Annotated in this window: 55 protein-coding genes (2 of these 55 cut by a window edge); 23 read left to right on the plus strand and 32 right to left on the minus strand. The window is 64.9% G+C overall.

The genetic code is table 11. The features are described from left to right. Positions 1–1,402: the 5' portion of an efflux MFS transporter permease gene (locus ACXAJT_RS01120; RefSeq protein ID WP_475232071.1), read on the minus strand. It extends 275 nt beyond the left edge of the window; 1,402 of the gene's 1,677 nt are visible here — the first part of the coding sequence; it begins with the start codon at positions 1,400–1,402; its stop codon lies beyond the left edge, outside the window. A gap of 73 nt (positions 1,403–1,475) precedes the next feature. Beyond that, positions 1,476–1,913 carry a MarR family winged helix-turn-helix transcriptional regulator gene (locus ACXAJT_RS01125; protein ID WP_475232073.1) on the minus strand — a complete coding sequence of 146 codons (438 nt, stop codon included), beginning with the start codon at positions 1,911–1,913 and terminating at the stop codon, positions 1,476–1,478. Between the two features lie 440 nt (positions 1,914–2,353). Between ACXAJT_RS01125 and rpsB the strand changes: the two genes are divergently transcribed. Further along, a complete protein-coding gene (rpsB, locus tag ACXAJT_RS01130) occupies positions 2,354–3,124 on the plus strand; it encodes a 30S ribosomal protein S2 (protein ID WP_475232075.1) in 771 nt (256 codons plus the stop codon). Between the two features lie 154 nt (positions 3,125–3,278). Then, positions 3,279–4,154, plus strand: a complete 876-nt coding sequence (gene tsf, locus ACXAJT_RS01135) for a translation elongation factor Ts (protein WP_475232077.1) — start codon at positions 3,279–3,281, stop codon at positions 4,152–4,154. Positions 4,155–4,811: 657 nt separating this feature from the next. On the opposite strand, the gene ACXAJT_RS01140 is transcribed toward tsf, so the two are convergent. The 5 genes from ACXAJT_RS01140 to ACXAJT_RS01160 form a co-directional block, all read right to left on the minus strand. Beyond that, on the minus strand, positions 4,812–5,573 hold the full coding sequence (locus ACXAJT_RS01140; RefSeq protein WP_475232079.1) for a LuxR family transcriptional regulator: 762 nt from the start codon (positions 5,571–5,573) through the stop codon (positions 4,812–4,814). Between the two features lie 7 nt (positions 5,574–5,580). Then, positions 5,581–6,015 (minus strand): type II 3-dehydroquinate dehydratase, encoded by a 435-nt coding sequence (aroQ, locus tag ACXAJT_RS01145; RefSeq protein ID WP_475232081.1) that lies wholly within the window; start codon positions 6,013–6,015, stop codon positions 5,581–5,583. A gap of 64 nt (positions 6,016–6,079) precedes the next feature. Continuing rightward, on the minus strand, positions 6,080–6,706 hold the full coding sequence (locus tag ACXAJT_RS01150) for a DedA family protein (protein ID WP_475232084.1): 627 nt from the start codon (positions 6,704–6,706) through the stop codon (positions 6,080–6,082). After that, on the minus strand, positions 6,703–7,029 hold the full coding sequence (locus ACXAJT_RS01155; protein ID WP_475232086.1) for a hypothetical protein: 327 nt from the start codon (positions 7,027–7,029) through the stop codon (positions 6,703–6,705). The genes ACXAJT_RS01150 and ACXAJT_RS01155 overlap by 4 nt, the downstream gene beginning before the upstream one ends. Before the next feature lie 146 nt (positions 7,030–7,175). After that, complete coding sequence (locus ACXAJT_RS01160) at positions 7,176–8,186, minus strand: NADP-dependent oxidoreductase (protein WP_475232088.1); 1,011 nt, start codon at positions 8,184–8,186, stop codon at positions 7,176–7,178. A gap of 118 nt (positions 8,187–8,304) precedes the next feature. Here ACXAJT_RS01160 and ACXAJT_RS01165 point away from each other — a divergent pair, with 118 nt between their 5' ends. From ACXAJT_RS01165 to ACXAJT_RS01175, 3 genes are all read left to right on the plus strand, one after another. Continuing rightward, positions 8,305–9,198 carry a PfkB family carbohydrate kinase gene (locus ACXAJT_RS01165; protein ID WP_475232090.1) on the plus strand — a complete coding sequence of 298 codons (894 nt, stop codon included), beginning with the start codon at positions 8,305–8,307 and terminating at the stop codon, positions 9,196–9,198. Further along, positions 9,195–10,112, plus strand: a complete 918-nt coding sequence (locus ACXAJT_RS01170) for a pseudouridine-5'-phosphate glycosidase (RefSeq protein WP_475232092.1) — start codon at positions 9,195–9,197, stop codon at positions 10,110–10,112. Before ACXAJT_RS01165 ends, ACXAJT_RS01170 begins: the two co-directional genes overlap by 4 nt. Before the next feature lie 80 nt (positions 10,113–10,192). Then, the gene (locus ACXAJT_RS01175) at positions 10,193–10,888 is read left to right on the plus strand and encodes a DUF502 domain-containing protein (RefSeq protein ID WP_475232094.1); all 696 of its coding nucleotides are present in this window, start codon (positions 10,193–10,195) and stop codon (positions 10,886–10,888) included. A 3-nt stretch (positions 10,889–10,891) separates the two neighbouring features. Here the strand turns inward: ACXAJT_RS01175 and ACXAJT_RS01180 are convergent, their stop codons facing one another. From ACXAJT_RS01180 to ACXAJT_RS01190, 3 genes are all read right to left on the minus strand, one after another. Beyond that, complete coding sequence (locus ACXAJT_RS01180) at positions 10,892–12,331, minus strand: UdgX family uracil-DNA binding protein (protein ID WP_475232096.1); 1,440 nt, start codon at positions 12,329–12,331, stop codon at positions 10,892–10,894. Then, complete coding sequence (locus ACXAJT_RS01185) at positions 12,331–13,566, minus strand: putative DNA modification/repair radical SAM protein (RefSeq protein ID WP_475232098.1); 1,236 nt, start codon at positions 13,564–13,566, stop codon at positions 12,331–12,333. The genes ACXAJT_RS01180 and ACXAJT_RS01185 overlap by 1 nt, the downstream gene beginning before the upstream one ends. 90 nt (positions 13,567–13,656) lie before the next feature. After that, positions 13,657–14,430, minus strand: a complete 774-nt coding sequence (locus tag ACXAJT_RS01190; protein ID WP_475232100.1) for a 3-hydroxybutyrate dehydrogenase — start codon at positions 14,428–14,430, stop codon at positions 13,657–13,659. A gap of 519 nt (positions 14,431–14,949) precedes the next feature. Between ACXAJT_RS01190 and ACXAJT_RS01195 the strand changes: the two genes are divergently transcribed. Beyond that, positions 14,950–16,785, plus strand: coding sequence for an extracellular solute-binding protein (locus ACXAJT_RS01195; protein ID WP_475232102.1), 1,836 nt, complete (start codon positions 14,950–14,952; stop codon positions 16,783–16,785). A 24-nt stretch (positions 16,786–16,809) separates the two neighbouring features. Continuing rightward, the gene (locus ACXAJT_RS01200; protein WP_475232104.1) at positions 16,810–16,926 is read left to right on the plus strand and encodes an entericidin EcnA/B family protein; all 117 of its coding nucleotides are present in this window, start codon (positions 16,810–16,812) and stop codon (positions 16,924–16,926) included. A 94-nt stretch (positions 16,927–17,020) separates the two neighbouring features. Here ACXAJT_RS01200 and ACXAJT_RS01205 read toward each other — a convergent pair whose 3' ends face one another. Both ACXAJT_RS01205 and ACXAJT_RS01210 read right to left on the minus strand, forming a co-directional pair. Then, on the minus strand, positions 17,021–17,455 hold the full coding sequence (locus tag ACXAJT_RS01205) for a potassium channel family protein (protein WP_475232106.1): 435 nt from the start codon (positions 17,453–17,455) through the stop codon (positions 17,021–17,023). 20 nt (positions 17,456–17,475) lie between these two features. Further along, the gene (locus tag ACXAJT_RS01210) at positions 17,476–19,047 is read right to left on the minus strand and encodes a helicase HerA-like domain-containing protein (protein WP_475232108.1); all 1,572 of its coding nucleotides are present in this window, start codon (positions 19,045–19,047) and stop codon (positions 17,476–17,478) included. A 428-nt stretch (positions 19,048–19,475) separates the two neighbouring features. Here ACXAJT_RS01210 and ACXAJT_RS01215 point away from each other — a divergent pair, with 428 nt between their 5' ends. Further along, on the plus strand, positions 19,476–20,123 hold the full coding sequence (locus ACXAJT_RS01215; RefSeq protein WP_475232111.1) for an invasion associated locus B family protein: 648 nt from the start codon (positions 19,476–19,478) through the stop codon (positions 20,121–20,123). Between the two features lie 74 nt (positions 20,124–20,197). On the opposite strand, the gene lpxB is transcribed toward ACXAJT_RS01215, so the two are convergent. From lpxB to ACXAJT_RS01280, 13 genes are all read right to left on the minus strand, one after another. Further along, entirely contained in the window at positions 20,198–21,358 is a 1,161-nt protein-coding gene (gene lpxB, locus ACXAJT_RS01220; RefSeq protein WP_475232113.1) for a lipid-A-disaccharide synthase, read from the minus strand. Beyond that, positions 21,355–22,140 (minus strand): LpxI family protein, encoded by a 786-nt coding sequence (locus ACXAJT_RS01225; RefSeq protein ID WP_475232115.1) that lies wholly within the window; start codon positions 22,138–22,140, stop codon positions 21,355–21,357. Before ACXAJT_RS01225 ends, lpxB begins: the two co-directional genes overlap by 4 nt. Positions 22,141–22,144: 4 nt before the next feature. Then, on the minus strand, positions 22,145–22,933 hold the full coding sequence (gene lpxA / locus ACXAJT_RS01230; RefSeq protein WP_475232118.1) for an acyl-ACP--UDP-N-acetylglucosamine O-acyltransferase: 789 nt from the start codon (positions 22,931–22,933) through the stop codon (positions 22,145–22,147). Continuing rightward, positions 22,930–23,391 carry a 3-hydroxyacyl-ACP dehydratase FabZ gene (fabZ, locus tag ACXAJT_RS01235; RefSeq protein ID WP_475232120.1) on the minus strand — a complete coding sequence of 154 codons (462 nt, stop codon included), beginning with the start codon at positions 23,389–23,391 and terminating at the stop codon, positions 22,930–22,932. Before fabZ ends, lpxA begins: the two co-directional genes overlap by 4 nt. A gap of 98 nt (positions 23,392–23,489) precedes the next feature. Then, the gene (locus ACXAJT_RS01240) at positions 23,490–24,044 is read right to left on the minus strand and encodes an OmpH/Skp family outer membrane protein (RefSeq protein ID WP_475232122.1); all 555 of its coding nucleotides are present in this window, start codon (positions 24,042–24,044) and stop codon (positions 23,490–23,492) included. A 70-nt stretch (positions 24,045–24,114) separates the two neighbouring features. Further along, a complete protein-coding gene (gene bamA, locus ACXAJT_RS01245) occupies positions 24,115–26,475 on the minus strand; it encodes an outer membrane protein assembly factor BamA (protein WP_475232124.1) in 2,361 nt (786 codons plus the stop codon). An 81-nt stretch (positions 26,476–26,556) separates the two neighbouring features. Next, the gene (locus ACXAJT_RS01250; protein ID WP_475232126.1) at positions 26,557–26,682 is read right to left on the minus strand and encodes a hypothetical protein; all 126 of its coding nucleotides are present in this window, start codon (positions 26,680–26,682) and stop codon (positions 26,557–26,559) included. Between the two features lie 161 nt (positions 26,683–26,843). Further along, entirely contained in the window at positions 26,844–28,190 is a 1,347-nt protein-coding gene (gene rseP / locus ACXAJT_RS01255; RefSeq protein ID WP_475232129.1) for an RIP metalloprotease RseP, read from the minus strand. Between the two features lie 50 nt (positions 28,191–28,240). Next, positions 28,241–29,410 (minus strand): 1-deoxy-D-xylulose-5-phosphate reductoisomerase, encoded by a 1,170-nt coding sequence (gene dxr / locus ACXAJT_RS01260; RefSeq protein ID WP_475232131.1) that lies wholly within the window; start codon positions 29,408–29,410, stop codon positions 28,241–28,243. 10 nt (positions 29,411–29,420) lie between these two features. After that, complete coding sequence (locus ACXAJT_RS01265; protein WP_475232133.1) at positions 29,421–30,212, minus strand: phosphatidate cytidylyltransferase; 792 nt, start codon at positions 30,210–30,212, stop codon at positions 29,421–29,423. Further along, complete coding sequence (locus ACXAJT_RS01270) at positions 30,209–30,934, minus strand: isoprenyl transferase (RefSeq protein ID WP_475232135.1); 726 nt, start codon at positions 30,932–30,934, stop codon at positions 30,209–30,211. Before ACXAJT_RS01270 ends, ACXAJT_RS01265 begins: the two co-directional genes overlap by 4 nt. A gap of 29 nt (positions 30,935–30,963) precedes the next feature. Next, a complete protein-coding gene (frr, locus tag ACXAJT_RS01275) occupies positions 30,964–31,527 on the minus strand; it encodes a ribosome recycling factor (RefSeq protein ID WP_475232137.1) in 564 nt (187 codons plus the stop codon). A 101-nt stretch (positions 31,528–31,628) separates the two neighbouring features. Further along, positions 31,629–32,039, minus strand: coding sequence for a SufE family protein (locus tag ACXAJT_RS01280; RefSeq protein ID WP_475232139.1), 411 nt, complete (start codon positions 32,037–32,039; stop codon positions 31,629–31,631). A 189-nt stretch (positions 32,040–32,228) separates the two neighbouring features. Between ACXAJT_RS01280 and ACXAJT_RS01285 the strand changes: the two genes are divergently transcribed. Next, on the plus strand, positions 32,229–32,699 hold the full coding sequence (locus ACXAJT_RS01285) for a hypothetical protein (RefSeq protein WP_475232141.1): 471 nt from the start codon (positions 32,229–32,231) through the stop codon (positions 32,697–32,699). 96 nt (positions 32,700–32,795) lie between these two features. Here the strand turns inward: ACXAJT_RS01285 and rnd are convergent, their stop codons facing one another. Continuing rightward, positions 32,796–33,953 carry a ribonuclease D gene (rnd, locus tag ACXAJT_RS01290; RefSeq protein ID WP_475232144.1) on the minus strand — a complete coding sequence of 386 codons (1,158 nt, stop codon included), beginning with the start codon at positions 33,951–33,953 and terminating at the stop codon, positions 32,796–32,798. 272 nt (positions 33,954–34,225) lie between these two features. Between rnd and ACXAJT_RS01295 the strand changes: the two genes are divergently transcribed. Then, positions 34,226–34,411 carry a hypothetical protein gene (locus ACXAJT_RS01295; RefSeq protein WP_475232146.1) on the plus strand — a complete coding sequence of 62 codons (186 nt, stop codon included), beginning with the start codon at positions 34,226–34,228 and terminating at the stop codon, positions 34,409–34,411. Here the strand turns inward: ACXAJT_RS01295 and purN are convergent. Next, on the minus strand, positions 34,408–34,998 hold the full coding sequence (gene purN / locus ACXAJT_RS01300; RefSeq protein WP_475232149.1) for a phosphoribosylglycinamide formyltransferase: 591 nt from the start codon (positions 34,996–34,998) through the stop codon (positions 34,408–34,410). The genes ACXAJT_RS01295 and purN overlap by 4 nt on opposite strands. Continuing rightward, positions 34,995–36,041: a phosphoribosylformylglycinamidine cyclo-ligase gene (gene purM / locus ACXAJT_RS01305; RefSeq protein ID WP_475232151.1), complete on the minus strand. Its 1,047-nt coding sequence runs from the start codon at positions 36,039–36,041 to the stop codon at positions 34,995–34,997. The genes purN and purM overlap by 4 nt, the downstream gene beginning before the upstream one ends. A gap of 359 nt (positions 36,042–36,400) precedes the next feature. Between purM and ACXAJT_RS01310 the strand changes: the two genes are divergently transcribed. From ACXAJT_RS01310 to ACXAJT_RS01350, 9 genes are all read left to right on the plus strand, one after another. Next, positions 36,401–37,450 (plus strand): TRAP transporter substrate-binding protein, encoded by a 1,050-nt coding sequence (locus ACXAJT_RS01310; RefSeq protein WP_475232153.1) that lies wholly within the window; start codon positions 36,401–36,403, stop codon positions 37,448–37,450. A 158-nt stretch (positions 37,451–37,608) separates the two neighbouring features. Next, positions 37,609–38,397, plus strand: a complete 789-nt coding sequence (locus ACXAJT_RS01315; RefSeq protein ID WP_475232156.1) for a TRAP transporter small permease subunit — start codon at positions 37,609–37,611, stop codon at positions 38,395–38,397. A gap of 1 nt (position 38,398) precedes the next feature. Further along, positions 38,399–39,841, plus strand: a complete 1,443-nt coding sequence (locus ACXAJT_RS01320; RefSeq protein WP_475232158.1) for a TRAP transporter large permease — start codon at positions 38,399–38,401, stop codon at positions 39,839–39,841. 89 nt (positions 39,842–39,930) lie between these two features. Then, complete coding sequence (locus ACXAJT_RS01325) at positions 39,931–41,103, plus strand: glycosyltransferase (protein ID WP_475232160.1); 1,173 nt, start codon at positions 39,931–39,933, stop codon at positions 41,101–41,103. A 246-nt stretch (positions 41,104–41,349) separates the two neighbouring features. Further along, positions 41,350–42,492: an acyl-CoA dehydrogenase family protein gene (locus tag ACXAJT_RS01330; RefSeq protein ID WP_475232162.1), complete on the plus strand. Its 1,143-nt coding sequence runs from the start codon at positions 41,350–41,352 to the stop codon at positions 42,490–42,492. After that, positions 42,489–43,520: an enoyl-CoA hydratase/isomerase family protein gene (locus ACXAJT_RS01335; RefSeq protein ID WP_475232164.1), complete on the plus strand. Its 1,032-nt coding sequence runs from the start codon at positions 42,489–42,491 to the stop codon at positions 43,518–43,520. Before ACXAJT_RS01330 ends, ACXAJT_RS01335 begins: the two co-directional genes overlap by 4 nt. 10 nt (positions 43,521–43,530) lie before the next feature. Beyond that, positions 43,531–44,439, plus strand: coding sequence for a 3-hydroxyisobutyrate dehydrogenase (gene mmsB, locus ACXAJT_RS01340; RefSeq protein WP_475232752.1), 909 nt, complete (start codon positions 43,531–43,533; stop codon positions 44,437–44,439). A gap of 227 nt (positions 44,440–44,666) precedes the next feature. Further along, on the plus strand, positions 44,667–45,299 hold the full coding sequence (locus tag ACXAJT_RS01345; protein ID WP_475232166.1) for a DsbA family oxidoreductase: 633 nt from the start codon (positions 44,667–44,669) through the stop codon (positions 45,297–45,299). 193 nt (positions 45,300–45,492) lie between these two features. After that, complete coding sequence (locus tag ACXAJT_RS01350; RefSeq protein ID WP_475232754.1) at positions 45,493–46,734, plus strand: multidrug effflux MFS transporter; 1,242 nt, start codon at positions 45,493–45,495, stop codon at positions 46,732–46,734. Positions 46,735–46,869: 135 nt separating this feature from the next. Here the strand turns inward: ACXAJT_RS01350 and ACXAJT_RS01355 are convergent, their stop codons facing one another. Together ACXAJT_RS01355 and ACXAJT_RS01360 are read right to left on the minus strand one after the other, a co-directional pair. Further along, positions 46,870–48,456 (minus strand): methyl-accepting chemotaxis protein, encoded by a 1,587-nt coding sequence (locus tag ACXAJT_RS01355; protein WP_475232168.1) that lies wholly within the window; start codon positions 48,454–48,456, stop codon positions 46,870–46,872. Then, positions 48,453–48,890 carry a hypothetical protein gene (locus ACXAJT_RS01360; protein WP_475232170.1) on the minus strand — a complete coding sequence of 146 codons (438 nt, stop codon included), beginning with the start codon at positions 48,888–48,890 and terminating at the stop codon, positions 48,453–48,455. The genes ACXAJT_RS01355 and ACXAJT_RS01360 overlap by 4 nt, the downstream gene beginning before the upstream one ends. A gap of 71 nt (positions 48,891–48,961) precedes the next feature. Between ACXAJT_RS01360 and ACXAJT_RS01365 the strand changes: the two genes are divergently transcribed. From ACXAJT_RS01365 to ACXAJT_RS01380, 4 genes are all read left to right on the plus strand, one after another. Further along, entirely contained in the window at positions 48,962–50,179 is a 1,218-nt protein-coding gene (locus ACXAJT_RS01365; RefSeq protein ID WP_475232173.1) for an NADP-dependent isocitrate dehydrogenase, read from the plus strand. A 155-nt stretch (positions 50,180–50,334) separates the two neighbouring features. Next, on the plus strand, positions 50,335–50,772 hold the full coding sequence (locus ACXAJT_RS01370; RefSeq protein ID WP_475232175.1) for a hypothetical protein: 438 nt from the start codon (positions 50,335–50,337) through the stop codon (positions 50,770–50,772). 108 nt (positions 50,773–50,880) lie between these two features. After that, a complete protein-coding gene (locus ACXAJT_RS01375) occupies positions 50,881–51,498 on the plus strand; it encodes a YitT family protein (RefSeq protein ID WP_475232177.1) in 618 nt (205 codons plus the stop codon). A gap of 172 nt (positions 51,499–51,670) precedes the next feature. Next, complete coding sequence (locus ACXAJT_RS01380; RefSeq protein ID WP_475232179.1) at positions 51,671–53,116, plus strand: cobyric acid synthase; 1,446 nt, start codon at positions 51,671–51,673, stop codon at positions 53,114–53,116. A gap of 95 nt (positions 53,117–53,211) precedes the next feature. Here the strand turns inward: ACXAJT_RS01380 and ACXAJT_RS01385 are convergent, their stop codons facing one another. Beyond that, positions 53,212–53,997, minus strand: a complete 786-nt coding sequence (locus ACXAJT_RS01385) for an FAD binding domain-containing protein (protein ID WP_475232182.1) — start codon at positions 53,995–53,997, stop codon at positions 53,212–53,214. A 123-nt stretch (positions 53,998–54,120) separates the two neighbouring features. Then, positions 54,121–55,850, minus strand: the 3' portion of a protein-coding gene (locus tag ACXAJT_RS01390) for a xanthine dehydrogenase family protein molybdopterin-binding subunit (RefSeq protein ID WP_475232185.1). The gene runs 631 nt beyond the window's last position; 1,730 of the gene's 2,361 nt are visible here — the last part of the coding sequence; its start codon lies off the right edge, out of view; it ends in the stop codon at positions 54,121–54,123.

Below are 55,850 nucleotides of genomic sequence, written 5' to 3' on the forward strand. Positions count from 1 at the left end.
CGGCAGTGGTCAGACCCTCGCGCAGCACCTGCATGTGAAAGGCTTGGCGCTCGTTGATCAGCGTGCGGAAGATGCCCGAGCCGATGGCGCCGCCGACACTCTGGGTGACCAGAAAGACGATGATGAACGACAGCAGGTACATCGGCCCCTTGGTCAGCGCCGCAACAAGCCCTTTCATCATCGCCGGCCCCATGAACAGGATCGAGGCAAAGGCGATGAGCGCTTGGCTCAGCATCATCTGCTCGGGGCGGGTCTGGATGGTCGCGCTGCTGTCCATCCATGTGCCAAGCGCAATCAGCGTCAGGGCGGCGAAGTGGAACTGTGGCTCGCGGCCGAGCTTCATCCAGCCGACACAGGCCAGCGCGCCCAGGACGGTGCCGCCGAAGATCACCGAAAAGAGCCCTGTCATCTGTGCGCCGCCGAGTCCCAGTGCCTGAAACAGTGCCGGCGCGCCGGTGCTCTGTTCCGACAGCAGCAAGCGAAACAGGAACAGCGTGAAGGCAAGGTGCATCATCGTTGGGCTCATCAGCCAGCGGATGTCGACAAGCGGCGTCTCGCGATGAAGCTCGACGATCACCGCAAGCGTCAGGCACAGCACCGAGCTCGCCAAGAGCCCGCCCAGCCAGTGCAACTCGGTCCACCAGTGGATCGGCCCCATCACGAAGCCGGTGACCAGCCCGCCGAGGCCGAGCGCAATAAGCCCGAAGCTCAGAAAGTCGGCGCGCTCGATCACCTTGGCCCGCGGCATCGGGGTGATCGGCAGCAGATAGACCAGCATCAGGCAGACCATCGACAGCCCCAGCGTGGTCAGGTGAATGCCCGCCAGCCCGCCATCGCCGATCAGCGCGGGCGAGACCACGCGCGACAGCGTCTGGCCGGAGGTCAGCAGCGTCAGTGCGATCGGCATGCCGAGGCGGAGTTTCCATTGCTGCGCCAGCGGCTCAAGCACGTACAGGAAGGTCAGCGTTGAAAGCGGTGCCGCGGCCATGCCCGAAAGGAACTCGATGACGATGGCGGAGCGCAGGTCAGTGATCGACAGCGAGAGCAGGGAAATCAGCACATAGACCACGATGCTGATCTCGGCGAACCGCCGCAGCCCGTACTGGGTGCGCAGCTTGAACAGCAGGATGGTCAGCGAGGCGCGCGGGATCATATAGGCGGCCAGCAGCCAGCTGGCTTGGCTCGTGGTGATGCCGAGGTCGCCGGCGATCTGCGGCAGGTTGGTGGTGATGAAGCCTTGTCCGAGGCCTTGGCTCAGGCCGATGATGATTGCGGCGCCGATCAGGGGTAGCGCCCTGCGCAGCGGCAGCCCGGTCGCTGGCTGCGGTGGCGCTGGCGGCTCGGTCTCGGCGGGAGAGGACGCCCCTTGCAGGGTCTTATTATGTGTTGTTTCGTCGGTCATTCGTCGGTCATTCGTCGGTCATTCGTCGGTCATTCGTCGGTCATTCGTCGGTCATTCGTCGGTCATTCGTCGGTCATTCGTCGGTCAGTTTGGTTGCGTTGAGCGCAATGCGTTCCAGCACCTCGCAGGCGTGTTCCTGATCTTCCGGGGAAATCCCGTGCAAGAGATCGGCACGCACGCGCTCAAGAAAACATGTGATGCGGCTCGATCTGGCCTTGTCGGTGAGATGCAGCGCGCGCTTGCGCGCGTCGCCATCAAGCGCGCGGCGCTCGACGAAGCCCAAGGCCTCCAGCGCGTCGATCTGGCGTTTCAGGGCAGGGGCCTCGATGCGCAGCGCGCCGGCCAGCTCGGCTTGCGTGGCGCCCTCGTGGCGCGCCAGTTCCGTGACCACCCGGGCGCGGGAAAAAGTCAGGCCGAGCGCCTGCGCGCTGGCATCGTAATGGGTTCGGATCTCGCGCGTGGCTTCGAGCAGGGCTTCGAGAACGCGCGGCGGTAGGGGGCTGTCGGACATGAATGGGACCCAGGCTCATCAGTTCGCTTAACAGGGTTGGTAGTTAACAGGGTAAGTAATTTTTGCAAGCGGGGGTCACACAGGCGTGACCCTGCGGCAGCCCTCTGACACTGTGGGACACCGTGGGGGCTCCGCCCCCGTCCGCTGCCGCGGACGCCCCCGGGATATTTTTATCTAGACGAAGGGGGCAGCGCGGGGCTCTTCGTCTAGACATAAATATCCCCGCCGGAGGCAGACCCGGCGCGGTGGCCGGGCGCGGTTCTTGGGCGATTTTGCAGCGCCGGGGCTTGCGCCCTCACGGGAACGGGAGTATAGGCGCGCCCACGAGAACGCCGCAGGCGGGGTCGGGCCTTTGGGGGAGACATCCCCAAGCGTCCACCGGTTGTCCAACAGGATGCGCCCCCGCTGAGGATTTATGAAACCGGAAAGGATATACGGACATGGCTCTTCCCGAGTTCACCATGCGCCAGCTGCTTGAAGCAGGCGTGCACTTTGGCCACCAGACGCAGCGCTGGAACCCCCGCATGGGCGAGTTCATCTACGGTGCGCGCAACGGTATCCACATCATGGACCTGACGCAGACCGTCCCGATGCTGGACGCTGCGCTGAACGCGATCCGCGAAACCGTCGCCAAGGGCGGCTCGGTGCTGTTCGTCGGCACCAAGCGTCAGGCCGCTGGCCCGATCGCCGAAGCTGCAGAAAAATGCGCGCAGTTCTACATGAACCACCGCTGGCTGGGCGGCACGCTGACCAACTGGCAGACCGTTTCGCAGTCGATCCAGCGTCTGAAGACCATCGACGAGCGCATGGAGTCGGGCGCAGAAGGCCTGACCAAGAAAGAGCGCCTCGGCATGGAGCGTGACCAGACGAAGCTTCAGGCGTCGCTCGGCGGCATCCGCGAAATGGGCGGCCTGCCCGACATGCTCTTTGTCATCGACGTCAAGAAAGAGTCGCTGGCCGTGGCCGAAGCCAACAAGCTGGGCATCCCGGTTGTCGCCATCGTCGACACCAACTGCTCGCCCGAAGGCGTCGACTACATCATCCCCGGCAACGATGACGCGGCCCGCGCCATCTCGCTCTACTGCGACCTCGTCTCGCGCGCGGCTCTGGACGGCATGACCGGCCAGATGGAAGCGGCAGGCGTCGATCTTGGCGCTCTGGAAGACGCGCCGGCAGAAGAGCTGCTCGCCGACGCCAGCGCAGGCAAGTAAGCCATCCGCGCCTGCCGCGCCCCGCGCGGGGCGGGCGCATCCGCGCTGACGCGCGCCCGCGAGGGCCTGTCGCGAAAGCGTCACGAATTCATGACAGGAGCGGGTGGCCCGGGATAGGGCCGCCCCGACCGAAGTTGAGATGAGGAGAGCCGAGATGGCGATCACTGCTGCACAGGTGAAAGAACTGCGCGAGATGTCCGGCGCAGGCATGATGGATGCCAAGAAAGCGCTGACCGAGACCGATGGCGACATGGAAGCCGCCATTGACTGGCTGCGCACCAAGGGTCTTGCGAAAGCCGCGAAGAAATCCGGCCGCACCGCCGCAGAAGGCCTCGTGGCCGTTCAGGTCGAAGCTGGCGTGGGTGTTGCTGTCGAGGTGAACGCCGAGACCGACTTCGTTGCCAAGAACGCCGAGTTCCAGGGCATGGTTGGCGACATCGCCGCTGCTGCTCTGAAGGTGGACAGCGTCGAGGCGCTGGCCGACGCGGACGTCGAAGGCAAGAAAGTCTCCGAGCTGATCACCGACAAGATCGCCAAGATCGGCGAGAACATGACGCTGCGTCGCATGGCGAAGATCGAAGGCGAGATCGTTTCGACCTACGTGCACAACGCCGCCGCACCCGGCCTCGGCCAGATCGGCGTGCTGGTCGCGATGACCGGCGGCAGCGAAGACTTCGGCAAGCAGGTCGCGATGCACATCGCCGCTGCGAACCCGGCAGCGCTGAACGAAGCCGAGCTGGATCCGGCGGTCGTCGAGAAAGAGCGTCAGGTTCAGATCGACATCGCCAAGGAATCCGGCAAGCCGGATGCCGTGATCGAGAAAATGATCGTCGGCCGTATGAAGAAATTCCTCGGCGAAGTGACCCTGCTGGGTCAGCAGTTCGTGGTGAACCCCGACCTGACCGTTGAGCAGGCCGCAAAAGAAGCAGGTGCGGAGATCACCGGTTTCGTCCGTCTGCAGGTCGGCGAAGGCATCGAGAAAGCCGAAGAAGACTTCGCAGCAGAAGTGGCCAAAGCCGCTCAGGGCTAAGCCCTTCGGAGCCGGTCCGGCTCCGGCTGCATGTGACGAGAGAGGCGCCCCTGCGGCGCCTCTTTTTCGTTTAAAAACAAGCTCTAAAAAGCCGGGCAGGGCGGCCTCTCGGCGGCTCGCCAGACGGCACGGCCCTGCCGCCAGAGGTTTCGACGGAGGGCTGAGAACAAAGCGATGCTTGGGGGTCGGATGCAGGACGTTCGAGGGGGAGAAACGCAAAATGCGGAGCCGTCCCTTGAGACGACTCCGCACCCTGTGTCTCCTCGGCACCCCAATACATTTGGGGATGAGGCAGGAGTGCCGAGGCAGGTTTGCCAAACCACCTCCGAGCCAAAATTGCCCGGCTGCGATCTGACTCCGGTATTACCGGGAAACTGGCAGGGCCTCGAAATCGCGAGGAATGACAGTCTCGGGTTCCATGGCCAAAGCCACCACTCACGGAACACTTCAGAGTGTGCCTCGGACTGACGTAGAGGAAAAGGGGGCTCACACCTCGCAGCGCAAATTAAGACGCATTGCGAGGGTTTTCTTGCCATAGTTTCCAGTTTTCGAAAAGTCGGAATAAGGAAACCTAAACATCCGCACACGCATCGGGCGAGCATCTGTCAGTGTTTCGTTTTGCGATTCGAATCTTGGCGGCTGTTAATTTCCGCCGTCTTATATATCCAAAATGAACATTTGGTTTAGAAATGTCGCTTTTGCGACAGCTTGCGCGGTTGTTTCCACGTTGAGTGTGTCTCTTGCGCGACGCAGATGCTTTTCCACGGTCGCCTGAGTCAGGCCCATGAGCTGCGCAATGTCCTGCGTGGTTTTGCCGTCGCCGACCCATTCCAGCGCTTCGCGCTGGCGCGGGGTCAGCGACTGGTCTGACGGAATATAGGGCAGGGTGAGCACCCGCAGATGCAGCACGTTGTTGCAAAGCAGGATGGCCTCGCCGTGGCTGGCCCAGATCATCTCGACCTCGTCCTGCGTCATGCCCGGACGCGCGGTGAGCGCAATCGCCCCTTTGGCGCGGCGCGACAGCGATTTGAAGCCGATCGTATAGCCCGCGGTGACCTGCTTGCTGGCATTGAACGCCACGACGCGCCGCGCGGCCTCGGAGAGTTCGCCGCGCGCCAGTGCCGCAGCGGTCTCGCTCCACGACCGCGGGCCTTCGTTCTCCAGCGCCCAGCGGACCATCGGTGAATGGCGATAGAGCCCGTTGCCGATGAACTCGCGGGTGTACTCGGCGCGGTGGTTGGTCAGAACGAGAAAATCGTTGGGATCGCCCAGCGAGGTCGGCGTGCGGTAGCGGGTGAAGCCATAGAGCAGACGATCAAACCCGTATCCGGCCATCTTTGCCACGTGCATGGACCAAGCGGTCTCGATGCTGTCGGCATTGGTGAGTGCCAGAAGATGGGCCCGATCGTCCGGGGTCATGAGTAGCTCACTCCAAGTGGGACACCAGCGCATCCATTGCAAGCGTGTAGCCGCGCGCCCCAAAGCCACAGATCACGCCAAGCGCGACCTTGGCGATGTAGCTGGTGTGCCGGAAGCTTTCGCGCGCATGCACGTTCGACAGGTGAAGCTCGATGGTCGGCACTTCGGCAGAGCTGATCGCGTCCATCAGCGCCACCGAGGTGTGCGTATAGGCGCCTGCGTTGAGAATGATGCCGTCCTTCGTGCCGCGCGCGGCATGGATCGCGTCGATCAGCGCGCCTTCGTGGTTGCTCTGCGCGAAATCGAGGGTGACGCCGATCTTCTCGGCATGGGCACGGCACATGCCTTCGACATCGGCGAGCGTGGTGCGCCCGTAGACTTCGGGCTGGCGCTGGCCAAGCAGATTGAGGTTCGGGCCGTTGAGGATCAGCAACGAATGCATGGGTATGTCTCCGGTAATTCCCTCCCAGATAGCGCGCGTGTGATCGGCTTGTCCAGAAATCCCGCTAGCGCGGGCCGCTGTGGCGCTGCTGGCGGTGGCGGCGCAGCAGCACGCCAGCGGCGAGCGCGACAGCCAGCGCGGCGAGCAAAGTGGTCACATCACTGGAGAGTTGGGCGATCTGCGGGATGAACGGTGCGAAGGCCGCGCCAAGGCCCATATAGGCACCGACCCAGACAAGCTCGCCAGCCAGATCGGCCAAGGCGAAGCGCGGCCATCCAAGCCGTCCGGCGCCGGCCACGACGTTCATCGCCGGACCCAGCGGCGCGATCAGCCAGCGCGTCAGAAACACCGCCATGGCGCCGCGTTCGGCCAGAAGCGCAAGCGCGCGTTCGAGCGTCGGTCCTTGGCGCTTGGCAAGCCGACCGGACATCAGGCGAGCTCCGAGAAACCGGCCAAGCCAGTATCCGATCTGATCGCCGAGCAACGCCGCACAAAGCGCTGTCAGCGCCGTGGCGATCACCGGCAGTTCTCCGGCGGCGGCCAGCGTTCCCGCGACCAGCAGCATCAGCGAGGCGGGTGCCATGGGCAATCCCAGCGACGCGAGCGTCACCGTGGCACCGAGCACCGGAAGTCCCAACTCGGGCAGCAGCGCGAGGATGGTATCGCTGAGGTTGCCGGTCACATCGCTCATTGCTTGGCGTCCTGGATCACCGCGCCAACCTCGGCCAGCAAGCGCGCCAGCGGTTCCTGACGCAACGCGGCGATTTCCTCGAGGCTCAGCGGATCACCGGGTTGCGGCGTCAGGCCGAGCGCGGGGCCGAGGCTGCGGTGCGGCAGCTGGTGCGAGCGCTCCAGATAGCCCAGCGTCATCCAGCCCTCGGGCGTGACATCACGGTGGGCTGGATCGGCCCAGTAGAGCGCATGACGGACGGTCCGAACGCCCAGGGCGAGCGCAGCAACGAGCGCGAGCGCGATGATCGCGATCAGGATGGGACGGGTGGTATTACGGCGCATGCCCGCAGCATGCGGAGGTTTTCGCGCTGCGTCAAAGGGCTATATGCCTCACCTCAGGCCGCTAGATAAGCAATTTATTTACATAATACCAATTATGAGAATCACTGCTGAGGTAATGACGGCATCCCCCATGTCCCGCAATATACTCAGACCCGCACCAGTTGCTTACCGAGATTTGCGCCGGTCATCATGCGCAAGAACGCCTCCGGCATGCGCACGAAGCCTTCCAGAACGTCCTCCTGGTAACGAATGTGGCCCTCGGCCTGCCATTGGCGCAGATGCCGTAACGCCTCGTCGCGCTTGTGCCACCAGTCAAAGACCACCAGACCTTCGATCCGCGCGCGTGTGACGATCAGGCGCGCACTGGCCCGCAGGCCGATGTCCTCGTGCGCCGGTTTGTCGACCACGGCGATGCGACCGCAGATCACCACGCGCGCCCGCGTTGCAAGCTGTGCCAGCACGATGTCGTGGATGGCGCCGCCGGTGTTGTCCCAGAACACGTCGACCCCCTGCGGACAGGCTTTGGCCAGTGCCTTGGGCAAGTTGGGATCGCGGTGCGACAGCGCGGCGTCGAAGCCCAGATCCCGGCAATACTGCAGTTTCTCTTTGCTGCCCGCGATGGCCACCACGCGTGCGCCCATCAGTTTCGCGATCTGACCAACCAATTGGCCGACGGCGCCTGAGGCTGCGGAGATGACCACGGTGTCTCCCGGCACCGGGCGTCCGATCTCGGTCAGACCGACATAGGCGGTCAGCCCGGGCATGCCGAGCCATGACAACGCCGCCTGAGGTGGCACGCCCGCTGGCACGCGGTGTGTGGCTTGCGCGCCGGGCAAATCTGGGCTCAGCACCGCATGGGTCTGCCAGCCAAAGCCCATGCTCTCGGCCATGTCGCCGACGGCCCAGCCCGGATGCGCCGAGGCGATGACCTCGCCGACGCCGCCTCCCTGCATCAGCTCTCCCGGTGCGATGCCGGCTGTGTAATTGGCACCCGGGCTGATCCGGCCGCGCATGTAAGGATCGAGCGACAGCCAATGCGCCTTCACCAGAATTTGCCCCGGTTGAAGCTCCGGTATCGGGGCATCTTCGAGCCGCCAGACATCTTCAGAGGCCGGTCCGTCCGGATAGTGATCCAGCACCCATCTGCGGTTCATCATGCCTTTGCACCTCCCAAGCGTCCGGCGTGTCTCGCATATTTCCGCCTAAGCGCTAGCAGCGCCCGGGCTGCGCATCAATGCTCTTGCCCCGGCGCGCGCCCTCGGTCACAAGAACAGGATGAACAGCGCCCCTGATATCCTTTGCATCGGATCCGTCCTGTGGGACGTCATCGGCCGATCCGCCAGCCATATGCGCCAGGGCTCGGATGTGCCCGGGCGTATCACCCGCCTGCCCGGCGGCGTTGCGATGAACATCGCAATGACCCTGACCCGCTTCGGCCTGAAGCCCGGCTTGCTCAGCGCCGTGGGTCAGGATCCCAACGGCCACGAGCTTGTCGATGCCTGCGAGCGGCTTGGATGCATCACGGAATTCCTCTATCGTTCCGAGGACTTGCCGACCGACATTTACATGGCGGTTGAAGGTGCCAACGGGCTCATCGCGGCCATTGCCGACGCGCATTCTCTGGAACAGGCTGGCGCTCGCATCCTTACCCCGCTGATCGACGGCCCGCTTGGGCAGACCGACGCCCCTTGGAGCGGGCCCGTGGCGCTTGACGGAAATCTGACCGAGGCTCTGCTCGAAGAGATCGTCCGCCTGCCCGCCTTCCGCGCTGCCGATCTGCGCATCGCGCCAGCCAGCCCCGGCAAGGCCGAGCGGCTGACGCCGTTCCTGCGGGCCGGGCGTGGCGTGCTCTACGTCAACCTCGAAGAAGCCGGGCTTCTGTGCATGCAGAGTTTTGAAAATGCCGAAACCGCGGCGGCGGCGCTGATCGAGCGCGGCGCGGCGCGTGCGCTGGTCACCAATGGCGGCAAGCCCGCCGCCGATGCCACGTCCGAGGGCGTGGTGTCCGAATGCCCGCCCGAGGTGCTGGTGACCCGCGTCACCGGCGCGGGCGACACTTTCATGGCGGCGCATATCGCCGCCGAACTGCGCGGCGCCGACCGTGCCACCGCGCTGCATGAAGCGCTGGAGGCCGCCGCAACCTACGTATCCGGAGATATCGCTTCATGAGCCTTGTGCATCTGTCCGCCCCTGTTGCCGACGCGCTGGAAAACGGCGCGCCCGTGGTGGCGCTGGAGTCCACCATCATCACCCACGGCATGCCGTGGCCGCAGAACCTCGAGATGGCGCGCAAGGTCGAGCAGACGATCCGTGACGGCGGCGCCACCCCGGCGACGATCGCGGTGCTCGACGGCAAGCTTTGCGTTGGCCTTGATGATGCGCAGCTTGAGCAACTGGCGCAGACCAAGCACGCGGCGAAACTGTCGCGCGCCGACATGGCCGTGTGCATGGCACGTGGCGGCACCGGGGCCACCACCGTGGCGGCGACGATGATCGCGGCGCGGCTGGCCGGCATCGAAGTGTTTGCCACCGGCGGCATCGGCGGCGTGCATCGCGGCGCCGAGCAGAGCTTTGACATCTCTGCTGACCTGCAGGAACTGGCGCAGACCCCGGTGACCGTGATCGCGGCTGGTGCCAAGGCGATCCTCGACCTTTCGAAGACGCTGGAAGTGCTTGAAACTCTGGGTGTTCCCGTCATCGCATATGGTCAGGACCAGCTTCCGGCCTTCTGGTCTCGCGAGGCCGGTCTGGCAGCGCCGCTGCGGCTCGATACGGCCAAGCAGATCGCCGAGGCGCTGCGCATGCGCGGCGCGCTTGGCCTGCCCGGCGGCCAGTTGGTGGCGAACCCGATCCCCAAAGAGGCCGAGATCGCGCGCGAAACCATGATGCCGATCATCCAGCGCGCCATGGAGGATGCCAACGCGCATGGCATCCACGGCAAGGACGTCACCCCCTATCTGCTGCAGCGCATCTTCGAACTGACCGAGGGCCGCTCGCTGGAGAGCAATATCGAACTGGTGCTCAACAATGCCAAGCTGGGGGCGGCGATCGCTTCGGAACTGAGCGCCCTGCCCCGAAGCTGACCCCACAGGCCCGCGCGCCCATTGTGAAGCGGCGCGCGAGTGCCTAGGTTGGTGCGGTAACTTCTTTTTCCGGACCAAGAATGAACACCCCCTTCGACGACAAGCCGCGCCGTCCCGGCATTTTTGCGAGCCTTCGGGCAAGCTTCCTCACCGGGCTGGTGGTGATCGCCCCGGTCGGCCTTACGGTCTGGCTGATCTGGACCTTGTTCGGCTGGGTCGACGGGTTCGTGCTGCCGCTGGTGCCGCAACGGTTCAATCCCGAGGAATACATCGGCATCAACCTGCGCGGCGTCGGGGTGATCTTCTTCCTCGTCTTCACCATCGTTGTCGGCTGGGTCGCCAAGGGCCTGATCGGGCGTTCGATGATCCGATTTGCCGAAACCGTGGTGGATCGCACGCCGGTGGTGCGCTCGATTTATTCGGGCATCAAGCAGATCGCCGAGACCGTCTTTGCGCAGACCGAGCGCAGCTTTGAAAAAGCCTGTCTCGTGCAGTACCCGCGCAAGGGCATTTGGGCGGTCGGCTTCATCTCGACCCAAGCCAAGGGCGAGGTGCGCGACAAGTCCGACGTGACCGGTGAGCTGGTCTCGGTCTTCGTGCCGACCACGCCGAACCCGACCTCTGGGTTCTTGTTGTTCTTCCCGAGCGAGGATGTGGTGGAGCTTGATATGAGCATCGAGGACGCTGCCAAGCTGGTGATCTCGGCCGGCCTCGTCTACCCGCCCGACAAGCCCGGCGGCAAACCCAAGGTCGAGCCGGTGCGCCGCGCCAGCTGACGTTCACTCCAACTGCGCAACCATCTCTGCCGCCAGTCGCAGATCCTGCTCGAACAGTGCTTCGGCGGCTGGCCGGTCTTCTTCTGGCAGCCGCAACAGATAGGACGGGTGCAGGGTGATCAGCACCGAGGTGCCGTCTTCCGCGCGCTCAATCTTTCCGCGCCGGGCCATCAGGCCGCTGCGCTCTCCGGTCAGGCTTTCGGCGGCGGTGGCACCCATGGCAAGGATCAGCTTGGGCTTGACCCGTGCGCGTTCGATGTCGAGCCACCAACGGCAATGCATCACCTCGCCTCGATTGGGCGCTTGGTGAATGCGGCGCTTGCCGCGCGGGGTGAATTTGAAGTGTTTCACCGCATTGGTCATATAGGCCCGCGCCCGGTCGAGCCCCGCGCGCGCCGCCACCGTGTCGAAGAGTTGCCCCGCCGGGCCGACGAACGGTCGCCCCTCAAGGTCCTCGCGATCCCCCGGCTGCTCGCCCACCACCATCAACGCGGCGTCCTTTGGTCCCTCACCGGGCACCGGCTGGGTGGCGTCTTGCCAGAGCGGACAGCGGCGGCAGCCGTGCAGCGCCTGTGTCAGATCGTCTGGAACGGCGTCGGCCCCTCTGCCAGACCGGAGCCGTGCCGTGATCTTGTCCGCGCGCGCCGGGGCCAGCGTTGGCGCCGCCTCGGCCATCTCCTGCGCCCTTGCCTGCGCGCTGGCCAGAAGCTCGGGGATGAGCCGGGTCTCGGGCATGTTGTGCCAGTATTTCTTTGGCATCTCGGCCTGCATCGCCTTGGGCTTGAGCCGGGCCGGATTGAAGATATTGCGAAAATACGTGCGCCAGAGATCCTCTGTGGCGTCCTCGGGCAGATCGGGCCGCGCCGCGCCGGGCGCGAAGCGCAGATCGCCACCCTCGAAATGTGCCGAAAGATCGGGGGTGAGGATCGCCCAATCCATGTCGCCGAAGCGGTTGACGAAGAACGGCGCGGTCAGCTCGACGATGTGATGGCTCGGCTCGAACCACGCGGCAAAGCTGCGGCGGTTCGCACCCGGCGCACCAAGCTCGCGGAAGCGCACGAAGGCGGTCATCTTGTGGCGATCTCGGCGCACTTCCTTGGCCATCCGCTCCAGCCGGTCAATGCGTGGGTCAGCGCGGTCGGCCAAGAAGCGCTTGTCTGACCGCAGCGCCCAAAGAACGGCGTAGAGCCGGGCAAAGCGTTCGGGGTTGCTGTGGCATATCACGAGCCGCGCGAGGTCGACAAAGCCGCGCGGCACGGAGATCTGCGCGCCACCACTTGCGGACAGATCTTCGGTCTGCGGGTCCGCCGAGAACAGGTCGGACGCACCCTGCCCGCGCTGCCACAGCACCTCTTCGGGCGGCACGCCAGCCGCCAGCAGTGCGCGGGCCTCGTCACGCCACGCCTCGAAGGTGCCGATCTCTGGTAGGCTGACGCTGCGCATCAGATCAATTGAAGCTGCTCGGGCGGCGGCGCGAACCGCGCCCGCAGGTCGGCGGCATCGCTCAAAGCGCGCGGGCGCCAGTCGAGTAACGTAATGAAAGGTTTTGCCTGTTTCAGGTTCGCCCCCATGCGCCGCAGATCGTCATAGCGCAGCGTCCGGTGACGCCGCGTTGCAAGGATGCGCCCGACGCTCTTGGTGCCCAGCCCGGGCACCCGCAGCAGCATTTCGCGCTCGGCGCGGTTCACGTCGACCGGAAAGAGGTGCCGGTTGGCCAGCGCCCAGGCGAGCTTTGGGTCGATCTCCAGATCGAGATGCCCGCCCTTGCTGGCGGCCGCGATCTCGTCCACCTCAAAGCCGTAAAAGCGCAGCAGCCAGTCCGCCTGATAGAGCCGATGCTCGCGCATCAGCGGCGGCTTGATCAGCGGCAGCGCAGCGGAACTGTCGGGGATCGGCGAGAAGGCCGAGTAGTACACCCGCTTCAACCCATAGCTGGAATAAAGCCGGGTCGAACTGCGCAGGATGGTGGTGTCGTCCGCGCCGTCGGCGCCGACGATCATCTGCGTCGACTGGCCGGCGGGCGCAAAGCGCGGCGGGCGCTTGCCGGTAAAGCTGCGCTCTTTGCGCGCCTCGCGCTTCAGCCGCACATCGGCCATGGCGCGGCGGATCTGCGCCGGGTCCTTCTCGGGCGCGTAATCCTGAACCGCGCGGTCGGTCGGCAGTTCGACGTTGATCGACAGCCGGTCGGCATAGAGCCCCGCCTCCTCGATCAGTTCGGGCGCAGCGTCTGGGATGGTTTTCAGATGAATGTAGCCGCGGAAGTGGTTCTCAAGGCGCAGCATGCGTGCGATGCGCACCATGTCAGACATGGTCTCATCAGGGCTGCGGATGATCCCGGACGACAGGAACAGGCCCTCGATGTAATTGCGCCGGTAGAACTCCAGCGTCAGCGTCACCACCTCTTCGGGCGAGAACCGTGCGCGGGTGACGTTGGAACTGACGCGGTTCACGCAATAGGCGCAATCGTAGATGCAGAAGTTCGTCATCAGGATCTTCAGCAGACTGATGCAGCGCCCGTCGGGCGTGTAGGCGTGGCAGATGCCCGACCCGGTGGTCGAGCCGATGCCTTTGCCATCGCGCGAATTGCGCGTCTGTCCCCCGCTGGAGGCGCAGGAGGCATCGTATTTCGCCGCGTCTGAAAGAATCGCGAGCTTCTGATCGAGGGTCATTCTTGCCATGTGTTCATGGTATGTTCACATGTCTGCCCGATCAACGGCGAACTTCCGGGGACACCGCGGCTCACGCCGAAGTGTCCCCGGGGCGTCAGATCACAGCGCGGTCCAGCCGCCGTCGACCGAGATGGTCGTGCCGGTGATCTGCTCGGCCGAGTCCGAGCACAGGAACACCGCCGTGCCGCCGATCTGCGCGGTGGTTGCGAACTCTTTCGACGGCTGGCGCTCGAGGATGACCTTCTCGATCACCTCTTCTTCGCTCATGTCGTATTTCGCGGCGGTGTCGGGGATCTGCGCCTCGACCAGCGGGGTTTTCACATAGCCCGGGCAGATGGCGTTGCAGGTGATCGGCTCTTTCGCGGTCTCCAGCGCGACGGTCTTGGTCATGCCGACGATGCCGTGCTTGGCCGCCACATAGGCGGCCTTATAGGGCGACGCGGTCAGACCGTGCGCCGAGGCGATGTTCACCACCCGGCCCCAGCCCGCGCGGCGCATCATCGGCAGCGCCGCGGCGGTGGTGTGGAACGCCGAGGTGAGGTTGATGGCGATAATCGCGTCCCACTTCTCGATCGGGAATTCATCGATCGGTGCCACGTGCTGGATGCCAGCGTTGTTCACCAGAATGTCGCACGCGCCGGCCTGCGCGATCAGCGCGCGGCATTCGTCCGCATCGGACATGTCGGCCTTGATGTAGCGCACCGGCACACCGAACTCCTTGGACATCTCGGTGGCCAGTTGATGATCCTCTTCGCGGTCGGTGAAGGAATTGAGAACCACCGATGCGCCGGCCTGCGCCAATTCGCGCGCCACGCCGAGGCCGATGCCCGAGTTCGATCCGGTGACGACGGCTGTCTTGCCCTTGAGAGACATGCGAAAACTCCTCGATTGCTGCGGCGCCGAAATTACGCGCCTCTTTGGGACCAAGGGCAAACCAACCCTCCCGGTTCCCTGCCCGCCACATTGCTCGGCTATCCAAGCGGAAGCTGCAAGCCCGGGATCGCAACGTCATCACGGATTCGTAGGGCCTGTGGGTAACTGCCCCCCTAGGCAAGCGCAGCCGTGCCCTGTATGGCTCCGCGCAGCGCCGCCCATCATGCCGCGCTGCCGCATCGGCGGGCCTGAGGCCGTGGGCCGTGTCGACTCGTCCACCGGGCGTCGACCCCGGGCCGCGCATCTTCGGAAAAGCGTTGCGAGACATAAAAAAAACGCCGGCACAAGGCCGGCGTTCAGTCATTGAGGCAGGTTTCATACAGGCAAGAAACCTATCGAGCAGTGATGTCTTTATACGCGCTTTGCCGCCGGAGTCCAACCTAAAAGTTTGAAAAGACGTAAAAGCCCCGGTAGGCTCCGAAGCCAAGAAAACAAGGGCAGAGCAGGACGGTTTCCAAAATGACCGCGAAATTTTTCAAAGTTCCCACGCTGGGAAACAGCACGCTGACCGCGCTGGCGATCTGCGCCGGATTCGCCGCGGCGGCAGAGCCGATGCACGGCATCGCCATGTACGGCGAACCCGCCCTGCCCGCCGATTTCGACCACCTGCCCTACGTCAATCCCGACGCCCCCAAAGGCGGGCGCATTGTCACCGGCGAGGTTGGCAGTTTCGACAGCCTCAATCCGCATATCCTCAAAGGCTCGGTGCCGTGGCAACTGCGCTTTCTGGCCTATGAATCGCTGATGGGCCGCAGCTGGGACGAACCGTTCACGCTCTACTGCCTGATTTGCGAGACCGTCGAGACCTCGCCCGAGCGCGATTGGGTGGAGTTTAGCCTGCGCCCCGAGGCGAAGTTTTCCGATGGGACGCCGGTCACCGTCGAGGATGTGATCTGGAGCTTCGAGACGCTCGGCACCGTCGGGCACCCGCGCTATCAGGGCACCTACAATCGCATCGAGAGCATCGAAAAGACCGGCGAGCACAGCCTGCGCTTCAGCTTCAGCGTCGAGGACCGCGAGCTGGCGCTGATCGTCGGCATGCGTCCGATCCTCAAGAAGGCGCAGTGGGAGGGCAAGGATTTTGGGGAATCCGGCCTCGACGTGATCCCGATCACCACCGCGCCCTATGTCATCGACGATTTCGAGGCGGGCCGCTACGTCTCGCTCAAGCGCAACCCGGACTACTGGGGCAAGGACGTGCCCTTCATGACGGGTCAGGCGAATCTGGACGAAGTGCGCATGGAGTTCTTTGGCGACGGCACCGCCATGTTCGAGGCCTTCAAGGCGGGGCTGCTGAACTCCAACCGCGAGTTCAACTCGGAGAAATGGGAAAGTCAGTATGACTTCCCCGCCATCGAGAGCGGCGAGGTGGTCAAATCGGTGGTCCCGCACGGCCGCCCGTCGGGGATGACCGGCTTCGTGATGAACACCCGCCGCCCGGCCTTCGCCGACTGGCGCGTGCGCGAGGCGATGATCCAGCTGTTCAACTTCGAATACATCAACGAAACCCTGACCGGAGGCCGCCAGCCACGCATCACCTCCTATTTCTCCAACTCGGAACTGGCGATGAAGGACGGTCCCGCCGGCGGGCAGGTGCGCGATCTGCTCACGCCCTTCGCAGACAGCCTGCCGCCGGGGGCGCTTGAAGGCTACAGCCTGCCCGAAGGCGACGGGTCGGCGCGCAACCGGAAGGGGCTGCGCACGGCCATGGGGCTGCTCGAAGAGGCCGGCTACACAGTGCAGAACGGCGTCATGATGGGCCCCGACGGCCAGCCCTTCCGCTTCGACATCCTGCTGCCGCAGGGCGAGACCGAGGCCGGCTCGATGATCGACATCTACGTGCAGGCGCTGCAGCGACTGGGCATCGAAGTGCGGGTCGATACGGTGGACTCGGCGCAGTACAATGCTCGTACCGCGTCCTTTGATTTCGACGTGACGTGGTTCCGCCGCGGGTTGTCGCTGTCTCCGGGCAACGAGCAGCGCCTCTACTGGGGCAGCGCGGCTGCCGATCAGGAAGGCTCGCGCAACCTCATGGGGATGCAGAGCCCCGCCGCCGACGCGATGATCGACGAGCTTCTCTCCGCCACCTCGCGCGAAGAGTTCCTCGCCGCCACGCGCGCACTCGACCGGGTGCTGACCGCCGGCCGCTACGTCATCCCCACCTATCAGTGGAACCAAAGCTGGATTGCCCACGCCTCAGAGCTTAAATATGCCGAGCCGACCCCGGTCTACGGCGATTGGATCGACTGGCAGCCGAACGCCTGGTGGTGGGACGACAGCGCAGACAGCAACTAAAACACACAGACACGAGCAGACAGTATGAAACGCCTTATCCTCATCGCCCTTCTGACCGCCCCGCTTGCCGCTTGCGGCACCGTCGATGGCTTCGGACAGGATGTCTCGCGCGCCTCGCGCACCGTCGACAGCTGGTTCTGAGCGCCGGGCGGCCAGCCCTTCGTCTAGATCGAAATATCCCGGGGGTGCGGGGGCAGCGCCCCCGTCTTCTGTGTCCTGCGCCCTCGGCAGCCGCTCATTGGTCGCCGAGCACCGGCCGCAATCGCGTCAGCACCGCGAGCAGGAACGCCGTGCTCACCCCGAAGGTCAGCAGGCCGGTGATCGCCGCGAAGCTGCCAAAGATGCGCATGCCCTCGCCCAGCGTCACATCGCCATAGCCCAGCGTGGTGTAGCTGACGACAGCGAAATAGAACGCCTCGTTCAAGGTCTCAAACGCGCCCATCTGGCGAAAGCTGGCGGCCCAAAGCCAGACCTGTATCGTATGCGCCAGCACCATCGCTCCGAAGGCGGCGCAGATCAGCACGAAGAGCTTGGCCCGGCTGGCCTGCAGGTCGGGCCGGGCGGCATGGCGCAGGATCGACGGGCCCACCAGCGAGACCAGCCAGATCTGCACCAGCGCGCAGATGAAGAGCATTCCGCTGCCCAGCACGATCTGCAGATGCATGCCCATGAGGGGCTCCTTTCGCGGGTTCAGCGCGCCTTGAACAGACCGCCAAGAATACCGCGCACCAGCCGTTTGCCGGTGGTGCCCGACAGCTCCTTCAGCACCGCCTGCCCCAGTGCTTCGCCGATACTGTCCGGCGCGCTGTAGCGGCTGCTCCGGCGCGTGCTGCCGCTCTGACGCGCCGGGCGCGGGGTGGCGCGCGGTGTCGGATCGTAGCGCCGCGCCCGGTTGTACTCGCGCACCGTCTCGTCCAGTGCCTCGCCCACATCGTCCGCCGCCTCGGCGTCGCGCGCCGCCGCCTCGGCGCGGGCCTTCAGCATCTCATGCGCCGAGGTGCGGTCCAGCGGTGTGTCGTATTTGCCCTTGAGCGCAGAGGCATCCATCAGGCTCGTGCGCTCTGCATCGGTGATCGGCCCCAGTTGCGAACTGGGCGGGCGCACCAGCGTGCGTTGCACGATTCCCGGCACGCCCTTCTCTTGCAGGAAAGACGTCACAGCCTCGCCGGTGCCGACCTCGCGGATCGTGGTTTCGGTGTCGAAGGCGGGGTTCGGGCGATAGGTCTCGGCCGCCTGTTTCAGCGCCTTCTTGTCGCGGGCGGTGAAGGCACGCAGCGCGTGCTGCACGCGGTTGCCGAGCTGGCCGAGGATGTCTTCGGGAATGTCATCGGGGTTCTGGGTGACGAAATAGACGCCCACGCCCTTCGAGCGGATCAGCCGGGCCACCTGCTCGACCTTGTCGACCAGCGCCTTCGGCGCGTCATCGAACAACAGATGCGCCTCATCGAAGAAGAACACCAGCTTGGGCTTGTCGGGATCACCAACCTCGGGAAGCTCCTCGAACAGCTCCGACAGCAGCCACAGCAGGAAGGTGGCGTAAAGCCGGGGCGCGCCCATCAGCGCGTCTGCGGCGAGGATGTTGATATGTCCACGCCCGTCCGGGGCGCAGCGCATCAGGTCCGAAAGCTCCAACGCCGGTTCGCCGAAAAGCCGGGCGCCGCCTTGGTTTTCGAGCACCAGAAGACGGCGCTGGATCGCACCGATCGAGGCGGTCGAGACGTTGCCGTAGCGCAGGCTCAGATCCCTGGCGTTCTGCCCGACCCAGACCAGCAGCGATTGCAGGTCTTTCAGGTCAAGAAGCGGCAGCCCCTGTTCGTCCGACAGCCGGAAGGCGATATTGAGAATGCCCTCCTGCGCCTCGGTCAGTTCCAGCAGCCGCGCCAGCAGCAGCGGTCCCATCTCGGCCACCGTGGTGCGCACCGGGTGGCCCTTGGCGCCGAAAAGATCCCAAAACACCGCCGGGAACGCCGCGTAGGTGAAACTGTCAAAGCCGATGGTGGCGTTACGCTCCATGAAGGGCGCATGCAGATCGGCGCTGTCAGACCCGGTCAGCGCCAGCCCCGAGAGATCGCCCTTCACGTCGGAGAGGAACACCGGAACCCCCGCGGCCGAGAAGCCTTCGGCGAGGATTTGCAGCGTCACGGTCTTGCCGGTGCCGGTAGCGCCAGCGATCAGGCCATGCCGGTTGCCGTACTTCAGGCCAAGATATTGTTTTTCAGAGTAGCCTTCGCCGCCACCGCCTACAAAAACGCCGTTCTCCATGAGCTGTCTCCGCGCCCGCTCTGCTCGGTCAAATCCGACCCGTCTTCGAGCATACTATCTTAACTCTTTGGTGCCAGTATGAAATTTGTCCGAGGCAACATGTCCTCTCCTGTCTCGGGCGAACTTCCTCCCTGTCAGACTTGCCGCGTCCGTGCTCCGGGCGCGGCCTTTTGCACAAAAGTGAAGCCCCGACCTTGCAAAGCCTGTTGACCGGTGCCGAAGAGTTTCGTAGCGTCCCGTCAATGACAAAGTCGGCCGGTCCGACAGGGAGCAAGGGAAAGGGGACCGCATGGTCCCTTTTCTCTTTTTTTTTGAACTAGTTTTGCGCTTTTTTGCCGCTCGCGTGATCGCGAGGAATTCCGGACTGACACCGCCTGACGTGCATGCTAAGCGGTCAGTGAGGCAAGAATGAACGTTCAGGGGGAACCATGACCACACCGCTTCACATCCTGCGTGTGCTGCCGCTGGCCGCAGCGCTCTTTGCGCTGCCCGCTTATGCGCAGGACACCGCCGACACTGGCGACGCCGCCGCAGCCGAGGGCTCGGTCGCGCCGGGCGGGCTGTCGCTGGGCGAGGACACGGCCGCCGGTGCCGCAGCCACCCCGGGCCAGGGCCAGCCGGAAACCTACGTCAAGGCCACGCATGGCGCGTGGGAGCTTCAGTGCCTGCGCGCGCCCGAAGGCAGCGAGGCCGAAGACCCCTGCCAGATGTATCAGTTGCTGCAGGACGGTGAAGGCAACAATGTCGCCGAGGTCAGCCTGTTCCGCGTCGCCAATGGCGGTCAGGTCGCGGCTGGTGGTACCTTCGTGGTGCCGCTCGAAACGCTGCTGACGCAGAAGATGACCATCGCCGTCGATGGGGGTCAGGCCAAGCGCTATGACTTCTCGTTCTGCACGCCGGTGGGCTGCTATGCCCGCGTCGGCTTCACCGAAGAAGACGTGAACCGCTTCAAAGGTGGCGCGACGGCGATGATCACAATCGTTCCCGCGCTGGCGCCCGACCAGAAGGTCGAGCTGGAGATGTCGCTCTCGGGCTTCACCGCCGGTTACGAAGAAACCAGCGAACTGCGCCAGTAAGCGCCTCGCAGATCATGCAAAGCCCCGGCACCATGAAGGCGCCGGGGCTTTTTTTCGTGTCGATCGCGGCGGGATCAGCCGGCGTTGCGCAGCCCATCCAGCACGGCATCGGCAGCGCGCTGACCCGGCGGTGGGCCGCCCTTGCCAAGTTGCTCCATCGTGTCGCGCATGGCGCTCAGCTGTTCCTGCGGCGCATCCAGAACCTGCAGCACGCCCGCCGCGATGGGCCCCGGGCGGCAGCCCTTGCCGATGTATTCGGGCACCGAGCGCTTGTTGGTCACGAGGTTCACGAGGTTCACCGTGTCCACCAGCATCAGCCGCGAAATGATCTGCCGCGACAGCCATCCCATGTCATAGGCGACCACCATCGGCGTGCTCGCCGCCGCGAGTTCCAGCGCCACGGTCCCCGAGGCGGCAAGCGCCACATCCGCGGCGGCAAAGGCGGCGCGTTTCTCGGCCTTGCCCGCCTCGCCCTGCGTGCGCGGGTCGAGCAATATCGGATCCACCGGCCAGTCGGCCACCGTCTCGCGCACAAGATCGGCCACCGGCGCGGCCATCGGCAGCACGTAGCGCAGGCCCGGTCGGGCCGCCTGCAACTGCGCCAGCGCCTCGCCAAACACCGGACCCAGACGCGTCACCTCGGAGCGGCGCGAGCCGGGCAGGATCAGGCACAGGGGGGCGTCGCCAATGCCATGGCGCAAGCGGAACTCGGCTTCCTCGGCATGGCTGGCCTGCGGATCGGTCACCACCGGATGGCCAACGAAATCGCAGCGCATGCCAGCGGCTTCCATATAGGGCGGCTCGAACGGCAGCAGCGCGAGCACCTGATCAATGTGCTTGGCCATCTTCGCCGCGCGTCCCGGGCGCCACGCCCAGACCGTGGGGGCCACGTAGTGCACGGTGCGGATGTTCGAGCGTTCCTTGACCAGCTTGGCCACCCGCAACGAGAACTCCGGCAGGTCGACGGTGATCAGCACATCGGGCTGCGCTGCCACGATGGCGTCGGCGGTCTGCCGGATGCGTGCTTTCAGGGCGCCGTAGTGGCGCAGGATCTCGGTGATCCCCATGATCGAGATCTCGTCCATCGGAAAGAGGCTTTGCAGCCCCTCCTCGAGCATCCGCTCGCCGCCGATCCCCTCGAAGGACACGTTCGGTTCGCGAAGCTTCAGGCCGTGCATCAGCGCGCCGCCAAGCCGGTCGCCCGAGGGTTCGCCCGCGATGATGAAAACCTTCATGCGTCCCGCTCCCGTACCCACAGAAACAGCCCTGCGGCATCCAACATCTCAACGACCGCCGCCCGGTCGAGCACCATGACGCCGCCGGCCTCGATCACGATGCCCGATAGGCCCGCACGAATGGCCCCGACGGCGGTATTGGGGCCAATCACCGGAAGGTCGGCGCGGCGCTCCTGTCCGGGTTTGGGGGCCTTGTAGAACAGCCCCCCCGGTACCGGCGGCAGCGCGCCAAGCATCGCGTCGGTGCCCCGCGCGTCCTCTTGGGCCACCACCTGATCGCCGGAGATGACGCAGCACTGCCCGAGGTCTTCAAGCCCCTGCCGATGACTGACCTCATCGGCCAGCGCGGCCATGGCGGCGGCATCCGGTCGGGGATCGGCGTGCGTCAGCACGCCGGCCTCCGGCAACAGCGCCGGTGCTGCCTCATGTGCGCCGATCACCTCAAACCCGCTGCTTTCGAGCATGCCGATGACGATGCGCAGCGCGCCGTCATCGCCACGCTTCAGCGCGCGCAGCACGCGCGGCAGCAGCATCACGGTCGGCAGATCGAGGCGGGACAGTTTGATCTCGGGCCGTCCCACGGCACCGCACATGCACACCCGCGTGACGCCGCGCGCTTTCAGCCAGCGGAAAAAGCTTCCCAGCTTCTCGATCCGGAACAGATGGTCCGGCTTCACCCGGTCGGGCGGAGAGCTTTGCATGGCGCAGATCAACGCCGGTTCGGGCAGCGCGTCCACCACCGCGCGTGGCAAATCGCCCTGCCCTGCGATCAGCGCCAGCATGCGCTCAGCCCGGCGTCAGGAAATGACGGTCGCTCTCACCGAGGATGAAGGCGACGATCTCGCGCACATAGTCGCTCTGGGTTTCATCGCCGAGCCGCTTGGCGCGGTCGGCAAACGCCCCCTCGCCCTGCGCCAGCATCTGGAAGGCGGCGCGCAGCGCGGTGATGTCGGCCCGGCTGACGCCGCGGCGCTTGAGCCCGACGAGGTTCAGCCCGTCGAGCTTGCCCCGCGGGGCCTGCACGAGCCCATACGGAATGACGTCATTGGTCACCATGGTGACGGCGCCGATGATCGCGCCGTGGCCGATGCGCACCCACTGGTGCACGCCCGAAAGCCCGCCGACGATCACGTCGTCCTCGATCACGCAATGCCCGGCAACCGAAGCGTGGTTGACCAAGATCACCCGATCGCCGACCTGCACGTCATGGGCGACGTGACAGCCGGCCATGAACAGCCCGTCGTCACCAACGCGGGTGACGCCGCCGCCGCCCTCGGTGCCGGCGTTCATCGTGACATGCTCACGGATGCGGTTGCGCTTGCCGATCACCAGCGAGGTCTTCTCGCCGCGGAACTTCAGATCCTGCGGGATCTCGCCGATCACTGCGAAGGGAAAGATGATTGTCTCTTCGCCGATCTCGGTGCGGCCGGTGACCACCACATGGCTCTTAAGTTCAACGTTTTCGGCCAGCACAACCTCGGGGCCGATGTGGCAGAACGGGCCAATGATGCAGCCCGCGCCGATCTGCGCGCCCTCTTCGACATAGGCGCTTGGGTGGATGCTGGCCTCTGTCACGCCGGCAGGTCCATCATCGCGGTGAATTCGGCCTCGCAGGCCAGTTCGCCGTCGACCTCGGCCACGCCTTCGAACTTCCAGACCTTGCCGCCCGGCTTGCCGCGCAGGGTGCGGACCTTCATCTTCAGCACATCGCCCGGCCCCACCTTGCGGCGGAATTTGCACTTGTCGATGCCCATGAAATAGACCTTCAGGTCCTTGTCCGCGAGATCGAGCGCGACGCCCACCATCACCGCAGTGGTCTGCGCCATGGCCTCGACGATGGTCACGCCGGGCATGATCGGCAGGCCGGGGAAATGGCCCTGAAAATGTGGCTCGTTCATCGTGACGTTCTTGATGCCCACGGCCGAGCTGGTGCCGTCGATCTCCTCGACCTTGTCGACGAGCAAAAACGGATAGCGATGCGGCAGAATGCGCTGGATCAGCTGAATGTCAGCGCTGAGAAGCGTCTCGGTCATCGTGGGCCTTTCAAAAGGAAGAAGTCGCCCTTCCCCTAGCAATCCCCGCGCCCCGGGGCAAGCGGCGCGGCGGCTTGCCCCGGCGCCGCGCAGCGCCGTCAGGGCTCTGACGGGGTCTCGGGGACGCTTGCGCTGCCCGCATCGCCACCCGTCAGATCCGGCAGAGGTTCCGGCTCGCCCAGCACATCGTTCAGCCGTTCGATCGCCGCGTCGGTGATATCGATGGTGCCAGCCGACAGAAAGACCGACCGCTGGTCGAGAATGGCCGTGGCGCCGGCTTCGCGCATCAGGCCGGCCAGAACGGGCTCTGCCCTTGCGATGAAGACGCGCCGCCGTTCCTCGGAGATGTTGCCGAGCCTTCGTGCTTTTCCGTCCTGCGCTTCGCGCAGTTCCTGCACCTTGATGTCGAAAGCGTCGGCGAGCTTACGGAACGCAACAGGATCCATCGAACGGCGCCGTTCGGTCAGGGATTTCTCCTCGGTGGTCAGTTCCGCCTCGATCCGGCGGTTCTCGGCTGCAATGGCCGCCCCGGCGGCGTCGAGCGCCTCCGAGACCTTCTGGCCAAAATCGCTTGAGGCATAGAGCCGGTCGATCTCAACGGTCAGGATCGGGCTTTGCACGATCCCCTGCCGCATGGTGTCTTGCGCCAACACGGGCGCGACCGCGCCGCACCCGAGTGCCAGCCCGAAAAGGAGGGCGCGCAGTTTCCCGCGCGCCGTCCGATCAGAAGGTGCTGGAGAGCGAGAGGCTGAAGTTCTGCTCGTTGTCATTTTCTTCCTTCGACACCGGTGTCGAGAAGTTCAGGCGCAGCGGCCCAAGCACCGAGTCCCAGAGGATCGACACGCCGAACGACGAGCGGGCGCTGAAGTCCTCGTAGAGCACATCGTTGCCCTCGGCCTTTTCGAGCGTGTCGTCGGACAGGCCCCAGACCGAGCCGACGTCGTAGAACACACCGCCGGTGATGCCGTATTCCTCGGGCAGCCCGAGCGGGAATTCCGCGTCGAAGCGCAGCGAGGCGTAGTAGTTGCCGCCGAGCGGCGAGTCCACATCTTCGGCGTCATTGTACTCGCGCGGGCCGATGCCTGCGTATTCGAAGCCGCGCATCATGCTTTCGGTCAGCATGTAGCGGTCTGTCACGCGGCTGTCGCCCTCGAAGTAGTTGAGCGCGCCACCCTGCAGCGTCGCACGCAGGGTGACTTCCTCGTTCCACACCATGGTCTGCGCGATCGCCCGCACATCCGTCTGGATGAACTGGGCGTCGCCCCCGGCGCCGAAGTCCTGACCAAATTCGAGCAGCACGCCACGGTCGGTTTCCAGACCGGTGCGGCGGGTGTCATAGCTCAGCGTATAGCCGACCATGTTGTCCCAGCGCGCGTCTTCCTGCGCTTCCGCCGTCACGATGTTGCCGACGTCGTCGTCCTCATCGATGATGTCGGTGTAGCGCGCCGTGTAGCGCAGACCGAGCCGCCCGTTTTCCGAGATCGGAAAGGTCAGGCTGGGCCGGAAGATACCGGTGGCCGTGTCGTAGTCGGCGCTGTCGTAGGAGGTTTCGCGGTAGCTCAGGCCAAGGCCGAAGGCGACGTCACGGCCAAGGAACGCGGGCTCCACGAAGTTGAACGTATAGCTCTGCGTGGTCGAGGCGGTGTTGATGCCGAACGACAGGCGCTGCCCGCGGCCAAGGAAGTTCTGCTCGCTGAACGAGATCGAGGCGCCAAGACCATCGGAGGTCGAATAGGAACCACCGAAGCCGATCGAGCCCGTGGGCTGTTCAGTGACGTTTACGTCGACGATGACCTGCTGCGGGGTCGAGCCCTCGCGCGCTTCCACCTGCGCGTCCGAGAAATAGCCGAGCGCGCGGATGCGTTCGGCGGCCTCGCGGATGGCGCGCGGGTTGAACGGGTCGCCCTCGGCGGTGTCGAACTGCTGGCGCACCACGCGGTCGAGCGTGGTGGTGTTGCCTTCGATGTCGATGCGCTCGACAAATATGCGCGGCCCGCGCGTCAGGTTGAAGGTCACGTCGAGCGACAGGTCGCGCTCATTGCGCGTCACCTGCGGTTCGATCCGCACGAAGTTCAGGCCCTGCTGGGTCGCGAGGCGTTCAAGGCGAATGATCTCCTTGTCGACCTCCGCCGGCGAATAGGCGCGGCCCGACTTCAGGCTCAACGCCCGGCGGAAGCTGTCCACGTCAACCTCGGGCAGATCGCTGGCAACGCCGATGCGGCCGAAGTCGAACTGCTGGCCCTCTTGGACGTTGAAGGTCAGGAAATAGCTGTCGCGCTCTTCCGACAGTTCGGCGTTGACGCCGGTGACGCGGAAATCGACGTAGCCGCGCGATGCGTAGAAGTCCTGCAGCAGCTGGCGGTCAAAGGCGATGCGGTCTTCGACATAGGTGTCGCTGCGGATCACCGCGCGCAGAAGACCGGCTTGCTTGGTCTCGATCACCCGGCGCAGACGGCCATCGGAATAGGCTTGGTTGCCGACAAAACCGATGCGCTCGATCTCGGTGACGCCACCTTCGAAAATCTCGAACACCAGATCGACCCGGTTGTTCGAACGGCGGATCAGCTTCGGCGTGACCTGCGCGGCAATCCGGCCCTGCTGGACGTAGGCCTGCGCGATCTGCTCGGCGTCGGTTTCGGCCTGACGCGGGCTGTAGACGCGGCGCGACTGGGTGCGGACCACCGACGCCAGGTCTTCGTCCTTCAGGCGGCGGTTGCCCTCAAAAACGATCTGATTGACCGTCGGAAATTCGGTGACCTCGATCACCAGCGTGTTGCCGCGCGGGGTGATCTCGACGCTTTCAAACAGGCCGGACTCGACGATCCGCTGATAGGCAGCGTTGAGCTCGCCCGCGTCCACCGTCTCGCCGCGGGCGATGCCCGCGTAGCTGAGGATGGTGCCCGCCTCGATGCGCTCGTTGCCCTCGATGGAGACCTGATTGAAGGAATAGGATTGCGCGAAGACCGCTTCGGGAAGTGCCGTGAAGGTCACTGCTGCCGCAAGCGAAAGCGCCAGCGCCGAAACGCCAGCGCGGTGCGCGTAAGTCCTGATGCGGGGGCTGCCCGTCTTCTGCCCGATGCTCATGCTCGCTGTCCACTCCGCCGTGTTTTTTTTACGTGAGTAGCGGGTGGAAGTGCTCTTGTCAAAAGACGAAACAGCGACCTGTCAAAGAGTTCCGAGGTAGGCGCCAAAATACAACGCGGCAAGGATCACAGCCGGAACAAGCAGCCTGTCCCAGTTGATCGAAAGCAGCAGCCCGAGGCCGCGGTAGCCGTCCTGAAGAGTATGCATTTCGTCCCCCGATGCGATGTTTATGCTTGGGAAGTATCGGCCCAATATGGCTGTTTTGGGGCGGGAATGCGTGATGGCGGTGACATCTTACGGCGCATGCATGGGCCACGAGAGCCTCTGCATGCGCGTTTCTTGGCGTCGCGTCTCGCGTGCCTGCCCCTTTATGGGCAGAACAGATCGTTGGTCAGCGCAAAGACCATCAGGCTGAGGATCAGCACCAGACCCGTCGACATCAGCACGCGCAGCGCCTTCTCCGAGGGCGGTTTTCCGGCGACAGCCTCGTAGGCGTAGAACACCAGATGCCCGCCATCCAAAACCGGCACCGGGAACAGGTTCAGCAGCCCCACGGCCGTGGACAGCACCGCGATGAAGGTCAGGAAGCTCTGCCCGCCTTGCGAGGCCATCGCACCCGAGGTTTCGGCGATGCCGATGGGGCCCGACAGGTTGCACGACGAGATATTGCCGACGATCATGTGCCACAGCCCCGACAGCGAGCCCGCGGCGATGTCGTAGGTGCGGGTGACCGCGCCCTGCACTGCCTCGATCGGGCCGGCGGCCTCGGTGGCCGGTTCGAACACCATGCCGCCGACGATGCCGATCCGGTACACGGTCTGGAACCCGCCGTCCGGCAGCGGCTCGTCGGTACGCTTGGGGGTGAGCGCGAGATCGAGGATCTCGCCGTTGCGCCAGACCTCGAGCCCCAGCGTTTCACCGTTCGAGCTTTCGACCCGCTGCTTGAGTTGATCGAAGGCGAAGATCGGCACACCGTCGATCGACATGATCACGTCACCCGGCTCCATACCGGCATCGATCGCCGCCGAACGCGGTACCACCTGCGAGACCACGGGCGGATAGACATACGGCCCGCTGACCTCCATCTGCCGGCCGTCGCGCTCGACATCATAAATCAGAGTGTTCTGCTGCGGCAGCCCTTCAAGGAACGCCTCGAAGCCCGCTGCATCGTCGAAGGCTGGTGTCGGCGTGCCTTCGATCCCAAGCAGCACGTCGCCTTCCTGCAGTTCCTGCACGCTCGGCGTCGGGCGCAATTCGCCGACGGTCAGCGGTTCGGCGACCTTGCCCTGCACCATGAAAATGCCGGTGAACAGCAGGATGGTCAGCACGAAGTTGAACACCGGCCCCGCCGCGACGGTGGCAGCGCGGGCCCAGAGCGGCGCGCCGGTCATCGTCTGGCGGCGCTCCTCGGCGGTCATCTCGCGCAGCGCGTCCTCGTCGGACGAGGCGCTGGCGGCATCCGCATCGCCCTTGAACTTGACGTATCCGCCGAACGGCAGCGCCGCCAGTTGCCAGCGTGTGCCGCGCTTGTCGACCCTACTCAGCAGCACCGGCCCAAAGCCGAGCGAAAAGACATCGGCGTGGATGCCCGACCAGCGGCCGACGATGTAGTGGCCATATTCATGGATCGCGACGATCACCGACAGCGCGATGACAAACGCCAGAAGCGTCCAGATGACGCCCCCGAATTCCGGAAGCAGCTGGGTGATCTCCAAAAGCTCGGCCCTTTCAAATCTTTTCGGTCACCCCGCCGCAGCGGCGAGGCTCAGTTGTGCTGCAGCATCAGCGCGCGCGCGGTCTCCCGAGCGAGATGGTCAGCGCCGCGCACGTTATCAAGGGTGATCTCGGCGTTGGCGAGGTCACTTTCGGCCATGATCTTCTCAAGCGTTTGTTCAACGACCTGCGCCATGTCCTGAAAACCAATGCGTTTTTCGATGAACGCATCCAGCGCCTGCTCCTTGGCGGCGTTGAATACCGCGCCCGATAGCCCGCCCGCAGCCATCACCTCCCGCGCCAACCGCAGCGCGGGCCAGCGGGTTTCGCAGGCCGGGCGGAAGGACAGTTGCGAGAGCTTCACCAGATCCAGCCGCTCCACCGGAAGCGCGCCGCGCGACGGGTGATTGAGCGCAAAGCCAATGGCGTGGCGCATGTCCGGCGGGCCCAAGTGCGCCATCAGCGCCCCGTCGCAGAACCCGACAAGAGCATGGATCATGCTTTCGGGGTGAACCACCACTTCGATCTTTTCCGGCTCCAAATCGAAAAACTCTTTTGTCTCAATGACCTCAAGAGCCTTGTTGAACATGGAGGCGGAATCGATGGTGATCCGCTGGCCCATGGCCCAGTTCGGATGCGTGGCCGCCTGTTCGGGGGTGGCCTCGGCCAGCTTTTCCAGCGGCCAGTCCCGGAACGCGCCGCCGGATGCGGTGATGATCACACGCTCGACGCGGCTCATCTCCTCGCCGATCAGGGCCTGAAACACCGCCGAATGCTCGCTGTCCACCGGCAGCACGCGCCCGCCATGGGCCTGCGCTGTGTGCAGCACCAGCGGGCCCGCGCAGACCATGCTTTCCTTGTTGGCCAGCGCCAGCGTGGCGCCCTGCTCCAGCGCCTTCAGCCCCGGCGCGAGACCGGCTGCGCCAACGATGGCCGACATCACCCAATCCGCAGGACGGCTGGCGGCCTCGCAGATCGCCTCGGGGCCGGCGGCTGCTTCGACCGCGGAGCCGGCAAGCCGCGCGCGCAGTTCGGGCAGCAGCGCGGGATCGGCCGTAACCGCCACCTGCGCGCCAAAATTCCGTGCATCTTTCGCAAGTTGCGCGACGTTCTTGCCGCCGGTCAGCGCAACAACATGGTAATTTTCGGGATCGCGGGCGATCAGGTCGAGCGTGTTTTGACCGATCGAGCCGGTCGCACCGAAAATGGAAATGCGCCTCATTGATGCGGTCTCACTCAACACCCGGCGGGAAATCGACGATCTGTCCTGCAATCAGCAGGAACAGCGCCGCGCCCAGCATACCGTCGAACCGATCGAGCAGGCCTCCGTGGCCGGGCAGCAGGTTCGAGCTGTCCTTGACGCCGGCGCGGCGTTTGATCGTGCTTTCCGCCATGTCGCCGATCTGGCTGGCCATCGATATGGCGATCGACACGCCCACAAGACCAAAGCCCGCCTCACGCGACGCGATGGCAAAAAGCGCGCCGACGACGGCGGCGCCGATCCAGCCCGCTGCGCTTCCGGACCATGTTTTCTTGGGGCTGACCCGCGGCCAAAGCTTCGGCCCGCCGATGGCCCGTCCGGCGAAGTAGCCCGCCACATCGGTGACCACCACGACGGTGACCATCCACAGCATCCACGTCAGGCCGAAGTCCGAGCGCAGCGCCATGATGCCGTAGCCCGCAAGCATGATCATCGCAGTGAATACAGCGTAGGTGACACCGCCGCGCTGCATCTGGCCGAAGCCTGCCATCGAGGGCAGCAGCAGCAGCGGCAGCGCGAAGGCTGGCGGCAAGTAGATCGCGGCCAGTGCGCAGGCACCGGCAACGGCGGCGAGGATCTTGGCCGAGCGGTGGCGGTTGGTGTCCACCATGTTGACCAGTTCCCAGACCATGCCACCGCAGGCCAGCGCGATCGCCGCGCGCCACCAGATACCGCCCAGCCACACGCAAATCAGCGCGACGACGATCAGCACCGCCGCCGAGCCCATGCGCGGGCCGAGATCGCTCCAACGTGCGCTGCTCATACCTTTACCCCACCATAGCGGCGCTCTCGGGCGCCGTAGCTGCCGATCAGCTTGGCGAATTCCTCGGCCGAGAAATCGGGCCACAGCGTGTCGACGAATTCGTACTCCGCATAGGCCGATTGCCACAGCAGGAAATTCGAGATCCGCGCCTCTCCCGAGGTGCGGATTACCAGATCCGGGTCGGGCAGCACGCAGGTGTCGAGATAGCGCGGCAGGGTTTCCTCGTTGACCTCTTCGGGGTCAAGCCGCCCGGCCGCCACGTCCTGCGCAAGACGCTTGGTGGCGCGCGCCACCTCGTCGCGGCCGCCGTAGTTGATCGCGATGGTCAGGTTCACCCCGGTGCAGGTCTCGGTCATCACCTCAAGCTCGTCCATCAGCGTGACCAGCTTCTTGTCGAGCTTTACCCGGTCCCCGATGAAGCGCACGCGCACGTTTTCGGCGTACAGCGCACGCGCTTCTTTGGTGATGTAGCGGCGGAACAGGCTCATGAGCCCGGCCACCTCGGTCTGGGTGCGCTTCCAGTTCTCGGTCGAGAACGCGAAGATCGTCACGTATTTCACCCCGGCGTCGGGGCAGGCCTCGACGATCTCGCGCACCCGCTTGGCGCCGGCATGGTGGCCAAACAGCCGCGGACGCCCCCTCTGGGTCGCCCAGCGGCCGTTGCCGTCCATGATGATGGCCACGTGACGCGGGCCATTGCCGTCTCGGATCGGTTTGGGCATCTGCCCTCCTCGCTTCGGGCGTTTCCGCCTCAGACCTGCATGATCTCTTCTTGCTTGGTCTCCAGCGCGGCGTCGACCTTCTTGATGTAGGTGTCGGTCAGTTCCTGCACCTCGGTCTCCCAGAACTTCTGGTCGTCTTCGGACAGGCCGTCGGACTTGGCCTTCTTGATCTGGTCCATACCGTCGCGGCGCAGGTTGCGGATCGCGACCCGCGCGTGCTCGGCGTATTGACCGGCGACCTTGGTCAACTCGCGGCGGCGTTCCTCGTTCAGCTCGGGGATCGGCAGCATGATGATCGTGCCGTTGAGCTGCGGATTGATGCCGAGGCCCGACTCGCGGATCGCCTTTTCCACTTTGCCGACAAGGCCTTTGTCCCAGACGTTGATGGTGACCATCCGCGGCTCGGGCACGTTCACCGTGCCCACCTGGTTGATCGGCGTCATCGCGCCATAGGCTTCGACCTGCACCGGCTCGAGCATCGAGGCCGAGGCGCGCCCGGTCCGCAGCGAGGCGAATTCGGTGCGCAGGTTGGACATCGCGCCATCCATGCGGCGCTGCAGGTCGGCGGTGTCGAGTTCGAAGTCGTCAGACATGTTGGTTCTGCCCGTTCAAGTCATTCCTGTTAAAAGGGGTTCTAAGCCAGAGGCGCCCGGATGTATAGCGGTTTGCAGCTTTCGAGGGCGCCCACTGCCCCTCACGTTGCGACGGCAGCCTGTTCCCGGATCCGCTCTACCATGGCGCGAAGCCCGTTCGAGCGCTGCGCGGAAAGATGCTCGTTGAGCCCCAGACGGCCCAGTTCGGCGCGGGCGTCGATCTGCAGGACATCGCCTGCAGGCAACCCGTCGTAGAGCCGGTGCAACACGGCGATCAGCCCGCGCACGATCATCGCGTCGCTCTCGCCTTCGAAGTGCAGCTTGCCGTCGTCCCACGTCAGGTGCAGCCAGACTTGGCTGGCGCAGCCCTCGACCTTGGTCGCCGGGACCTTCAGGGCGTCGGGCAGCGGATCCATCGCCTTGCCCAGTTCGATCACCGTCCGGTAGCGATCTTCCCAATCCTCGAGAAATTCGAAATCCTCGACCAGTTCCTCGAAACCTGCCTGTGCCATCTGCGCTCCTGCTGTCGGCGTCTGTTGCGTGTGGGGGCATGGGCCCGCGGCCCGTTTGCTGTACCAGCACGATTGGTGCCAAGAGGTAGGCGGCGGGGCGGCAAAGGTCCAGCCCCGGCAAAGCGCGCTTTTCAAGCCTGCCGCGATGCGCTAACCCCGGGGGCAAGACAGGCAGAGGGCAGTTGCACCATGTTCAAAACCGTATCGGTCCTGATGATTTCGGCGCTGGCCCTTGCCGGCTGCGGCGGTCAGAGCGAGACCCCGTCCGTGAGCACCGAGACCGGCGTGAACAATCCGCTGATCCCGCAGCGCAGCGCGGTAAGCTTCTTTTCGAACCGCGATGACGAGTATCTAGGCCAGCCGGTCGGGGTGATCTCGGAGATGCTGCTGGAGCGCCGCCCCGGCGGAGCGATCCTGCGGGTGACCGGCGTTGCCGATTACCCCGGCCCGTTCGATGTGCGGATCGTGCCGATCGAAGGGTCCGAAGATACCGGCACTTTGGCGTTCCGACTGTTGGCGCTGCAGTTGCCCGGCCCGCGGGTCTCGGGCGATGCCGCCCGCACGGTGACCGCTGGGCTCTGGCTTAGCGACAAAGATCTTGCCCCCTACCGCGCGCTGCGCGTCGAAGGGCTGCGCAATGCGCAGAGCATCAGCCGCTAATCCATTGAGCTAGAGAGCGAAAGCCTTGCAAGGCTTTCGCGGTTCTCTTTGCAGTGAAACTGGGCGCGCAGGCTGAGGCCTCGCGCCCTTTTCGTCTCAGATCTCGATGACCTTGACGGTCTTGCCCTTCGCCGCGAGGCCGATCTCGCCCGCGCAGAGCCGCAGCGCGTCAGCCCCGAAGACCTCGTGCCGCCAGCCGGTGAGCGCCTTTACGTCGCGCTGCCCGGCCGCGATGGCGTCCAGTTCGGCCGCCGGCGCGATCAGCTTGGAGGCCACGCCGGAGGTTTCGGTTTTCGCCTTTAGAAGCACGCGCAGCAGATCCGCCAGTGCCGGGTTCACCTGCAACTGATCGCGGCTGCCATCGACTTGCGGCAAATCTTCTTTGGGAGCTTCGAGGCCGGCCTTCACCGCCGCGAGGATGCCATCTGCGATCGCGCCCTTGCGTGCCTCGCGCAGCAGCAGCCGCGAGCGGCCGAGATCTTCCATGGTCGCAGGCTTGGTCGAGGCCAGTTCGGCCAGCGCATCGTCTTTGAACACCCGGTTGCGCGGAATATTGCGGGTTTGCGCGTAATCTTCGCGGAATGCTGCAAGTTCGCGCACGATCGCAAGGAACCGCGGGCTCGACGAGCGGGTCCGGACACGCTGCCACGCCTCTTCAGGCCGGGTGATATAGGTTTCCGGATCGGTGAGCGTGGCCAGTTCCTCGGCCACCCAGTGCGCGCGATCGGTCTCTTCAAGCTTGGCGGCGAGAAACTCGTAGATCACTCGCAGGTGTGTCACATCGGCCAGCGCGTATTTCTTCTGCGCCTCGGTCAGCGGGCGGCGCGACCAGTCGGTGAAGCGCGAGCTTTTGTCGAGTTGCTGCTTGGCGATGCGCTTGACCAGCGTCTCGTAGCCCACCTGCTCGCCAAAGCCGCAGACCATGGCGGCGACCTGCGTGTCGAACAAAGGCTGCGGGATCACGCCATGATCGACAAAGAAAATCTCCAGATCCTGCCGGGCCGCATGGAACACTTTCACCACATCGGTGTTGCGGAAGAGCTCCAGCAGCGGCTCCAGCGACAGACCATCGACCAGCGGATCGACCAGCACGGCGTTTTCTTCGCCGGTGCCCGGGATCGCAAGCTGGATCAGGCAGAGCTTGGAATAATAGGTGCGCTCTCGCAGGAACTCGGTGTCTACGGTCACGTAGGGCGCGGTGGCGGCTTCGGCGCAGAACTCCGCAAGCTCGTCCGTCTTGGTCAATGTCTTCATTCAGGCACCGGCTGGTTCTTGTTTCTCTTGGTTATCGCGCCTCCTACACCTTCGCGCGAGGAAGTTCAAAGCGGCGATGCGAGAAACCCTGCGAGCGCCGCCTTTTGGCATCAAGCGCCCTGCGAGAGCGGCATTTTAAACCAAGGACTTGGTCAATTCATCACGGTGAGTGATGGAGGTGGTGACAAGCATTCGTTTTCGCGAAGTCAGCGCCGGGCCTATGTTGGGGGCACTCCCAAATCCGACCGCAACGCTTCTAAGGAGCCACTCCCATGACTTCGCTTGACCTCGCCTACAGCTACACCCGCCACCCCGCCGCACGCGGCACCGCGGCGTCTCTCTGGACTGCGATCGCTTTGATCGCCCTTCTGGCCCTGCGCGCGCTGACCGCGCCGCCGAGCGATGCGGCAGCGCTGGACTGGCACGGCAACGCTGCCAGCCACCACGTTACGGATTAAGGCAACAGCACCGGTGTCTTGTCGCCTGCGGCAAAGCGCCGGAGCACCGCCGGATAGAGTTTGTGCTCCATCTCCAGCACCCGGGCCGCAAGTGTGTCAGGCGTGTCGCCCTCCAGCACCGGCACCCGCGCCTGACCCAGCAGCGGGCCGTCGTCCAGTTCCGGGGTGACCTCATGCACGGTGCAGCCGTGCTCGGCGTCTCCCGCCTCCAGCGCCCGCGCGTGGGTGTGCAGGCCGCGATACTTCGGCAGCAGCGAGGGGTGGATGTTCAGCATCCGCCCCTTCCACGGCTCGACGAAGCCCGCGGTCAGCACCCGCATGAACCCCGCAAGGCACAGGATATCCGGCTGCGCCTTGTCCAGTTCCGCCTGCAGCGCCGCCTCGAAGCCGGGGCGGTCGCCCTTGAACGGGCGGTGATCGACCACGGCGGTGGGGATGCCCATCGCCTCGGCCTTCTTCAGCCCGCCGGCATCGGCTTTGTTCGAAAGTACCAGAACCGGACGCGCCGGGTGATCTCCGGTCATGCTCTCGGCCAGCGTCACCATGTTGGAGCCGCCGCCCGAGATGAAGATCGCGACGCGTTTCACTTCAGGCTGCCCTCGTAGGAGACGCCCTGCCCTTCGGTCACGGTGCCGAGCGTGTAGACGGTTTCGCCTTCCGCTTCGAGCAGCGCCTTCAGCGCCTCGGCGCGATCCGCCGAGACCGACAGGATCATGCCGACGCCGCAGTTGAAGGTCTTGAGCATCTCGGCCTCGGACATGCCGCCCACCTCGGACATCCAACCGAAGATCGCGGGCAGGTCCCACGCATTCAGGTCGATGGTCGCGCCGCAGCCCTCGGGCAGCACGCGCGGGAGGTTCTCGGTCAGGCCGCCGCCGGTGATATGCGCCAGCGCATGCACGCCGCCGGCGCGGACCGCGGCCAGCGCCTGCTTCACATAAAGGCGCGTCGGTGTCAGCAGCACCTCACCCAGCGAGCCCTCGGCCCAGGGGCAGTCGGCATCCCAGCCAAGGCCCGAGACCTCGACCAGCTTGCGCACAAGGCTGTAGCCGTTGGAGTGCACGCCGTCCGAGGCGAGGCCAAGCAGCACATCGCCCGCCACCACGCCGCTCGGCAGATCGGTGCCGCGCTCCATGGCGCCCACGGCAAAGCCCGCGAGGTCGAAATCGCCCGCCGGATACATGCCCGGCATCTCGGCGGTCTCGCCGCCGATGAGCGCACAGCCCGAGCGCACGCAGCCCTCGGCGATGCCCTCGATAACGCGCGCGGCGCTGTCGGTGTCGAGCTTGCCGGTGGCGAAATAGTCGAGGAAGAACAGCGGCTCGGCACCCTGACAGACCAGATCGTTGACGCACATGGCGACCAGATCGATGCCCACGCCGTCGACGTGGCCGGTGTCGATCGCGATGCGCAGCTTGGTGCCCACGCCATCGGTGGCGGCAACGAGGATCGGATCCTCGTAACCCGCGCCCTTCAGGTCAAAAAGCGCGCCAAAGCCGCCCAGACCCGCCATGGTGCCGCTGCGGCTCGTGCGCTTTGCGGCGGGTTTGATCCGCTCCACCAGCGCGTTGCCCGCATCGATATCCACGCCTGCATCCGCATAGGTGATGCCGTTCTTGCCTTCGGTCATGCCAGCCTCCGAGACCCCGTTTCGCGCGGGAATAGCGCAGGCGGGCGGCGATGAAAAGCGCCCTTGCCCGACGTTTGGTCAGCGCATGCGTTGCGGGGCGTATTTGGGGAACAATGAAAGGCACGGTGAAGGCCGGGCGGCGGCGGGTTTTGAGTATTTTTTGGAAAGATGAAAGGGCCGCGGTGGCATGGGGTGCGCGGGGTGGAAAATTCCGGTATTTCCGCAGCGTAAGTAACTTTCTTGCGGGCGCATACGTACTACTGGGTATTCACAGCCACGTGAGGCTTGGATAGCTTTTGCGGCAGGCACACATGCCTGCGGCATCCTTGGGAGGGGATGCGGCTTCAGGGAGGAAAGACATGATCAACAAGACCTTCACGGCCGTTTCGGCCGCCGCTTTTGCTTTTGCAGGGGCAGCCTCGGCGCAGGAACTGCTCGAAATGACCTCGGGCTATTCCAAGAACCTGCCGATCCTCGGCACCGCCGCGGTCAACTTCGTCGATAAAATCAACGGCATCTCGGAGAGCGTCGAGTTCGAACACTTCGATCCGGGCGAGCTGGTGCCGTCGCTTGAGATGCTCGATGCGGTCTCCAACGGCTCGGTGGACGCGGCCTATTCGACCTCGGGCTACTGGCAGGGCAAGATGCCCGCCGCGGGCCTTTTCGCCGCCGTGCCCTTCGGCCCGGAGCCGGGCGAGATGCTGGCGTGGATGCTCTATGACGACGGCATGACGCTGTTCCAAGAGATGTACGACAGCAACGGCTACAATGTGCATGTGGTGCTCTGCGGATCTTACGCCCCCGAAACCTCGGGCTGGTTCAAGGAAGAGATCACCTCGCTTGAAGACCTCAAGGGCCTGAACATGCGCTTCTTCGGCCTCGGCGCGGAGGTGATGCAGAAGATGGGTGTGTCGACCTCGCTGCTTGGCGCGGGTGATATCTTCCCGGCGCTGGAGCGCGGCGCGATCGACGCCACCGAATTCTCAATGCCGCTGGTTGATGCCAACCTCGGCTTCTACAACATCGCCAAGTACAACTACTTCCCCGGCTGGCACCAGCCCGCGACCATGTTCGAACTGCTGATCAACAAGGACCGCTGGGAAGATCTGGACGAGAAGAGCCAGAACCAGATCGAGATCGCCTGCATGGCCAACCTCACCGACAACTTCGCCGAAGGCGAAGCCAAGAACTTCCCGGCGATGGTCGAGAACGTCGAAGAGCACGGCGTGACGATCAAGAACTGGACGCCCGAGCAGCTGAAGGAATTCGAATCCGCTTGGCTGGAAGTGGTGGAAGAGCTGAAGGCCGAGGACGAGATGTTCGCCAAGACATGGGCCGATCTGAGCGAGTTCCGCGAAGGCTACGCCACTTGGTACAACAACATCTACCTGCCGCGTCCCTGGAAATAACAGCGAGCGGCTGAGCGCCGGGCCTTTCGGCCCGGCCCACCCCGGCGCGCCCCGGTCTTACGCTGGCGCGCCGTTTTCGCGTCGGTGCGTCCTTTGGCACCCGGCGCGCATCCCCGACACATTCCCGCCCAGGCAGGCAATACAGAAGGACAAGGCCCGTGGAGGAATTCAAGGTCGCCATCTCCGACCCCGGAGAGATCGGACGCAAGGACCAGAACCGGGGCGACAGGTTCATCGTGCATCTGTCCAATATCGCCGCCTGGCTGTTTCCGATCCTGATGGTCGCGATCTGCGCGCAGGTGGTGCTGCGCGGCATGGGCCACAATCAGGCATGGCTCGACGACCTGCAGTGGTGGCTCTATGGCGTCGCGGTGCTGATCGGCATCGCCTATGCGGTGACCACCGGCAGCCACGTGCGGGTCGATATCTTTTACGACACCTATGAACGGCGGAAGCGGCTGATCATCGACATCGTCGCGCTGGTCTGGTTGTTCTTCCCGTTCATCCTGCTGTGCTGGGACGTGACACTGGACTACGCGCTGACCTCGATCGCCTCGGACGAGGGATCGTCGAGCCCCAACGGCCTGCACAACCTGTGGATTCTCAAGACCGCGATGAACCTCAGCTTCATCGTCATCGCCGTGGCGATCTGGTCGGCCTACGTGCGGCATCTGTCGCAGCTCACCCGCCCGGCGATCTGGAAGCAACTGCTTTGCGCCCTGCCCTCCACCATCTTCGGCCTGCAGCTTCTGATCTGGTACATCGCCGTCGGCTGGCTGATGTTCACCGACCCCGAGATCGACAACATGCGCAAGGCGACACGCGCGCCGTTCTTCGACGAGCTGGACATCGGCCCGTGGGAAATCGCGCCGTCGGTGCTGCTCGCCTTCGTCGCAACCGCCGTGCTGATCGTGCTGGCGCGGCTGTTCGCGCGGAAGGAGCGCTGAGATGCTGCAATTTCTTGGTCAATTCCTGACCCTCAACGAGATCGCCGTGGCGGCGATGTTCCTGACCTTCATTTTCATGCTGTTCCGCGGCATCCCGGTGGCCATGGCGCTGGTCGGGGTGAGCCTGATCTTCATCCTGATCGCGCAGTTCCTGCTCGACCCGTTCCGCGGCGCCTTCGAGGATGTCATCGAGTTCGACCGCATCGGGCTGCAGTACAACCGTCTGTTGGCGCTCTCGGGGCGACTGTTTGGCAATATCGTCAACAACCCGGTGCTCGTGGCGCTGCCGATGTTCATCTACATGGGGCTGATGCTTGACCAGTCGGGCGTGGCGCAGCGGATGATGCACTCGATGCAGAAGCTCTTTGGCAGTCTGCGCGGCGGCCTGTCGCTGACCGTGCTGCTGATCGGCATCATCCTTGCCGCCTCGACCGGCGTCATCGGCGCGTCGGTGACGCTGCTGGGGGTGATGGCGCTGCCGGCGATGATGGCGCAGAACTACTCGAAGCCCATCGCCACCGGCACCATCGCCTCGGCGGGCACGCTGGGGATCCTGATCCCGCCGTCGATCATGCTGGTGATCATGTCCGATCAGCTGGCGATCTCGCTCGGTGATCTGTTTATGGGGGCGCTGTTTCCGGGGCTGATCCTTGGCGCGCTCTACATCGTGTTCATCGTGATCTACGGCTTCATCTCGCCCGATGCGATGCCCGCGCCGGCAAAGTCCGAACAGGTGGGCTGGGCCGAGGTGAAAGAAGTGCTGCTGGCCGTGGTGCCGCCGATGTTCCTGATCCTGCTGGTGCTGGGCTCGATCTTTGTCGGGGTCGCCACGCCGACAGAGGCCTCGGGGCTCGGCGCGCTTGGCGCAACGGTGCTGGCGCTGCTCAACCGCAAGCTCAACTGGAAGGTGTTCCGCGAGGTGGCGCGCTCGACGCTGAACACCGCGGGCTATATCACCGGCATCTTCCTCGCGGCGAACTTCTTTGCCTTCGTGCTGCGGCGCTTTGGCGGCGATGAGATCGTGCAGCACCTCGTGCTGTCGGCCTTCGACAGCCCGTATCTGACGATCGCCTTCATCCTGTTCATCGTGTTCTGCCTCGGCTTCCTGCTCGACTGGATCGAGATCACCATCATCATCATGCCGCTGATGCTGCCGATCATCCAAGGGCTGGATCTGGCGGTGCCGGGCTTTGATCAGGTGCGCGACCCGCAGGTGGTGTGGTTCGCCATCCTCGTGGCGGTGACCTTGCAGACCTCGTTCCTGACACCACCAGTGGGCTTTGCGCTGTTCTACCTCAAGGGCGTGTGCCCGCCGGGGGTGACGCTGGCGCATATCTACCGGGGCATCATTCCCTTCGTGGTGCTGCAGCTTCTGGGGCTGTTCATCGTCTTCGAGTTCCCGGCCCTGACCACATGGCTGCCGGCGATGGCCTACGGCGACTGACCTCAATCCAAGACCTGCCCCCGCCGCCCTTGCGCGGCGGGGGCATCAAAGGCATGTAGGCGCGGCGAGAAGACCCCGGGAGATCGCGCATGAGCCGCTCTGAGACAGCCCAGTTCAAGACCTGCATCGTCACCTCAGACTACCATGTGCCGGGCGAGACCTTCATCAACCGCCATATCGAGCACATCTTCGGTGGTGACACCGTGGTGCTGTGCGGCAGGTTCAACGGCAAGAACCCCTACGACAGACCTCTGTTCGAGCGGCGTTCGAAACTGTCGCTGTCGGACAAGGTGCTGGCGCCGGTGGCAATGGGCTGGAACGCGCTGACCGAGGGCACGGGCCGCCTGCCCTTTGGCGCCAACAAATCCCACCTGATGCAGTGGCTGGATGACCAGAAGGTCGAGGTGATCCTCGCCGAGTTCGGCACGCAGGCGCTGGTGGTGGCCAAGCTGGCCAACGAGATGAACCTGCCGGTCTTCACCTATTTCCGCGGCACCGACGCCTCGCGGGCGCTGACCTCAAAGCAGCGGGTGAAGAGCTATCGCAAGATGATGCCGCGGCTCGACGGGGTGTTTTCGGTCTCGCAGTTCCTGCTCGACAATCTCGCGAAGCATGGCGTCACCCACGCCAATTCACACGTCGTGCCCTCGGGCGTCGACGTGCGCCGGTTCGTGCCGGGCGAGAAGGTGCCGGGCAGTTGCCTCGCCGTCGGGCGCATGGTCGAGAAAAAGGCGCCGCAGGTGACGCTGCGCGCCTTTGCCGCTGCCGCCAAGGGGCGCGAGGCGCATCTGACCTTCATCGGAGACGGGCCTTTGCTGGACACCTGCAGGGCGCTCGCCGCCGAGCTTGGGGTCGCCGATCAGGTCACCTTCACCGGTGCCCTGCCGCATGAAGAGGTCCGCCAGCATCTGCTGACCACCGAGACCTTTCTGCAGCATTCGATCACCGATAAGAACGGCAATACCGAGGGCCTGCCCACCGCCATCCAAGAGGCGCTGGCGGCGGGCTGCATCACCGTTTCGACCCTGCATGCCGGGATCCCCGAGGCGGTGACCGAAGGCGAGACCGGCTTTCTGGTGCCCGAGTGGGACGAGAAAGCCTTTGCCGGGGCCATCGCCAAGGTGCTCGACCTGCCCGACCGCGCCGCCATGTCCCGGGCCGCGCGGTGCGCAGCCGAAGCAAAGTTCGACAACGCCGTGCTGCTGCGCAAGGTCGAGGACGAGATCCGGCGCGTGGTGGCGCTGCGGACGGGTGCGGCCTGAGAAGCGGCCTGAGCCTTTCGCCTTTCTGAAACTCCTGACCTTGCGTGCGTGGATGCGGGCGGCGCGTGGGGGGCTCTGCCCCCGAGTCGCTGCGCGCCTCTCCCCCGGGATATTTTTGTCTAGACGAAGATGCGCCGGATGGCGCTGGCGGGTGGCTTGCATCGGGGCGCGTTTCCGGCCATGTTCTGAACAAGTGTTCATTTCCGGAGTTGGGAGGCTCCGGGCCCATTGGGAAAGGGAGGCCCCATGGATTTTGCACCGAGCGAGGAACAGCAGGCGATCTTCGACATGGCACAGGCGTTCGGGCAGGAGCATATCGCGCCCTTCGCTCGCGAATGGGAGGCCGAAGGCACCATCCCGCGCGATCTGTGGCCGAAACTCGCGGAACTGGGGTTTGGCGGGCTTTACGTCTCCGAAGACAGCGGCGGGTCGGGGCTAAGCCGGCTTGATGCCACGCTGGTCTTCGAGGCGCTGAGCATGGCCTGCCCGTCAGTCGCGGCGTTTCTGTCGATCCACAACATGTGCGCCAAGATGATCGACGCCTATGGCTCGGACGAGATGAAGGCGCGCGTCCTGCCCGGCGCGCTGACCATGGAAACGGTGCTGTCCTACTGCCTGACCGAGCCCGGATCTGGCTCTGACGCGGCGGCGCTGCGGACCACGGCAGAAAAAACCGGGAGCGGCTATCGGCTGACCGGCACGAAGGCTTTCATCTCGGGCGGCGGCTACTCGGACGGCTATGTCGTCATGTGCCGCACCGGCGGCGATGGCCCCAAGGGCATTTCGGCCGTGCTGGTGGAGAGCGGGACCGAGGGGCTGAGCTTCGGCGGGCTCGAAGACAAGATGGGCTGGAAAAGCCAGCCCACGCGGCAGGTGCAGTTCGATGGCTGCGAGGTGCCCGCGCGCAACCTGCTGGGCGAGGACGGCAAGGGCTTTCGCTATGCCATGGCCGGGCTCGACGGTGGGCGGCTCAATATCTCGGCCTGCTCGCTGGGTGCGGCGCAGGCGGCGCTGGATGCGACGCTGGATTACATGGCCGAGCGGCAAGCCTTTGGCCAGAGCATCGATCAGTTTCAGGCGCTGCAGTTCCGCCTCGCGGATATGGAGATCGAACTGCAGGCGGCGCGGGTCTTCCTGCGGCAGGCGGCGTGGAAGCTCGACACTGGCGCGCCGGACGCCACCAAGTTCTGTGCCATGGCAAAGAAATTTGTCACCGAGGCAGGCTCGCAGGTGGTCGATCAATGCCTGCAGTTGCACGGTGGATACGGCTACCTTGCGGACTACGGTATCGAGAAACTGGTGCGCGACCTGCGGGTCCATCAGATCCTCGAGGGGACCAATGAAATCATGCGTATGATCACCGCGCGCAGCCTGATCGGAAACCGATGACAGACGTCGAGACACGCAAGAGCGGCCGCGCTGGCCATATCACCCTGACCCGGCCCAAGGCGCTCAATGCGCTCAGCTGGGAGATGTGCCTCGAGATCGAAAAAGCGCTGGACGCTTGGGCCGAAGACCCCGAGGTGGCGCTGGTGATCCTCGATGCGGAGGGCGAGCGCGCCTTCTGCGCTGGTGGCGATATCGCCGAGATGTATCGGCGTGGGCGCGATGGCGACGTTGCGTTCGGACGCCGTTTCTGGGCCGACGAGTACCGGATGAATGCCAAGCTCGCCGCCTACCCCAAGCCGATCGTTGCCTTTATGCATGGCTTTGTCATGGGCGGCGGCGTCGGGCTGGGCGGGCATTGCGCGCACCGTATCGTCGGGGAAAGCGCGCAGGTGGCGATGCCCGAATGCGGCATCGGCTTCGTGCCCGATGTGGGCGGCTCTTACCTGCTCGCCCGCGCGCCCGGCAGGCTTGGCGCGCATCTCGCGCTGACCGCGGCGCGCATGGGGCCCGGAGACGCGCTCTATGCGGGCTTTGCCGATCACTTCGTGCCCGAGGCCGACTGGGCCTTGCTCAAGGAGCGTTTGATCGAGAGCGGCGAGACCTCGGCGCTGGAAGAGGTCGCAGGCCCCTTCCCCGAAAGCCCCATGGCGCAGGCACAGGCAGAGATCGATGCCGCCTATGCCACGGCGGCCCTGCCCGAGATCGTCGCACGGTTGCAGGCACAGGACGCCCCGTGGGCGCAGGCGGCACTCAAGCAGATCACCCGGAATTCGCCGCTGTCCATGGCCACCACGCTCGAAATGCTCGCCCGTCTTGGCCCGGCCCCTGAGAATGTCACCAGCGCGCTGGCGCAGGAATATCGAGTTGCGCATCGGATCATGGAACACGGGGATTTCCTTGAAGGCGTGCGCGCGCAGCTGATCGACAAGGACCGCAGCCCGCGCTGGGGCATGACGCTGGACGCGGTGCCAACCGAGCGCGTCGCGGCGCTGCTCGCGCCGTTGGGAGAGCGGGAGCTGGCGCTCTGACGCGCGGCAACTGCGGAAGACTAAGGGACTAAGGGGAGGAGAGAAAATGAAAATTGCATTCATCGGGCTCGGCAATATGGGCGCGCCGATGGCCGCCAATCTCGTTGCGGCAGGCCACGAGGTGGCTGGCTTCGATGTCGCGGGCGTGACTGTCGATGGCGCAGCGCAGGCCGCATCGGCGCCGGAGGCGGTTCAGGGCGCGGAGGTGGTGATCACCATGCTGCCCAACGGCGCCATCTTGCGCAGCGTGGCGGACGAGATCATCCCGGTGATGGCGCCCGGCGCGGTGCTTCTGGACTGCTCGACTGTGGACGTAGAAAGCGCCCGCGCGGTGGCAGAGGCGGCGCAGGCCGCAGGGCTTGGCGCGCTCGACGCCCCGGTGTCGGGCGGCATTGGCGGCGCGGCGGCGGGAACGCTGACCTTCATGGTCGGCGGCGGCGAGACGGCCTTCGCCACGGCCAAGCCCCTGTTCGACATCATGGGCCAGAAAGCGGTGCACTGCGGCCCCTCGGGCAATGGTCAAGCCGCGAAGATCTGCAACAACATGATTCTCGGCGTCACGATGATTGCTACCTGCGAGGCCTTTGCGCTGGCCGACAAGCTCGGCCTCTCGCGTGAGGCAATGTTCGACGTGGTTTCCACCTCTTCGGGATACAGCTGGTCGATGAACGCCTATTGCCCGGCGCCTGGGGTTGGCCCGCAATCGCCCGCCGACAACGGGTATCAACCGGGCTTCGCGGCGGAACTGATGCTGAAGGATCTCGGGCTGTCGCAGCAGGCCGCCGAAGCGGCGGATGCCGATACGCCTATGGGGGCGCGGGCGCTTGAACTCTACCGCGCTTTTGTCGAGCAGGAAGATGGCCGGGGCCGGGATTTCTCGGCCATGCTGCCGCGGTTCGAAGCGCGCGGGCGGGAGTGAGTGCGGCGCGCGGAGAGAGGGGGCGCTGCCCCCTCGGCCTGCGGCCTCACCCCCGGCGTATTTTTGAAGAGAAGAAGTGCCATTTCAGCGGAGCATTTTTGCCGCAGTTTTTCGTCTAGATCGCATCCTTTGGGGTTTCGGGTATTGCCCTACCATGCGTTTTCCTGCCGCCGCGCCTCGCCATCCTTCTGCATCACTGATAAGAGGCCGGAAAGGATGGATGACCGATGACCACGCTTGATATTTTCTCTGACCCGATCTGCCCTTGGTGCTATATCGGCAAGGGCTTTCTGGATCGCGCGCTCGCCGCGCATCACGACCACCCGTTCACCATCCGTTGGCGCCCCTTCATGCTCAATCCGGAGATGCCAGCAGGTGGCATGGGACGCCGCGAGTATCTCGAAGCGAAGTTCGGCGGCAAGGAAGGCGCGGTCGACGCCTATTTGCCGGTGGCCGAGAAGGCCGCCGAAGCCGGGTTGGAGATCAATCTCGACAAGATCGCCACCACGCCCTCGACGCTGGACGCCCACCGGCTGATCCATTGGGCGGGGATCGAAGGGGTGCAGACGGCCGTGGTCTCTTCGCTCTTCCGCGCCTATTTCGTCGATGGCCGAAACATCGGCGATGGCGAGGTGCTGGGCGATATCGCCGACAGCTGCGGCATGGATGCGGCGCTGATCTTGCGTCTGCTCGCCTCTGACGCGGACCGCGCCGAGATTGCCGAGATGGATCAAGCGGCGCGGGGCATGGGCGTACAGGCGGTGCCGACCTTTGTGGTTGCGGGCCAGCATGCGGTGCCGGGGGCGCAGCCCACCGACCTTTGGGAAAAGGTCATCGAAGAGATCAAGGCGCAGGCCTGATAGCTCAGCGGCGCAATTGGCTGCGCCGCGCACCGATCTGTGCGTGAGCCGTGACCGTTCTGTGCGCCAGATGCGCGCCGGAGCCCTTTCGTTACGTCACGTTTCCCGGTACCGCTCCCTTACCTCCCTCTACTTCCCCTTTCCCCTGCGTCCCTCGTGCCCGCGGGGTTTCTCCGCCGAGGCCGAAATGACCATGACTTCCTCCCAGACCCCGGACGCGGTGGCCGCGTCCAAGGGCCCGAGCCGTTTCGAACTGATCGCGCTGCTGGCGTCGATGTTTGCGACCATCGCCTTTTCGATCGACGCCATGCTGCCGGCGCTGCCGCAGATCGGGCAAGAGCTGACGCCTGACGATATCAACCGGGCGCAGCTGGTGGTGACGAGCTTCGTGCTGGGGATGGGTGTGGGCACGCTGTTCACTGGTCCGCTGTCCGACACCTTTGGACGCAAGCCCGTAATCCTTGGCGGTATTGCGATTTACATCTGCGCCGCGTTTTTGGCGGCCAGCGCCGAGACGCTTGAATGGGTTCTGGCAGCGCGGATGCTTCAAGGTCTTGGCGCGGCCGGGCCTCGGGTCGTTGCGCTGGCCATCGTACGCGACCTTTATGCCGGACGCGGCATGGCGCAGATCATGTCGTTCGTGATGATGATTTTCACTCTCTTCCCGGCTCTCGCACCGAGCATTGGGACGCTGATCATCGGCCTTGCCGGCTGGCGCGGCGTGTTTCTGGCTTTTGTCGCCTTCGCCTCGCTGATCGCCTTTTGGATGACGCTGCGCCTGCCGGAGACGCTGCCGGCTGAGCGCCGGCGTCCGTTCCGAGCGGGTCCGCTGTGGGCCGCGGTCAAAGAGCTTCTGTCGCATCCGGTGGTGCGGATCTCGATCGGCGTTCAGGCCCTGTGCCAAGCGATGATGTTTTCGATGATCTCCTCGGTGCAGCAGATCTATGACGTAAGCTTTGATCAGGGGACCTATTTCCCGATCTGGTTTGGCGCCGCGGCGATCTTTGCCGCCTCGGCCAGCTTCGTGAACGCCCGGCTTGTGGGGCGTCTTGGGATGCGGCGTATCGTGACCTCGGTTCTGGCGGCGCAGATCGTGTTCTCGGGCATCGCGATCGTGGTGTTTGGCAGCGGCTTGACCGGATCGGCGGGCTTTGCGGTCTTCTACCTGTGGCAGATCACCGTGTTCTTTCAGATGGGTCTGACCATGGGCAATGTGAATGCCATAGCGATGGAGCCGGTGGGCCATATTGCTGGCATGGCCTCGTCGTTGATTGGCGCGATCTCGACCGTGCTGGCTGTGCTGATGGCCGTGCCCGTCGGGTTGATGTTCGATGGAACGCCGCTGCCGCTGGCCTGTGGCGTGTTCGTCGAGGTGAGCGTCGCGACGCTGCTTATGCTCAAGCTCAGAAAACTTGAGGTCAGCGCCTCTGCGTGATGCGCTGCGCGCCGGGTCCGCCAGATTGGTGGGCCGGTGGCCTCTCTTGTGGTCTCTCTTGGTCGGAGTTTGCAGCCTTGCGGTCGCGCAGCCTCCGGTTGCCAGTTTCCCGCGCTGTTCCGACAAAAGCGCTGATCATCCGAGCCCTTGTGCGCGATCCGGCCAGGCCTTCTCTTCATCGCCGGAGACGGTCCCAGCGCCCATTTTGAAACCCGCCATTTCGCGGGCGAGGTCCCTTGCGTGGCCGCGAAGCCGCAATCCCATTGCGGCCATTTCCTCGCTCAGCGCCGCGCTTTCCTGTGTCTGACTGTCAAGACGGGCGACGGCTTCGGACAGCGTCGACAGGCGTTCCGACTGGCTGCGCGCCTCGTCGCGGATCTCGGCGATCATATTGCTGACCGTGCTGACCGCCTCCACGATTGTCGAGAGTCGCCCGCCCGCTTCGTTCACGAGCTTGGCGCCTTCCGAGACCTGATCCTCGCTGTCGAGGATGAGCTTTTTCACGCCTGCGGCGGCTTCCGATGTGCGCTGTGCCAATTGGCGGACTTCGGAGGCGACGACCGCAAACCCCTTGCCACTTTCTCCAGCGCGGGCGGCCTCGACGCCGGCATTCAGCGCTAGAAGGTTTGTCTGGAAGGAAATGTCGTCGATCAGGTCGATGATTTTTCCGACCTCGGAGGAGCTTTGTTCGATCAACTGCATCGCCTCAATGGCGCGATGGGTGACCGTGCCGCCTTCTTCGGCGCTGTCGCGTGCAAGGCGTGCCTGCTCTGCGAGGTCCCCGGCACGCTGGGCGGTGCCGCGCAGCGCGCCGGTGACCTCGGCCATACCGCTGGCGGCACCGCTGAGTTCCAGCGCCTGCCGCTCGCTGCGAGTGGAAAGATCGCCGGTGACCTGTTCCAGCGCCCCGGCCTCCTCATCCACACCATCGGCGGTGCGACGGCTACTGCCCAACGCGCCCTGAAGCTGCCCGAGCGCCCGGTTGAAATCCCGGCGCAGGTCTTCGAACGCCCCCTCCATCGGCGTGTTGACAGCACAGTCAAGGTTGCGTTCCGCAAGGGCGTGCAAATGGCTGGAGAACTGCATGGCCATATCCTGCGTCTGGCGTGCGGCGTTTTCGGCGCGCTGCTGGGCCTCTGCCGCGCGGTGGCTTTCATCGGCAAGCCGCTCGGCGCTTTCCGCCAGATGCCGGCGACCGGCGTTGCGTTGCAGGATGGCCATGTTGAGGATGACCCCTTCCATCACCACGATGCCGCCGTGCAGCAGCACCCGCATCAGGTTTTCCACGAGATCGGTGGACGGAAAGACCAGGGCGGGCATCAGCAGCACGAGCCCGAGGTGCTGCACCGCGACCAAAGCGCAGCTGAAGACCAGCACACCGACGCGGCCGAGGATGGATATGCCGGCGAGCATGACGAAATACAGCATGTGCGTGTCGAGTTGCCACGGGTGCATCCGATAGGCGGCGGTGAGCACCATCACTTCGGCGACGACCGAGGCCGCGAGGACATAGTCCGTGAGACGGCTGCGAAACCGGAGCGAGGCCGCCGCCGCGAGCAGCAGGGCCAAAGAGACCAGCGTGCTGGGCATGTTTGGCCGATCAAGATAGAGATCGGTGACGGCATGAACCGGGAGCAGCATCGCGCCGAGAAGCAGCAGCAGCATCCGCTCCGATAGTGCCTGCACCCGGGACTGCAGCGTTTTGGTGAATGCGGCGATCATGCCCGCCCCCCACAGATTGCAGCCAAGGCTGCTGCGTCGCGTACCGCCCATGCGCCGAGCGCCATCAGCCGCGTCCGCGGCGGCGGGCCATCAAACCCGCCAAGGGCTCCAAAGGGGGCCGTGACCGGCCCAACGATCCGCCCCCCCGCCGCGAGGATCAGTGCCGCGGCACCTTGGCCCCATGGCGGCGCGATGACCAGAACCGGCCCGCCCGGTTCCAAAGCCGCCGCGCGGGCGGCCGCCGCTGGCCCGCCGAACACGGCAAAGCCACTGGCCAGAAGGCAGACCGCCAGCACAAAGGCCAGCAGCAAGGCGCTCATCAAATTCTCAACTTTCTGATCCATAACGCCTGCATAGACGGCGAAGGTTTGCGATTTCGCTAATTCCAACCGGCTCAAACCAGAAAAACGCGACATAACGGTATACGACTGCATACCATCCTTCCCTCACGCGGGGAAACGCGCTACATCCAACGAAGCCGACTCAGCCATCGAAAGGGACACCCATGTCGAAGATCAAGGTCGAGAACCCCATCGTCGAAATGGACGGGGACGAGATGACCCGGATCATCTGGGACTTCATCAAGAAGAAACTGATCCTGCCCTATCTGGACGTCGATCTGCTCTATTATGATCTGGGGATCGAAGAGCGGGACCGGACCGAAGACCAGATCACCATCGACGCGGCGGAAAAAACCAAAGAGATCGGCGTCGCGGTCAAATGCGCCACGATCACGCCCGACGAGGCGCGGGTCGAAGAGTTTGGCCTGAAGAAGATGTGGCGCTCGCCCAACGGCACGATCCGCAACATCCTCGGCGGCGTGGTGTTCCGCCAGCCGATCATCTGCCGCAATGTGCCGCGTCTGGTGCCCGGCTGGACCCGTCCCATCGTCATCGGCCGTCACGCCTTTGGCGATCAGTACAAAGCCACCGATTTCCACTTCCCCGGCGCGGGCACGCTGTCGATGAAGTTTGTCGGCGAAGATGGCACGGTGATCGAGAAAGAGGTGTTTCAGGCGCCCTCCGCCGGTGTCTATCAGGCGATGTACAACCTCGACGCCTCGATCATCGACTTCGCCCGCGCCTCGTTCAACTACGGTCTGATGATGGGCTGGCCGGTGTATCTGTCGACCAAGAACACCATCCTCAAGGCCTATGACGGGCGCTTCAAGGATCTCTTCCAGAAGGTGTTCGAAGAAGAATTCGAGGCGGAGTTCAAGAAAAAGAAAATCTGGTACGAGCACCGGCTGATCGACGACATGGTGGCCTGCGCCATGAAATGGAACGGCGGCTTTGTCTGGGCCTGCAAGAACTACGATGGCGACGTGCAATCCGACACGGTGGCGCAGGGCTTCGGCTCGCTCGGCCTGATGACCTCGCAGTTGATGACACCGGATGGCAAGATCGTCGAGGCCGAGGCGGCGCATGGCACGGTCACGCGCCACTATCGCCAGCATCAGGCGGGTCAGGCCACCTCGACCAACTCCATCGCCTCGATCTTCGCCTGGACCGGCGGCCTGAAGCACCGCGCCAAGCTCGATGCCAACGCGCAGTTGCTGACCTTCGCCGAAACGCTGGAGAAGGTGGTGGTGCAGACCGTGGAATCGGGCTGGATGACCAAGGACCTCGCGCTGCTTGTCGGGCCGGACCAGAAGTGGCTCACCACCATGGGCTTTCTCGAAAAGGTCGATGAGAACCTCAACAAGGCGCTTGCCGCGGCCTGAGACGCCACAAACTGATCCCACCGAAGCGGGCCCTGCGGGCCCGTTTCTTGTTTGGGAGGTTTGTGAAGGCGGCAGGGCACGGGAAACATTTGACCGCGGCGGCATGGTGCACGACCATCAGCGCATTGCATCAAGCCATTTTCCCTGGAGGTTACATGCCCCTTCGTGCCCTTCTTTGCGCCTGTCTGCTGACCCTGCCCGCCCTGCCCGTTCACGCCGCTTGGACCCTCGGTCAAGGCAATGGCTCGGCGGCCATGAGCCAGAACGCCGGTGCCGTGAAGATCACCTTTTTCTGCACCCGCAGCCGTCCGGACCGCCTGCAGGTAAGTTTCGATCCGTGGCGCGGCGCACCGCCGCCCAGCGTGATGCTGTGGATCGAACTGCCCGACGGGCGCACGGACCGGCAACCAATGGACTTCATGGCCGCAGACCGCGCCGCGAGCTTTACGCTCATGACCTCATCTCTGGTGCTCGGGAATCTGCAGCAGGCCGCGTCTTTGAGCTTCACCGAGGGTGGCCGGGAAATCGCCCGCACCGATGCCAAGGGCACGGGGGCGTTCCGGCTCGCGGTTCAAGAGCACTGCCACTTCTAGGCTGCATTTGCCGAAGTCGCGTTGAAACTTCGGGCAGTTGGCCTGCGCCATGCTGCGGCGCAGCGATCATCCCTTGACCTCGGCGGCAAAGGTCAGCATTGCTGCCCCATGATCCTCTTAGATAGCCCCCCTCCCGATCGCCATACGCTGTGGGAAGACGTCCATGGCATTCTCGTCGGCACCACGCTCGTTGCGCTGGGGATCCAGTTCCTGCGCGCCTCTGGCCTGTTCACCGGGCAGATCGCCGGTCTGGCTCTCGTGCTTGGCGAGCCCACCGGCCTGCGCTTTGGTCTGCTGTTCTTCTTGCTCAACGCCCCCTTCTACATCCTTGCGGTAAAACAACTGGGCTGGCGGTTCACCATCAAGAGTTTCATTTCCGTGGCGCTGATGTCGAGCATGGTCGACCTGATGCCGCTGGCGATCGACATCCAGATCGCGCCGCCGCTGGCCGCCGCGCTTTTCGGGGTCTGCGCCGGGTTGGGCCTGCTGTCGCTCTTCCGCCACGGCGCCACCCTTGGCGGCGTCGGGATCGTCGCGCTGTGGCTGCAGGACACGCGCGGCATCAAGGCGGGCTGGATCCAGCTTGGCTTCGATCTTCTGGTCTTCGCGCTGGCGGCGCTGTTCTTTGCGCCGATGCAGGTGCTGTGGTCGCTCGTCGGCGCGATCATCCTCAATGCGCTGATCACCATCAACCACCGGCGCGACCGCTATATCGCGCGCTCCTGACGCCCGGCATTCGGGCTGGCATCCGGCCCCCGGGGATGGCACTCAGGACGGCAAAAGACTTGCCCCGGGGCCTACGCATGCGCGCATCTTCACTGTTCTGTAAATACGCCGGTGCGACGCCGGTCTCGCCGCGACATATCGGCCCTTCTGAGAACCAAAGAGGCGCTGCGACATGCCCGCGCTGATGCTGCAGGGCACCGGCTCGAACGTCGGCAAGTCGATGCTGGTGGCCGGCCTGTGCCGCGCCGCGCGCCGCCGGGGGCTCAGCGTCGCCCCGTTCAAGCCGCAGAACATGTCGAACAACGCCGCGGTCACCGCCGACGGTGGCGAGATTGGCCGCGCGCAGGCGCTGCAGGCGCGGGCCTGCGGGCTCGTACCGCGCACAGACATGAACCCGGTGCTGCTCAAACCCGAGACGGATGTCGGCGCGCAGGTGGTGCTGCAGGGCCAGCGGATCGCCACCACGCAGGCGCGCGACTACGCCGGACTGCGGCCACGGCTGATGCGCGCGGTGCTGGAAAGTTTCGAGCGGCTGAAAGCGGCGCATGATCTGGTGCTGGTCGAAGGGGCCGGCAGCCCCGCCGAGATCAACCTGCGCCCGCGCGACATCGCCAACATGGGCTTTGCCCGCGCTGCCGATGTGCCGGTCGTGCTGGCCGGAGACATCGATCGCGGCGGGGTCATCGCGCAAATCGTTGGCACGCAAGCAGTCATGGACGCCGGTGATGCCGCGATGGTCCGCGGCTTTCTGATCAACAAGTTCCGCGGTGATCCGACCCTGTTTGACGATGGCTACCGGATGATCGCCGAACATACCGGCTGGCCCGGCTTTGGCGTGCTGCCATGGTTCCGCGATGCGCATCTGTTGCCCGCCGAAGACGCGCTCGACCTGCCCCGCAGGTCGCGCGACGCCGGCCTCAAGGTGGTCTGTCTCGCGCTGTCGCGGATCGCCAATTTCGACGACCTCGATCCGCTGGCGCAAGAGCCGGGCGTGTCGCTGTCGATGCTCGGCCCCGGCCAGCCGATCCCGGGCGATACGGATCTGGTGATCCTGCCGGGGACCAAATCCACCCGTGGCGATCTCGCCTTCCTGCGGGCGCAGGGCTGGGATGTGGATCTTGCGGCGCATGCGCGGCGCGGCGGGCATGTTCTGGGGATTTGTGGCGGCTACCAGATGCTCGGGCGCAGCGTGTCCGACCCGGACGGGATCGAGGGGCCCGCCGGAACCGACGCGGGCCTCGGGCTGCTGGCGGTCGACACGGTGATGTCCGCAGAAAAGCGCCTGACCCATGTCCGCGCCACCCATGCCGAAAGCGGCCTGCCGCTCGACGGCTACGAGATCCACATCGGCCGGACCGAGGGCGCGGATTGCGCGCGGCCCTTCGCGCAGATCGAGGGGGTGTTCGACGGCGCCATCTCCGAGGATGGTCGGGTCACTGGCAGCTATCTGCATGGCCTGTTCGCCGACGATGCCTTCCGCAGCCACTGGCTTGCGGGCCTCGGTGTGGCGCGCAGTGATCTGCGCTTCGAGGCCAAGGTGGACGCCGTGCTCGACGCGCTCGCTGACCACATGGAGCGGCATCTCGACGTCGAGGCGCTCTTGGCGCTGGCCCGGTAGCGCGGCAGCAAACCGGGCCCTTATTTCTGAGATGACCCCAAAAGAGAACGCCCCCCGATTACCCGGAGGGCGCTGAAACCTTCGGCGAAAGCGCCTTACGCCTGCGCCACGGCCCGCTTGGTCAGAACGCCAATGAGATGCGCGCGGTAGGCCGCCGACCCATGAAGATCGGTCATCAGCCCGTCCGCCGGAACCGCCAGCCCGTCCAGCGCCGAGGCTGAGAAATCGCCCGACAGAGCCGTTTCGGCGTCGGTCCAGCGGAACACGCCCTCTTCCGACGCGCCGGTCACCGCGACGCGCACACCGTCGGCGAACTTCGCCACGAAGACCCCGACCAGCGCAAAGCGCGAGGCGGGCTGCTCGAACTTGATGTAGGCCGCCTTCTCGGGGATCGGGAATTTCACCGCGGTGATGATCTCACCCTCGTCCAGCGCCGTGGTGAACATGCCTTGGAAATAGTCGTCCGCCGCGATCTCGCGCGTGTTGGTCACAACGGTCGCACCAGAGGCCAGCGCCGCCGCCGGGTAGCAGGCCGCCGGGTCGTTGTTGGCGAGGCTGCCGCCAGCGGTGCCGCGGTTGCGCACCGCCGGATCGCCGATATTGCCCGCCATTGCGGCCAGCGCCGGATAGCTCGACGCGGCCTCGCGCGCCACGCTGGCATGGGTGGCACCGCCGCCGACCGTCAGCACGCCGCCCTCGCTGGATACGCCCTTTATCTCTTCGATGCCCGCAAGGCTCACCAGAACCGAAGGCATGGCAAGGCGCTGTTTGAGCGACGGGATCAGCGTCTGTCCGCCTCCCAGCGCCTGCGCCTCTTCCTCGCCGAGCGCCGCCAGCGCATCGGCCAGCGTGCCGGGTTTCACAACGTCGAAGCTGTACATCGTCATCCTCCTGCGAAAAGGGTGCGGAGCCCTGCCCCTATCCCTTTCATCTTTCGCCAAATACTCACTCTCCCCGGCGCGAGATGCAAGCATCTGCGCCGGGAAATTCCGCCAAGCGCAGCGTCAGCCCTGCATGGCCTGCCAGACCCGGTGCGGAGACAGCGGCATATCGATATGCGCCACCTTGTGCCCGGCGGTGTTCAGCGCATCCAGCACCGCATTGACGACGGCCGGCGGAGAGCCAATGGCCCCGGCCTCGCCGCAGCCCTTCACCCCAAGCGGGTTGTGGGTGCAGGGCGTGGCGCAGCTGTGATCGACCATGTAGAACGGCACATCGGCAGCCCGCGGCATGGCATAATCCATGTAGCTGGCCGAGAGCAGCTGCCCGTCTTCGTCGTAGACACAGCCTTCCAGCAGCGCCTGACCGATGCCCTGCGCCAGACCGCCGTGCACCTGCCCCTCGACGATCATCGGGTTCACCACATTGCCGAAATCGTCCGCGGCGGCGAAGCGTTCGATGGTCACACGGCCGGTCTCGGGGTCGACCTCCACCTCGCAGGCATAGGCGCCAGCGGGATAGGTGAAGTTCGCCGGATCGTAAAAGGCGGTCTCTTCCAGCCCCGGCTCGATCTCGGTGAGCGGGTAGTTGTGCGGCACATAGGCCGCCAGCGTGACATCGCCCCAGGCGACCGACTTGTCGGTGCCGGCGACGGTGAATTGCCCGTCCTTGAGCTCGATATCGCCTTCCGAAGCCTCCATCAGATGAGCCGCGATCTTCTTGGCCTTGTTGATGATCTTCTCGGTGGCGCGGACCATGGCCGAGCCGCAGACCGCCAAGGAGCGCGAGCCATAGGTCCCCATACCGAAGGGGATCTTCGAGGTGTCGCCATGCACGATGTCGATCATGCTCTCGTCGATGCCCAGCATGTCGGCCACCACCTGCGGGAAGGCGGTCTCATGCCCCTGACCATGGCTGTGCGCGCCAACCATCACCGAGATCGAGCCGGTGGCGTTCACCCGCACCGTCGCGGCATCGTAGAGTCCGGCGCGCGCACCAAGCTGGCCCACGAGGTTCGACGGCGCGATGCCGCAGGCCTCGATGTAGCAGTTCACCCCAAGGCCGCGCAGCTTGCCGGCCTTCTCGCTCTCGGCGCGGCGGGCGGCGAAACCGGGGATGTCGATCATCTCTTCCAGCTTGTCCATCGTCGCGACGTAATCGCCGGTGTCGTATTCCACCGCCACCGGGGTGGCATAGGGGAAGCTGTCGATGAAGTTCTGCCGCCGTAGCTTGATCGGGTCCACGCCCAGTTCCCGCGCCGCCTTGTCGACAAGCCGTTCAAGCTGGAAGGTCGCCTCGGGCCGACCCGCGCCGCGGTAGGCGTCGACCGGCACGGTGTTGGTGAAGACCGCCCTGACGTTCACCTGAATCGCCGGGGTCTTGTAGTTGCCGGCCATCAGCGTGCCGTGCAGCCATGTGGGTACGGAACTTGAGAAGGTCGACAGATACGCCCCCATATTGGCCAGCGTGTCGGTGCGCAGCCCGATGAAGTTGTTCTCGGCGTCCAGCGCCAGTTCGATCTTCGTCACGTGGTCGCGGCCATGGGCGTCGGACATGAAGGCCTCGGAACGGGTCGAGGTCCATTTCACCGGCCGGTTGATCTGCCGCGCCGCGAAGGTGACGAAGGCCTCTTCGGCGTAATGAAAGATCTTGGTGCCGAAACCGCCGCCCACGTCGGGCGCGACCACCCGCAGCTTGTGCTCGGGGATGCCCAGCACGAAGGCGCCCATCAGCAGGCGGATCACATGCGGGTTCTGCGAGGTGGTGTAGAGCGTGCTCTCATCATTGGCGCGGT

Source organism: Salipiger sp. ABF4_146 (assembly GCF_056161345.1).

Coding starts and splice junctions, on each gene's coding strand:
- ACXAJT_RS01280 (WP_475232139.1), bottom strand. CDS start 32,039: ATGGCACAGGCAGGTTTCGAGGAACTGGTCGAGGATTTCGAATTTCTC.
- ACXAJT_RS01335 (WP_475232164.1), top strand. CDS start 42,489: ATGACAGACGTCGAGACACGCAAGAGCGGCCGCGCTGGCCATATCACC.
- ACXAJT_RS01205 (WP_475232106.1), bottom strand. CDS start 17,455: ATGGGCATGCATCTGCAGATCGTGCTGGGCAGCGGAATGCTCTTCATC.
- rnd (WP_475232144.1), bottom strand. CDS start 33,953: ATGAAGACATTGACCAAGACGGACGAGCTTGCGGAGTTCTGCGCCGAA.
- lpxB (WP_475232113.1), bottom strand. CDS start 21,358: ATGAAGGTTTTCATCATCGCGGGCGAACCCTCGGGCGACCGGCTTGGC.
- ACXAJT_RS01265 (WP_475232133.1), bottom strand. CDS start 30,212: ATGAGCAGCGCACGTTGGAGCGATCTCGGCCCGCGCATGGGCTCGGCG.
- ACXAJT_RS01175 (WP_475232094.1), top strand. CDS start 10,193: ATGAACACCCCCTTCGACGACAAGCCGCGCCGTCCCGGCATTTTTGCG.
- ACXAJT_RS01180 (WP_475232096.1), bottom strand. CDS start 12,331: ATGCGCAGCGTCAGCCTACCAGAGATCGGCACCTTCGAGGCGTGGCGT.
- frr (WP_475232137.1), bottom strand. CDS start 31,527: ATGTCTGACGACTTCGAACTCGACACCGCCGACCTGCAGCGCCGCATG.
- tsf (WP_475232077.1), top strand. CDS start 3,279: ATGGCGATCACTGCTGCACAGGTGAAAGAACTGCGCGAGATGTCCGGC.
- ACXAJT_RS01190 (WP_475232100.1), bottom strand. CDS start 14,430: ATGTCTCTCAAGGGCAAGACAGCCGTCGTCACCGGATCGAACTCGGGC.
- aroQ (WP_475232081.1), bottom strand. CDS start 6,015: ATGCATTCGTTGCTGATCCTCAACGGCCCGAACCTCAATCTGCTTGGC.
- ACXAJT_RS01385 (WP_475232182.1), bottom strand. CDS start 53,997: ATGTACAGCTTCGACGTTGTGAAACCCGGCACGCTGGCCGATGCGCTG.
- ACXAJT_RS01330 (WP_475232162.1), top strand. CDS start 41,350: ATGGATTTTGCACCGAGCGAGGAACAGCAGGCGATCTTCGACATGGCA.
- dxr (WP_475232131.1), bottom strand. CDS start 29,410: ATGAGGCGCATTTCCATTTTCGGTGCGACCGGCTCGATCGGTCAAAAC.
- fabZ (WP_475232120.1), bottom strand. CDS start 23,391: ATGACCGAGACGCTTCTCAGCGCTGACATTCAGCTGATCCAGCGCATT.
- ACXAJT_RS01325 (WP_475232160.1), top strand. CDS start 39,931: ATGAGCCGCTCTGAGACAGCCCAGTTCAAGACCTGCATCGTCACCTCA.
- ACXAJT_RS01320 (WP_475232158.1), top strand. CDS start 38,399: ATGCTGCAATTTCTTGGTCAATTCCTGACCCTCAACGAGATCGCCGTG.
- ACXAJT_RS01355 (WP_475232168.1), bottom strand. CDS start 48,456: ATGATCGCCGCATTCACCAAAACGCTGCAGTCCCGGGTGCAGGCACTA.
- ACXAJT_RS01200 (WP_475232104.1), top strand. CDS start 16,810: ATGAAACGCCTTATCCTCATCGCCCTTCTGACCGCCCCGCTTGCCGCT.
- ACXAJT_RS01310 (WP_475232153.1), top strand. CDS start 36,401: ATGATCAACAAGACCTTCACGGCCGTTTCGGCCGCCGCTTTTGCTTTT.
- ACXAJT_RS01250 (WP_475232126.1), bottom strand. CDS start 26,682: ATGCATACTCTTCAGGACGGCTACCGCGGCCTCGGGCTGCTGCTTTCG.
- ACXAJT_RS01360 (WP_475232170.1), bottom strand. CDS start 48,890: ATGCAGTCGTATACCGTTATGTCGCGTTTTTCTGGTTTGAGCCGGTTG.
- ACXAJT_RS01140 (WP_475232079.1), bottom strand. CDS start 5,573: ATGACCCCGGACGATCGGGCCCATCTTCTGGCACTCACCAATGCCGAC.
- ACXAJT_RS01185 (WP_475232098.1), bottom strand. CDS start 13,566: ATGGCAAGAATGACCCTCGATCAGAAGCTCGCGATTCTTTCAGACGCG.
- ACXAJT_RS01350 (WP_475232754.1), top strand. CDS start 45,493: ATGACTTCCTCCCAGACCCCGGACGCGGTGGCCGCGTCCAAGGGCCCG.
- ACXAJT_RS01210 (WP_475232108.1), bottom strand. CDS start 19,047: ATGGAGAACGGCGTTTTTGTAGGCGGTGGCGGCGAAGGCTACTCTGAA.
- ACXAJT_RS01370 (WP_475232175.1), top strand. CDS start 50,335: ATGCCCCTTCGTGCCCTTCTTTGCGCCTGTCTGCTGACCCTGCCCGCC.
- ACXAJT_RS01345 (WP_475232166.1), top strand. CDS start 44,667: ATGACCACGCTTGATATTTTCTCTGACCCGATCTGCCCTTGGTGCTAT.
- ACXAJT_RS01170 (WP_475232092.1), top strand. CDS start 9,195: ATGAGCCTTGTGCATCTGTCCGCCCCTGTTGCCGACGCGCTGGAAAAC.
- ACXAJT_RS01270 (WP_475232135.1), bottom strand. CDS start 30,934: ATGCCCAAACCGATCCGAGACGGCAATGGCCCGCGTCACGTGGCCATC.
- ACXAJT_RS01215 (WP_475232111.1), top strand. CDS start 19,476: ATGACCACACCGCTTCACATCCTGCGTGTGCTGCCGCTGGCCGCAGCG.
- ACXAJT_RS01295 (WP_475232146.1), top strand. CDS start 34,226: ATGACTTCGCTTGACCTCGCCTACAGCTACACCCGCCACCCCGCCGCA.
- ACXAJT_RS01150 (WP_475232084.1), bottom strand. CDS start 6,706: ATGAGCGATGTGACCGGCAACCTCAGCGATACCATCCTCGCGCTGCTG.
- ACXAJT_RS01375 (WP_475232177.1), top strand. CDS start 50,881: ATGATCCTCTTAGATAGCCCCCCTCCCGATCGCCATACGCTGTGGGAA.
- ACXAJT_RS01365 (WP_475232173.1), top strand. CDS start 48,962: ATGTCGAAGATCAAGGTCGAGAACCCCATCGTCGAAATGGACGGGGAC.
- bamA (WP_475232124.1), bottom strand. CDS start 26,475: ATGAGCATCGGGCAGAAGACGGGCAGCCCCCGCATCAGGACTTACGCG.
- rpsB (WP_475232075.1), top strand. CDS start 2,354: ATGGCTCTTCCCGAGTTCACCATGCGCCAGCTGCTTGAAGCAGGCGTG.
- ACXAJT_RS01285 (WP_475232141.1), top strand. CDS start 32,229: ATGTTCAAAACCGTATCGGTCCTGATGATTTCGGCGCTGGCCCTTGCC.
- ACXAJT_RS01225 (WP_475232115.1), bottom strand. CDS start 22,140: ATGCTGGCGCTGATCGCAGGGCAGGGCGATTTGCCACGCGCGGTGGTG.
- ACXAJT_RS01380 (WP_475232179.1), top strand. CDS start 51,671: ATGCCCGCGCTGATGCTGCAGGGCACCGGCTCGAACGTCGGCAAGTCG.
- ACXAJT_RS01155 (WP_475232086.1), bottom strand. CDS start 7,029: ATGCGCCGTAATACCACCCGTCCCATCCTGATCGCGATCATCGCGCTC.
- ACXAJT_RS01125 (WP_475232073.1), bottom strand. CDS start 1,913: ATGTCCGACAGCCCCCTACCGCCGCGCGTTCTCGAAGCCCTGCTCGAA.
- ACXAJT_RS01160 (WP_475232088.1), bottom strand. CDS start 8,186: ATGATGAACCGCAGATGGGTGCTGGATCACTATCCGGACGGACCGGCC.
- ACXAJT_RS01165 (WP_475232090.1), top strand. CDS start 8,305: ATGAACAGCGCCCCTGATATCCTTTGCATCGGATCCGTCCTGTGGGAC.
- ACXAJT_RS01195 (WP_475232102.1), top strand. CDS start 14,950: ATGACCGCGAAATTTTTCAAAGTTCCCACGCTGGGAAACAGCACGCTG.
- purM (WP_475232151.1), bottom strand. CDS start 36,041: ATGACCGAAGGCAAGAACGGCATCACCTATGCGGATGCAGGCGTGGAT.